General features: G+C 36.7%; 39 protein-coding genes and 4 pseudogenes. 11 read left to right on the top strand and 32 right to left on the bottom strand.

Going from position 1 to position 57,671, the window contains the following annotated elements; genetic code table 11:
* Window positions 1-126 precede the first annotated feature (126 nt).
* The 15 genes and pseudogenes from JCM15092_RS09695 to JCM15092_RS09630 all read right to left on the bottom strand — a co-directional run bounded on the left by JCM15092_RS09695 (window position 127) and on the right by JCM15092_RS09630 (window position 23,326).
* Window positions 127-1,578, bottom strand: coding sequence for a family 43 glycosylhydrolase (locus JCM15092_RS09695; RefSeq protein ID WP_051532533.1), 1,452 nt, complete (start codon window positions 1,576-1,578; stop codon window positions 127-129).
* A 22-nt stretch (window positions 1,579-1,600) separates the two neighbouring features.
* Window positions 1,601-3,109, bottom strand: a complete 1,509-nt coding sequence (locus JCM15092_RS17580; RefSeq protein WP_235782322.1) for an alpha/beta hydrolase — start codon at window positions 3,107-3,109, stop codon at window positions 1,601-1,603.
* A gap of 48 nt (window positions 3,110-3,157) precedes the next feature.
* Complete coding sequence (locus JCM15092_RS09680) at window positions 3,158-5,098, bottom strand: sialate O-acetylesterase (RefSeq protein WP_024994482.1); 1,941 nt, start codon at window positions 5,096-5,098, stop codon at window positions 3,158-3,160.
* Window positions 5,099-5,319: 221 nt separating this feature from the next.
* On the bottom strand, window positions 5,320-7,560 hold the full coding sequence (locus tag JCM15092_RS09675) for an endo-1,4-beta-xylanase (RefSeq protein ID WP_024994481.1): 2,241 nt from the start codon (window positions 7,558-7,560) through the stop codon (window positions 5,320-5,322).
* 32 nt (window positions 7,561-7,592) lie between these two features.
* Entirely contained in the window at window positions 7,593-8,618 is a 1,026-nt protein-coding gene (locus JCM15092_RS09670) for a DUF5627 domain-containing protein (protein WP_024994480.1), read from the bottom strand.
* A 26-nt stretch (window positions 8,619-8,644) separates the two neighbouring features.
* A pseudogene (locus JCM15092_RS15710) lies at window positions 8,645-10,422 on the bottom strand (RagB/SusD family nutrient uptake outer membrane protein).
* 19 nt (window positions 10,423-10,441) lie between these two features.
* Complete coding sequence (locus JCM15092_RS17575) at window positions 10,442-10,882, bottom strand: hypothetical protein (protein ID WP_235782321.1); 441 nt, start codon at window positions 10,880-10,882, stop codon at window positions 10,442-10,444.
* Window positions 10,879-13,260, bottom strand: a complete 2,382-nt coding sequence (locus JCM15092_RS15705; protein WP_235782320.1) for a TonB-dependent receptor plug domain-containing protein — start codon at window positions 13,258-13,260, stop codon at window positions 10,879-10,881. Before JCM15092_RS15705 ends, JCM15092_RS17575 begins: the two co-directional genes overlap by 4 nt.
* A gap of 28 nt (window positions 13,261-13,288) precedes the next feature.
* The gene (locus JCM15092_RS09655; protein WP_024994479.1) at window positions 13,289-15,160 is read right to left on the bottom strand and encodes a RagB/SusD family nutrient uptake outer membrane protein; all 1,872 of its coding nucleotides are present in this window, start codon (window positions 15,158-15,160) and stop codon (window positions 13,289-13,291) included.
* Between the two features lie 12 nt (window positions 15,161-15,172).
* The gene (locus JCM15092_RS09650; protein WP_024994478.1) at window positions 15,173-18,304 is read right to left on the bottom strand and encodes a SusC/RagA family TonB-linked outer membrane protein; all 3,132 of its coding nucleotides are present in this window, start codon (window positions 18,302-18,304) and stop codon (window positions 15,173-15,175) included.
* A gap of 472 nt (window positions 18,305-18,776) precedes the next feature.
* Window positions 18,777-18,935 (bottom strand): YqaE/Pmp3 family membrane protein, encoded by a 159-nt coding sequence (locus JCM15092_RS16890; RefSeq protein WP_084488528.1) that lies wholly within the window; start codon window positions 18,933-18,935, stop codon window positions 18,777-18,779.
* A 132-nt stretch (window positions 18,936-19,067) separates the two neighbouring features.
* Window positions 19,068-20,471 (bottom strand): carboxypeptidase-like regulatory domain-containing protein, encoded by a 1,404-nt coding sequence (locus JCM15092_RS09645; protein ID WP_148296638.1) that lies wholly within the window; start codon window positions 20,469-20,471, stop codon window positions 19,068-19,070.
* A gap of 149 nt (window positions 20,472-20,620) precedes the next feature.
* On the bottom strand, window positions 20,621-21,475 hold the full coding sequence (locus tag JCM15092_RS09640; RefSeq protein WP_204367515.1) for a FecR family protein: 855 nt from the start codon (window positions 21,473-21,475) through the stop codon (window positions 20,621-20,623).
* Between the two features lies 1 nt (window position 21,476).
* Window positions 21,477-22,019 carry an RNA polymerase sigma-70 factor gene (locus tag JCM15092_RS09635; protein ID WP_024994475.1) on the bottom strand — a complete coding sequence of 181 codons (543 nt, stop codon included), beginning with the start codon at window positions 22,017-22,019 and terminating at the stop codon, window positions 21,477-21,479.
* A 53-nt stretch (window positions 22,020-22,072) separates the two neighbouring features.
* On the bottom strand, window positions 22,073-23,326 hold the full coding sequence (locus tag JCM15092_RS09630) for a carboxypeptidase-like regulatory domain-containing protein (RefSeq protein WP_034541863.1): 1,254 nt from the start codon (window positions 23,324-23,326) through the stop codon (window positions 22,073-22,075).
* Window positions 23,327-23,608: 282 nt separating this feature from the next.
* On the opposite strand from JCM15092_RS09630, the gene JCM15092_RS09625 reads away from it, so the two are divergent.
* From JCM15092_RS09625 to JCM15092_RS09615, 3 genes are all read left to right on the top strand, one after another.
* A complete protein-coding gene (locus tag JCM15092_RS09625; RefSeq protein ID WP_024994473.1) occupies window positions 23,609-25,612 on the top strand; it encodes a tetratricopeptide repeat protein in 2,004 nt (667 codons plus the stop codon).
* Window position 25,613: 1 nt separating this feature from the next.
* Window positions 25,614-26,222 carry an L-threonylcarbamoyladenylate synthase gene (locus JCM15092_RS09620; protein WP_024994472.1) on the top strand — a complete coding sequence of 203 codons (609 nt, stop codon included), beginning with the start codon at window positions 25,614-25,616 and terminating at the stop codon, window positions 26,220-26,222.
* Window positions 26,223-26,315: 93 nt separating this feature from the next.
* Window positions 26,316-27,158, top strand: coding sequence for a mechanosensitive ion channel family protein (locus JCM15092_RS09615; RefSeq protein ID WP_034541861.1), 843 nt, complete (start codon window positions 26,316-26,318; stop codon window positions 27,156-27,158).
* Window positions 27,159-27,237: 79 nt separating this feature from the next.
* Here JCM15092_RS09615 and JCM15092_RS09610 read toward each other — a convergent pair whose 3' ends face one another.
* Both JCM15092_RS09610 and mnmL read right to left on the bottom strand, forming a co-directional pair.
* Entirely contained in the window at window positions 27,238-28,428 is a 1,191-nt protein-coding gene (locus tag JCM15092_RS09610; protein WP_024994470.1) for an FprA family A-type flavoprotein, read from the bottom strand.
* Between the two features lie 19 nt (window positions 28,429-28,447).
* Window positions 28,448-29,375 (bottom strand): annotated as a pseudogene (gene mnmL / locus JCM15092_RS15700) (tRNA modification radical SAM protein MnmL/YtqA).
* Between the two features lie 85 nt (window positions 29,376-29,460).
* Between mnmL and JCM15092_RS09600 the strand changes: the two are divergent.
* The 3 genes from JCM15092_RS09600 (at window position 29,461) to JCM15092_RS09590 (ending at window position 33,638) form a co-directional block, all read left to right on the top strand.
* A complete protein-coding gene (locus JCM15092_RS09600) occupies window positions 29,461-31,662 on the top strand; it encodes a S9 family peptidase (protein WP_024994469.1) in 2,202 nt (733 codons plus the stop codon).
* Between the two features lie 66 nt (window positions 31,663-31,728).
* Window positions 31,729-32,571, top strand: a complete 843-nt coding sequence (gene lipA / locus JCM15092_RS09595; protein WP_024994468.1) for a lipoyl synthase — start codon at window positions 31,729-31,731, stop codon at window positions 32,569-32,571.
* A 143-nt stretch (window positions 32,572-32,714) separates the two neighbouring features.
* Window positions 32,715-33,638: a hypothetical protein gene (locus tag JCM15092_RS09590; RefSeq protein WP_204367514.1), complete on the top strand. Its 924-nt coding sequence runs from the start codon at window positions 32,715-32,717 to the stop codon at window positions 33,636-33,638.
* An 11-nt stretch (window positions 33,639-33,649) separates the two neighbouring features.
* Here the strand turns inward: JCM15092_RS09590 and JCM15092_RS09585 are convergent, their stop codons facing one another.
* The 6 genes and pseudogenes from JCM15092_RS09585 to JCM15092_RS09560 all read right to left on the bottom strand — a co-directional run bounded on the left by JCM15092_RS09585 (window position 33,650) and on the right by JCM15092_RS09560 (window position 44,526).
* Window positions 33,650-34,354, bottom strand: a complete 705-nt coding sequence (locus JCM15092_RS09585; protein ID WP_024994466.1) for an SAM-dependent methyltransferase — start codon at window positions 34,352-34,354, stop codon at window positions 33,650-33,652.
* A gap of 20 nt (window positions 34,355-34,374) precedes the next feature.
* The gene (locus JCM15092_RS09580) at window positions 34,375-35,376 is read right to left on the bottom strand and encodes a gliding motility protein GldB-related protein (RefSeq protein WP_024994465.1); all 1,002 of its coding nucleotides are present in this window, start codon (window positions 35,374-35,376) and stop codon (window positions 34,375-34,377) included.
* Between the two features lie 9 nt (window positions 35,377-35,385).
* A pseudogene (locus JCM15092_RS15695) lies at window positions 35,386-36,242 on the bottom strand (enoyl-ACP reductase FabI).
* Between the two features lie 294 nt (window positions 36,243-36,536).
* The gene (locus JCM15092_RS09570; RefSeq protein ID WP_024994464.1) at window positions 36,537-37,448 is read right to left on the bottom strand and encodes a nucleotidyltransferase family protein; all 912 of its coding nucleotides are present in this window, start codon (window positions 37,446-37,448) and stop codon (window positions 36,537-36,539) included.
* A 105-nt stretch (window positions 37,449-37,553) separates the two neighbouring features.
* The gene (gene tamL, locus JCM15092_RS09565; protein ID WP_024994463.1) at window positions 37,554-39,872 is read right to left on the bottom strand and encodes a translocation and assembly module lipoprotein TamL; all 2,319 of its coding nucleotides are present in this window, start codon (window positions 39,870-39,872) and stop codon (window positions 37,554-37,556) included.
* Window positions 39,853-44,526: a translocation/assembly module TamB domain-containing protein gene (locus tag JCM15092_RS09560; RefSeq protein WP_024994462.1), complete on the bottom strand. Its 4,674-nt coding sequence runs from the start codon at window positions 44,524-44,526 to the stop codon at window positions 39,853-39,855. Before JCM15092_RS09560 ends, tamL begins: the two co-directional genes overlap by 20 nt.
* A 146-nt stretch (window positions 44,527-44,672) precedes the next feature.
* Here JCM15092_RS09560 and JCM15092_RS09555 point away from each other — a divergent pair, with 146 nt between their 5' ends.
* From JCM15092_RS09555 to JCM15092_RS15690, 3 genes and pseudogenes are all read left to right on the top strand, one after another.
* Complete coding sequence (locus JCM15092_RS09555) at window positions 44,673-45,518, top strand: peptidylprolyl isomerase (RefSeq protein ID WP_024994461.1); 846 nt, start codon at window positions 44,673-44,675, stop codon at window positions 45,516-45,518.
* Entirely contained in the window at window positions 45,515-46,753 is a 1,239-nt protein-coding gene (locus tag JCM15092_RS09550; protein ID WP_024994460.1) for a M16 family metallopeptidase, read from the top strand. Before JCM15092_RS09555 ends, JCM15092_RS09550 begins: the two co-directional genes overlap by 4 nt.
* A pseudogene (locus JCM15092_RS15690) lies at window positions 46,750-48,089 on the top strand (MATE family efflux transporter). Before JCM15092_RS09550 ends, JCM15092_RS15690 begins: the two are co-directional and overlap by 4 nt.
* Here the strand turns inward: JCM15092_RS15690 and JCM15092_RS09540 are convergent.
* Together JCM15092_RS09540 and JCM15092_RS09535 are read right to left on the bottom strand one after the other, a co-directional pair.
* The gene (locus JCM15092_RS09540; protein ID WP_024994459.1) at window positions 48,076-48,615 is read right to left on the bottom strand and encodes a GNAT family N-acetyltransferase; all 540 of its coding nucleotides are present in this window, start codon (window positions 48,613-48,615) and stop codon (window positions 48,076-48,078) included. The pseudogene JCM15092_RS15690 and the gene JCM15092_RS09540 overlap by 14 nt on opposite strands.
* Window positions 48,612-49,865, bottom strand: a complete 1,254-nt coding sequence (locus tag JCM15092_RS09535) for a M64 family metallopeptidase (protein WP_439645907.1) — start codon at window positions 49,863-49,865, stop codon at window positions 48,612-48,614. The genes JCM15092_RS09540 and JCM15092_RS09535 overlap by 4 nt, the downstream gene beginning before the upstream one ends.
* A 115-nt stretch (window positions 49,866-49,980) precedes the next feature.
* Between JCM15092_RS09535 and JCM15092_RS09530 the strand changes: the two genes are divergently transcribed.
* Window positions 49,981-50,457, top strand: coding sequence for an Lrp/AsnC family transcriptional regulator (locus JCM15092_RS09530; RefSeq protein ID WP_024994457.1), 477 nt, complete (start codon window positions 49,981-49,983; stop codon window positions 50,455-50,457).
* Here JCM15092_RS09530 and JCM15092_RS09525 read toward each other — a convergent pair.
* From JCM15092_RS09525 to JCM15092_RS15685, 5 genes are read right to left on the bottom strand one after another with little or no spacing between them, the layout of a single operon-like run.
* The gene (locus JCM15092_RS09525; protein ID WP_024994456.1) at window positions 50,454-50,951 is read right to left on the bottom strand and encodes a dihydrofolate reductase; all 498 of its coding nucleotides are present in this window, start codon (window positions 50,949-50,951) and stop codon (window positions 50,454-50,456) included. The genes JCM15092_RS09530 and JCM15092_RS09525 overlap by 4 nt on opposite strands.
* Before the next feature lie 20 nt (window positions 50,952-50,971).
* A complete protein-coding gene (locus JCM15092_RS09520; RefSeq protein ID WP_024994455.1) occupies window positions 50,972-51,766 on the bottom strand; it encodes a thymidylate synthase in 795 nt (264 codons plus the stop codon).
* 55 nt (window positions 51,767-51,821) lie between these two features.
* On the bottom strand, window positions 51,822-52,151 hold the full coding sequence (locus tag JCM15092_RS09515; protein WP_024994454.1) for a DUF5056 domain-containing protein: 330 nt from the start codon (window positions 52,149-52,151) through the stop codon (window positions 51,822-51,824).
* Complete coding sequence (locus JCM15092_RS09510) at window positions 52,141-52,683, bottom strand: RNA polymerase sigma factor (RefSeq protein WP_024994453.1); 543 nt, start codon at window positions 52,681-52,683, stop codon at window positions 52,141-52,143. Before JCM15092_RS09510 ends, JCM15092_RS09515 begins: the two co-directional genes overlap by 11 nt.
* On the bottom strand, window positions 52,684-53,430 hold the full coding sequence (locus JCM15092_RS15685; RefSeq protein ID WP_024994452.1) for a DUF6249 domain-containing protein: 747 nt from the start codon (window positions 53,428-53,430) through the stop codon (window positions 52,684-52,686).
* Window positions 53,431-53,575: 145 nt separating this feature from the next.
* Here JCM15092_RS15685 and JCM15092_RS09500 point away from each other — a divergent pair, with 145 nt between their 5' ends.
* Window positions 53,576-54,994, top strand: a complete 1,419-nt coding sequence (locus JCM15092_RS09500) for a methyltransferase RsmF C-terminal domain-like protein (RefSeq protein WP_024994451.1) — start codon at window positions 53,576-53,578, stop codon at window positions 54,992-54,994.
* A gap of 8 nt (window positions 54,995-55,002) precedes the next feature.
* Here the strand turns inward: JCM15092_RS09500 and JCM15092_RS09495 are convergent, their stop codons facing one another.
* Window positions 55,003-55,290, bottom strand: a complete 288-nt coding sequence (locus JCM15092_RS09495; protein WP_024994450.1) for a thioredoxin family protein — start codon at window positions 55,288-55,290, stop codon at window positions 55,003-55,005.
* A gap of 109 nt (window positions 55,291-55,399) precedes the next feature.
* The gene (locus JCM15092_RS09490) at window positions 55,400-57,496 is read right to left on the bottom strand and encodes a DNA topoisomerase 3 (RefSeq protein ID WP_024994449.1); all 2,097 of its coding nucleotides are present in this window, start codon (window positions 57,494-57,496) and stop codon (window positions 55,400-55,402) included.
* Between the last annotated feature and the right edge of the window lie 175 nt (window positions 57,497-57,671).

Here is a 57,671-nt window from a genome sequence, read left to right as displayed (position 1 = left end):
TCAGATATCCTTATCTGAAGAGAATAATGACATTGGAAAATTCTCACCACAGATATAAAAAAGTCCGGCAATGTTTAGCTAACAACACATTGCCGGACTTAAAAATATAAATTAATAAAAAATCACCTATTTCTTGTACTTAAAGCTCCACTTAGAGTTATCACTCTTCATATCAAATTTAGCAAGAGTAGGAGTACTATCACCAACAGATATTAAAGCTAATTTCTCGTCAGTCCCTGGAACCGCCTTTGGCATTATACGATAAGTACCATCTGTGAGTTGTTCAATTCTCCATAGTTGTTCATTAGCACCTGTAAATTTAGGAACTGCTACAACCTCTTTGTTTGCATTTGCAGCCAAAGTACGATCTGTTCCTGCAATCTGAATCTTATAGTATAGTCCTCCAAAATATCCACCAGCTTCAGGTACAGCAGTAATAGTCCATCTCTGACTTGGGCGATCCATATAATCATTAGCTCTCACTCCTACCTCACCTGCAGGCCAAGTAGCCTCAACATCTTTCAATGTTTGTGAAGCTACAGGTTTCACAGGTTCATTGTCCTCTGCTCTGAACCAGCGCATACCACCAGGCATTCTAACAAAATCGACAGCCAATTCTAGTGCATATCCACGTCTTTCAGACTCTATTTCATATGTACCTTCTTCAAACTTCTCTCCTGATACAGGCCATCCATTCTTCCAAACTAAAGGACGTATAGCAAGTACACTCCTACCACTCTGATCCATGTCGGCTTCATAATGGAAAGACATCTTCTCTACACCGTCTTCCACAATTTCACGAGCGAAATGACCTGGTCCCATCAATCTAGGAGATGCAGCGATAACAAGTTTTCCACCGCCCTGAAGCATATCACGGCCAACATTGTCAATATACGGACCTTCAATACTCTTTGAACGTCCAACTACAATATTATATGTGGAGTTTGAACCATCACAGCATGTGCCATGTGTACCTAGAAGATAATACCACCCATCATTGTACATTAGAGCAGAGGCTTCGCAATCAATAGCAATTGCTTTCTCTTGATTTCCCTGCATACGCTTACCTGTCTTTGGATCAAGTTCTATCAGACGGATATAGCCGAAATAAGTACCGAAAGACATCCACAGACGTCCTGTTGTGGGATCAAGAAGTAATCCTGGATCTATTGCATCCATATCTTCCATTCCATCAGAGAAACAAACCAACTGAGGAGTTGAATATTTAAAATCAGGAGATTTTGGATCGAGTGTCTTGTTCCACATTGTATATATACCACCACTGTGATTACCACCAAGGCCACCACCTGTTGCACCATACACTACAAGATAGCGGTCACCTATCTTCATTGCATCGGGTGCTGCTCCACCACCAGGTCTTACAGCTCCGCTGTTCCATGTCCATCCGTCTTCAGAGATCAGTCCACCCCCACCGGTTCCAAATGTATAATATTTACCATCGCACTCTATAATAGTTGATGGGTCATGAATAAATGGTTTACCCACTTGTGCTGCTGCACTCTCAATCAATAGAGCTCCAAAAAGGAGTGTAGCATATTTCTTTATATTTGGTTTCATAATATTTCTAATTCAGATTATTCTATTTATAACTTACAGTAATACCCTTAACAGGTTCTCCGTTCTCGTCGATAAAGCGAACACAGAAATCACTCATACCAGGACCATTGATAACAGCTCCACGTACAATGTTCTTTCCCTTCTTAAGAGTCATTCTTGGAGATACACAGTCATCCTTAACCATACGTCTGTCGTTAGAAAGCATTATAGCTGGTTCACCATTCAACCACCATTGAGATCCTGAATTAGAACCTACAGCCATTCTCACATTCTTTATTTCCTTATCTGAGTTTATAACGGTAACATTCCAATACAAAACGCCATAGATAGGTTTCTGTAATCCATATGATAAACGGAATAGTTTTACATTGAAGTTCTTGCTGTCAAGAGCATGCCATTTAAGTTTATCCTTTCCTACCTTAACAGTCTGACCATCCTTAGGAGTCATAGTGAATTGGTTAGCAAAATAGGTAGTATCGCACAATACACGTTTCAGATAGCTGTCTGTGAATATAGCATTTGTACGACTTGGTTTGCTTATTGGTTCAAGAATTAACCAACGACGTATAAATCCATCATTATCAACAGCGACTTCTTCTGCTGCATCTTTGTAAAAATAGTTGTCGAAACTCTTCTTAATATCATTCTTTGCATGTTTTTCGAAAAATGATGTCATCTTCTTGAATGTAACTTCATTGAAAGTGATAGGGCCGTGTTGTCCATCAGGAATTAACATAAACTCATCAAGTATTTTATTCTCTTTCAATAGGTCAGCAAAGTTCTTACTCTGGCAGTAAGGAACCACGTTGTCTGCATCACCATGTATTACCAAGAACTTTGGATCATTCTTATCTACATATGTCATTGGGTTAAGAAGAGCAATCATGTCTAGGTTATCTGCAGGTGCACCACCTATCAAAGCTGCTTCAGGGGAATCAGCACCTTTTGTAGTGCTACAGTTCTCCATCTTACTCATATCTATAGGACCAAACCAGTCGACTACAGCATCGACATTGCTTGAGAATTTCTTGTAGTTTCCTACATTTCCCTCAATATCAACAGTCTTTGAGCCTACTGTATAACTTTTAACACCATTTGTAGTACCAGCCAATGATGAAAGATGACCGCCTGATGAGAATCCAGTTATACCAATAAATGATGTATCGAAGTTATATTTAGCAGCATTTCCACGTATATAGCGTATAGCTGCTTTTACATCGTTAATCTGAGCCGGGAATTTTGCATCTCCACTTGAGCGATGATTGATTGATACAACAGCAAAACCTGCATTCAAAAGAGGTTTTCCCATACTTTGGAAAGCCATCTGCTTAGCGTTGTTTGCAAACCAAGCACTGCCATAGATAAGGACAACGACTTTATACTTAGCTTGTCCGTTGCCAGGAAGATAGATGTCAAGTTTATGACCCTCCAGGTTATCATCAGCATAATTGATATCCTTCCATTGTCTCTCCTGTGAGAAAGAGAACAATGCACAAGATAACATGCAAATAATACACAGTAATTTTTTCATATAACTACAATAAATTAGTTATTATTAGATTTTAAAGTATTCGTATCGTTATTTTTTAAAAAGATGAGGTATAAATTCATTTAGGCATCTCTTCCAAGTAAGCCATTCATGAGCAGTACCTTGAGACTTATATTCAGCAACATTAATACCCATATCTTTCAAGGATTTTACCAATTGGTCTGTTCCCATATTCTCCTCTGTACCACTACCAAGGAATAGGTAATGAACTCGCTTATTGAAGCTTTCAGCATCCTGGAATACACCATTGAATGCATTCTTTACGTCAAGTCCAAATATAGCACCGCTGAAACCACCAATATATGAGAATTTATCAAGATTAGTCATTGTGATATCGAATGTCTGTTTTCCTCCCCATGAGAGACCTGCCATAGCACGGTGCTCACGATCTGTATATGTACGGAACTCTTTATCTACCATAGGAATAAGATCATTTAACATAAGTGCTGCAAATGAGCCACCATAAAGTTCACGCTCACTATTTGCATTTCTTCCTGCACGTGGACGGAAACCAACCTCCACATCGCCACTCTCCATGACAACAATCATTGGTTCACATTTTCCCTCAGCAATCTGATTATCAAGAATATTATACATCAGACCTTGTGTAGACCATCCTGTTTCATCCTCTCCCATTCCATGCTGTAAATAAAGTACAGGGAAACGTTTTTTCTTGTTCTTGTCATATTCAGCCGGAGTATATACATAACAACGACGGAACTTTTTCTGAGTGTTAGAGTAGTATGTACATATTCTTACCTGACCATGAGGAACATCTTTTGTTTTGTAGTAATCAACCTCATCTCCTTCTGGTACCTCTATTCCACTGGCCATACGACTACATCCGAAATAAGTATTGCTCATAGGGTCGATGACAGAGAACCCGTCAACTAAGAGAAAATAGTAGTGGAAACCAACAACCAATGGATCTGTCTTAGCTGTCCACCATCCGTTTTCGTCTCTGTTCATATCATATTTCTTTCCACATACATCTACTTGGAGACGTTTTACATCAGGAGCAAATACACGGAAATATGCTCTGTTCTCTTTATCTAAACGTGGAAAATCACAGCCGTGCATATTTGAAGAAGCAGGTTCTGTGCTATTAATAATGTCTTCAGGAGTCATCAGATGTTTACCCATGAGTTTAAGCATCTGTTCTGCATAACGGCGACCAAGTATTCTATATCCTGCAGCATCGAAATGAAGATGGTCGAAAGCGCAATTCAAACCTTTTGACGAAGCAACAGCACTGTTCTTAATAACCTGAGGAAGAGTATTAATTATTTCGTTCATGCTTGCACATGCACCTTTATGGTCGGCATTTACAACTTCACCAGCTATCAATGGTACATCCTCACTCTTAAGATTCAGTTGTGAAAGGATATCATCATATATACCTTTTACCTTTTGAGGCCAATCTTTTTCATTTGTATTTGATTCTCCCTGATGCAAAAGAATACCTTTAATAACGCCATCCTTCTGAGCAAGCTTTGCCATTTCGATAAGTCTTGCATATGGATCACCATCATATTCCTTTATCATGCCTTTCATCCATGATGGAGATTCCTTTGCTATATATTCCTTATATTTGTCTTTTTGGAACAATTCTATTTTGCATCCACCGATAGCAACATGAACAATTCCTATTTTAACATTATCTGGAAGATTTTCGAGCATAGTACGTCCGAAATAATCTACAGGAGTAAGGCCTGTGCTTTCACGGCAAAGTGGTGAACGTGCAGGGCACCATTTCCCTTTTTCACGGCCAAGCGATTTGGCATCTACAGCTGAAAGAAGTTTGAAACGAGAACTAACGATAGTATCTTGAGCCTCATATCGAGCATTACCCTCCATGTTTGACTGACCAAGACATAAGTAAATATAGAATTTGGGATTTTGTGCAGAAGCTCCCACACTAAAGAGCAGCAATGCAACAAAACAGAATAATGATAAAGCGTGTTTTTTCATTGTAAATAATATTTTTGTTATACCACAAAGTAAACTATCTTTATTCATTTGGCACGATGCGAAATGTTACAAATAGTATACTCTATATTACATACACTATTTTTTTTATTGATTTCCCCATTTCATAGCACTGTTTATGAATATTGGGGGTATATATAAAAAAGATAGTGGAGCATTTATACTCCACTATCAAGTAAGGACATAATAATAATTATAACCTATTATTTGTTTGATAAACCATTTGCAAATCCTGCATATGTATGCTTTCTGTAATAGTTAGCATCCCATAAACCGGTAGGCTCACCACCACGCCAAGAACTACTTTCAGGGCTATCTGTCATACACCACTGAGTGATACCATAACGTTGAGCAGCTGGAATGATTTCGAAATACTTCTTAATAATGAATGTATAGAAACCAGCCATTGCCCTATGTTGCTCATCAGTAAGGTTAGCAGTTTTTACTGACTTACCAGATCCATCAACATAGCCCATATCAAGTTCTGTTATCTTAACAAGCTTACCACTAGCAGCCATAAGTTTGAACATCTCAACGATATGTTCTTCTTTGCTCTTCTGAGTTGCAGGGTCTGCAAAGTAAGAGATATGCATCTGAGTACCGATACCATCAATCTTAGTTACCTTATCAGATTCCCAAGTACCTATCCAATGAATCAAGCTCTTTAGTTTCTTGTTATCATCCCAATCAGATTCCAAGTTATAGTCATTGATAAAGAGTTTCAATTTTGCAGGATCACCTTCAAACTCTTTGAAGTACTTACGAGCTGCAGCTACAGCAGTTCTAACATAGAGTGTATCACCCATGTTGTCCTGCCAGTAGAAGTTATTCTTAGCGTCATCTGCACTTACATTCTTAACAGACTGTAAGTCATAAAAGCCATCGCTATTTTTGTCTACTCCAGAAAGAGCCTCGTTAACTACATCCCATGAAGTAACGTAGCCACCACAAGCTTGCATCATACCCTTAACCCAGTTGTTCATAGCCCATACAAGAGTATCACGTTTCTCTTCTTTGGTCAATGGTATTGAGTTAAGTTCCTGAACTTCTACTAATCGATCTACAAATCTTGCAGGTCCTGTCGTACCTCTGCTCTCTTTTGCAATATAATTAACTTTCATGTTATCATCGTCACAAGAGCTATTCTTAATCAATTCAACTCCATTAACTTTGAAACTTATATCATCAAAATAATAAGCATTCGCCTCTTTAAAGTCATTCATGTTAAATGCAATAGAGCTACCTCCTGCCATACTAGCATCAAATTTACCTGTTGCTTCGAACAGAGTCCATTTTCTTGCAAAAGGAACACTTCCAATAGCAGCCCAATGTTTGTAATCACCAGCTACATTTGTATGTATCTGAGTTCCGATAGTAGCAGCCTTGTCGGCTCTTACATTCATAGAAACAGTCCAAGTATCACCCTCTTTGAAAACCTGATCAGTCATAATCCAGAACTGAGTATCCCAAGCAGCATCAACCATATCGCTAGATTTAACCTGGATACATCTACGTTCTACCTCAACTTCAACCTCAGTTTTTGGAGCTTCATAGTGAACAACCTTAACATACTTAATCTGAATAGTACCAGCAAAAAGACCTGATTGAGTCATTAAGTGACCTCCATCAACAACTGCTGTAAAAGGTAATTCAAACTCTTTCCAATCAGTAGTAAAGTTTACTGAAGGAAGCGAAGCACGCTCACTCCATGAACCAAGTCCTAAAGTAAGAGTTCCGGCAGCAGATCCTTTAACCATTATTTTTAATGAGTAGCTCTGACCTTTTTTAGTAGTGATGTTATCTGCTGTATGATACTGAACATTATAATTCTGATCTCTAACAACAGGGTTCACAACTTCCAGACATCCTAAAGAAGAGTTTATTCCAATAGAAGCATCAGCAGGTATACCTTTCCAGAAAGTATATGGACTCTTAGAGTAGTCAACTTCGTAATCCACTATTTCCACTTTCTTAGTCGGGTCAATATCAATCTTTTTATTAGCAAGCAATGAATTCAAATACTTAGTGTTCTGCTGAGAATGCCAAGCTAAAGTATGACCATAGACAGTAGTACCCGCTTCTTTGGCAGCTTTAACAAAAGCAGAAACAGTAGAGAAATTCATTGAACCGTCATTTCCAACTACTGATGCATACTTCATAGCATTTCCTGCTGTGATTTCATCAAAGTTAGCATTTGCTAAACGGTAAACCAATCCTTTCTTAATATAATCTTCGGCTTCAATAGCGCCACCTAATTTAAAGTTCGGATCTGTTTCACGGTTGACATATGACTTCAAGAAATCATAATCATTCAGATACTCTAGTTGTTCTAGCACAGCTGGCTTATCAACAGGAAAGTCAAACAGCGAATCGTCAACACATGATGTTGTCAATACAGCAGCGCTAAATAGAGTACAACCTAATATATAATTTATCTTTTTCATGTTTTGTAAATTAATCGATTAAGAGGTTCTTACTATTTCTTTACAATCGAAAATTGCTCTTTAATCATTTGACGGTCAAGAACAACCAAAGTATCAACTGTTGAACATTTGATTCCGGCATATTCGAGATTATAGTTCAAATATAAAGCATCACGATCTTTTTCACCCCAACTTTTCTTCTCACCCAAAGTAACAAATTTACCTGAGCCAGAAGCTTTAACACCTGTAGATGTAGAAGAGATAGTACATTCACCATTTTCATTAAATGTCAACAAAAGCTTGCAATCAACAAGTTTACCTGAAGTATCCTTAGCAGGATAGTTCCATAATAATTGATTCAAACCTTTTGTAGAAAATGAGTTTACAACTTCATCTTTCTCAACATATTTTGCATGACGAACCACTGTACCTGTTTTATCACCAGAGAATGTATCAATACCACGACGCAAATAAGCTGCATCGTACTTATTAATGTACTTCACTGCATATAAAATATAGTCTTTAGGCTGAACATCCCAGTCACTCTTAATACCACGACGAGGATTTGTTACCAAAGCTTTACCATGAAGTATAGAATCTGCACCCTGAACATCTGTCATTACAATAGGAATAACGTAATTATTCTCTAGTGCTAATGGATCAGCAAAGAATGCATCAGTCAATTGTACGGTTACACCACCAATAACCTTTCCGTTTTTAATAGTCATCTTGTCGTTTGAAGACAAAGTGTAGTGAGTTGATGGTAAAGGCAAAATATCTCTACCTGTATCCTCAAAAGCCAAGCCATCACACAATGAATTATCTACTTGGAAAGAGATATTGATATCTTTATTATTACTGTATACACCACCCATAGTAGCCATTACCTGACATTGATGCAAGTTATCGATTGATGTATCAAACGAAGGGTCATCACCTAGGCAAATTGTACGTACAGGGCTTTGATAAGCAAAATAAACAGTAGAGTATTCGTAGTCGGGGAATTCCCAATCTCCGTTTTGACAAGAGGTAAAAATTCCTCCCACGAATGCTAAAAGTAGATATAATGATTTTTTCATTTTCATATTCTTTAAAAATTAATGAATTACCAACCTTGATTCTGTAACAAGTTACTGAACTTAATAACTTCACCATAAGGTATTGGACCATAGTACATGTGATCTTTATAATCACGCTTTTCTACTTCAATATAAGAAGGTGCATCAGTACCCTTAATCTTTATACCCTTAGCAGCTTCATTAAGAGGTGCTTTCCAACGACGCAAATCCCAGAAACGGAAACCTTCAAAACAGAGTTCCAAACGACGTTCGTTACGGATCAACTCACGCATCTTATTTTTATCAGATTTGATTGATTCCAAGTAAGCATCACCATTTTTTAAACCTATACCTGCACGTTTACGGATAGCCTTGATTACATCATAAGCTGAATATCCGTGTGAACCTGTACCTGTAGGTCCCCAAGCTTCATTAGCAGCCTCAGCATATCCTAAGAAAATCTCAGTATAGCGTATGAATGGTTTGATATGATATTGTTCTGTTTTAGAGTTTGGATCAGCATTTACTGACTGACACAACAACTTCTTCATATAGTAACCAGTACGAGTTGAAGTCTCTGTCTTATTCAATGCGTCATTGCTTGTTCCATCTTCAGCTGTTGTAATAACCTTATTTTGAGAACCAGCTTTTGCTCCATTATACAAAATATAATTTGCCAAACGTGGGTCACGGTTTGCATAAGGATTAGCTTTATAAGCTGTGTTCTGTGAAATAGGATAACCATCTAACATAGGGAATGCATCTACCAAGTTCTGAGTTGGATTTACACGTCCCTTACCGAATAGTGTTGGAGGATAGTTGTCAGCTTCAAGTGTACTACTCTTTTCCTTATTAGAACGCCAAAGCATTTCAGGAGCGTTGTATCCTGCAGCCATCTTTTCAATTTGACTACCATCAACATACCAGAGGTTACCGGTAGGGTCAAGTTTAGATACAGGATTAGATCCTAATTTATCCAAAACATCGGCCATTTTATTAGCGGCCTCTTCCCAAGTAACACCACTAGCAGCATAAGCTGGACTGGCAGCTAAGAGAGCAGCCTGAGCTTTGATAGCGCGAGCAATCTTAGCACTCATACGGTTCTTGGCATTATCACCAAAAACACGAGTATATTGTCCTGAAGTAACACCTAAAGCACGGTATTTTTGTGGGACCTGATTATCATCAGTGATATCTCCATATTCTTCAGGTAACATGCTAATGGCTAAATCAGCGTCTTCATTAAGCTGTTTGATACAATCTGCAAATGAGCTTCTCGGAATATTGAAATCAGAACCAAGGTTCTCAGATTGCAATAGAATAGGTATACCGGATAATTGTCCGTTTACATCTACTCCGGCATGAGCCATCAAAAGATGATACATAAATAGTGCACGCATTCCATACGCATCACCTTTAAAACGCTCTTTGAACATTTCTGCAACCAATGGGTCAGCAGCCCAATTTACCTTATCAGTTACCTCGATAAACTGGTTGATATATTGCCAAGAAGCACGTAGATTCTGCCAGCGGTCCAAAGGATTATTATTAGCACGCCATGAACTGTAGCCATTATACGTAAATTGCTCTTCGGATCATTTGATACTGCATCATCTGTAGCCACATCATTAAATGACCATGCTCCCAAAGGATTACTGATGTAAGCATGTCCAAGCATACCGACAGCCCAAGCTGGTAGCTCCTCAAGAGCAGAAGCACCTTTATGGTTTTCAATAGCCGGATCAAAGAGGTCATCACATCCCGTATTCAGGGTCATTGCTGCTGTCATTATTGCAGCTATAGCAGTGAGTCTTATCTTTTTCATATTATATTCACTTTTTAGGTTAGAAAGTAGCTTTAACACCGATATTGTAGAAGCGAGTTTGAGGTGCGCTACCTACATTCATCTCAAAATGCTTACGTTCCTTAGAAATAGTAAGCAAGTTATTACCATTAACAAAGAAGTTCAAGCCCTTAACAAAAGAACCATTCAACAAATATTTAGGTAAATCATAGGATACTTGTACCTGAGCCAATTCAAAACGATCGGTCTTAAACATCCAGAAATCAGAAGCGCGGAAGTTATTCTCACCATTAGTAGTAGTTAGACGAGGATAAGTAGCAGTTGCTGCTGTTTCAGGTGTCCAACGATTTAGGACAGCATCAGAGTACTTGTTATCACCTCTTACCCAATAATAAGAATTATCCTTGAATCCTTTACCACCAAAGAATCCATTACCACGAGCATAGAATGTAAAGTTATTCCACTTAGCTGTTAAGTTCAACCTAATACCATAGGTATATCACTACGGCCTAAGAAAACTTCGTCATTACTATCGATTGTGTTATCTCCATTCTGATCAATATACTTGATATCACCAGGCTTAACTTCACCAAATTGTTGTGGAGCAGCAGCAATTTCTTCAGCTGTTGTAAAGAAACCATCACTTTGTAATCCCCAAAGACCATTTAATGCTTTACCCATACGGCTTTGATATGCATAAGCATAATTCTCATCACGTTTTTCGATTGTACTCTTTGTATACATACCTGTAACACCTAAACGTAAGTCAACTTCACCAACCTTTTTATTTACTGCTACAGCAAAGTCAATACCTTTACGAGAATCTTTGTTGTAGTTAACATAAGGTATTATAGAAGATGTTGGATAACCTACCTGAGTAAAGTATATAGGATAGAGTGAGTTTGCACGAGCTAATCCACCATCCACATCGTTCATAAAGAAGTTAAGATCGAACTCAATCAACTTGTTCCACATAGAACCACGAAGACCTACGCTAACCTCTTTACGTTTGATATATGTCATATCCATATTGTCACCACGTTGGAATTCAGTAGCTGCTTCACCACCAAGGTCTGCCCATGAATACCATCCACCACGCTGAAGGATTGATTTATATAAATAATATCCCTCTTCGTTATCTGATGTGGTAATATCAAGGTCTTGCTCGATAACACCTGCAGAAGCTGTCAACATCAAATCATCAAATGGAGTATTCTTAAAGAAATCTTCTCCTGTCAAACGCCATCCTAATGTTACTGTTGGTGAGAATCCTGCACGGCCTCCATCAGGTAATTTAGTAGAATATGGCATTGCTGCACTAAAGTCAATATAGTATTTGTGCTTATAGTTATATGATGCCTGGAGACCCAAGTTCATATTACTAACACGATGATATTTACCGCTAGCTTGTGTCTGCCATACATTTGCCAATATCATACCGAATACATTATGATCTTCTGCAAAAGTTCTTGCATAGTCAAACTGACCTGATAAATTGTAAGTATAACGGTAAGATGAGTTACTGATATTCTGACTTCCACTCTTCTCATCTTTATTATACTGAGTAATTGTAGCAATCAAATCTTTTCCAGCATAGTTTGTCCATGTTGGAGAAAAAGTTGCGTATTTATTGCTATAGCCCTGATTATAAGTTGAGGCATAGTCAATACCATATTTTGCACGAAAATGTAAACCTTGCAGCAAAGATCTCAAGTCTATATCGAAGTTTGTATTGAACTGGAACTGACGGCTAACATACTTGCTGTCTCCTGCAGCATATGCGTCAGCAACAGGGTTAGTAGGATCCAACTGAGTACCTCCAAAGAAATACTTACCATCGATGAGGTAGTTACTACCATTGATAATGTTCCAAGAGTTCATATCATTCTCTTCCAAATAGCTCAAAGGAATCAATGGAGAGATACGATTTGGACGCAAAGTTGAAGCTTGCTTCCACCAGTCTGTACTAGCAGTAAAGTTATCGTAGAATGTTACGTTAGCATCTGTCTGTACCTTTATATAATCGTTCATCTTGATATCCACGTTACCACGTACAAAGAAGCGGCTTGTGTAATTATCAGCGGCATTACCTACTTTAAGTAATGTACTTTCACGATAATAGCCGGCAGTTGTATAGAACTGTACACGATTGCTACCACCTGAAATTTCAGCTATAGCTTCGCTACGGTTATACATGCTGCGCAAGAACTCATCGCTATACATATTTAAATTAGGATAACGATAAGGATTTAGTCCTGAACCATGATTGTAAATTTCTGTTTCACTATAAGCAGGAACAAGACCATCATTTGCACGTGCTTCGTTATATAGAGTCATGTACTGAGCAGATCCTAAATATTTTGGATAAGCTTTTGGTACATACATTCCAGAATTTAAGCTAACATTAATACGTGTTTCTCCTATTCTACCACGTTTTGTGGTTATTTGAACCACTCCCTTAGCAGCGCGGCTACCATATAATACCACTGCTGCAGCACCTTTCAAAACGGTTATTTGCTCTATTTCTTGAGGCAACACATTGTTTCCATCACGAACCATACCATCGACAACTACCAAGTAATCGCCCATACCCCAAATATTACCATTAAAGCCTGCTATCTCATTGTTCAAGAAGCTTAAACTGTAATTAGAGTATGCCTTTTGGTTCATTCCCTTCATGTTGACGACAGAAACACCGCCTAAAAGGTCATTTTTCTCGACTGTACGGAAAGCTACCTCAACGGAATTATTCAAGGAATCAACATCCAAACCGCTGGGAATCTCTGTCTGAGCTGATACTGCCACACATGTTAGTGAGAGTGCCAGTCCGCATACGAGTCCTTTATGTATATGTTTCATTGTTATTTCGTTTTAAAGTTATCAATAATTACCAACCTGGATTTTGGTTAAACTCAGGATACATAGTTACGTCTGCGTTGTCAAATGGCAACCAATAGTGCTTACTATCTAAGTTACGAGTAACGATGACCTCTTCGCGCCAGTTCTTGACTGCATTTTCTTTTGGATCAATTTTTGTATCTAATGCTGCTGCGCGGTCAAACTCTTGCTTAGTCTTAATATTATAAGGAGATCTAGTCAACAACAACCAACGACGTAAGTCATTGAAACGATGTCCTTCAAATGCTAATTCTACAGCACGCTCACGACGAACCTCTTCCATGAATTTATCAAGAGTAGTTGTATATTTATCAGCAACTTTACCAACTCCAGCACGTAAACGAATTGTGTTTAATGCTTCAGCAGCGCTCTTACCATAATTACTATCTTTACCAGTAGCACCACCGTAAGCTTGAGCTGCAGCTTCAGCATACATCAAGTATACATCTGCAAGACGCATCCAAGATAGATGAAGATGAGTAGAATAACTATAACCATAAGTTAAATCCCACTTGTTTGCTCCCAAAGGTATAAACTTGTAGTTCAGATAACCAGTACGGCTAGTCTTACGTGGGTCGTTAACCCAAGCACCTGTTGAGCTAAGATCTGCATAACGGAACTTCTCGTCTTCAGCATTAGTTATAGTACCTTTAACAACCTTTACACCATCATAAACGAAGTCATTATAGAAACGTGGGTCACGGTCTTTCCAAGGATGAGTTGGATCAAAGCCAGAATCAGGATCATTCAAAGGCATACCATTAGCCATGCCAAAATAGTTAACATAATTTGCTGATGGACAAAGAATGATACCATCTCCTTCAGCCATATCAGAAATTTGATATGAGTTCATCTGACGCCAGTATGAGTCAGCACCATAAGTAGGGCTACGCATGATAGCTTCAGTACCACCAGGCATCAACCAGTTCTGCTGTATAGTATAAAATAATGTATGGTAATCTTTGAAATCCACCAATGCATATTGAGTCTGACCAGCCTCTACCATCTTCAATACATTACCAAATGCAGATGCTGCTTTCTTGCAGTATTCTTTATCATAATCAGTTGGAGAACCATTAGGGCCTGCGTTCATCAATGGACTTGCAGCATAAAGATATGCTTTTCCTAGATATGATTCAGCCCATATTTTATTAGGACGTAATTGGTTGTTACCTGATGTACGACGACCAACATCTGTATTGTCCCAATCAACTGGTAACAAGCTTGCTGCATGTTGGAAGTCAGCAATCATCTTGTCAGCACATTCACGATAGCTCAAACGAGGCATAGTCAATGGTTGGTCACTTGGTAATACAGTATCAATATATGGAAGACCTCCCCAATATGTTGTCAATTGGAAATGAAACCATGCACGGAAGAAATACAACTGTCCTTCGATCAAATCTCTCTCTTCTTGAGTAGCATCAGTCAGCTTACCATCATTGATAGCCTGAATACCCATGTTGGCTACACGGATACCATACCATGAACCACCCCAAAGAGCTTTTTTGAAACGGTCTTTTCCTGTATTCCAATCACGGTCCAAAAAACAGTCACCTTTATTTATATAGTCACGATAGTTACCACGGTCTACACTGAAACCAAATAGGTATTCACCATTACCGATAGTAATAACTTCATCTTCACCCCAGTTAAACGAGCTTACCCAATTGGCTTTAGCAATATCCGGAGCCAAATTATACATCTGCTCCACAAAGCCTTGGAAGTTTGTAAAGTTTTTGAATGCGTCGTCTGAAGAGATAACGGAATCCGGCTCTCTGTCCAGATAATCAGTACAAGAAGTAGTACCGACTAAAAAGAGTGAGAGTAATCCGCAGAAATATAGATACATCTTTTTCATTGTCATTCCTTATTAAAGAGTTAATTTTAAACCTATGTTAAAACGTCTTGCTGTAGGATATGCAGAACCACCACCGGTATTAGATTCACGGTCATCTGGCATATCTGTCCACAAGAATAGGTTATTACCATTCACAAATACTCTCATGCTGCTCAAACCAACTTTCTTCATCCATTCCTGTCCAGAGAAAGTATAAGCAAGTTCAGCATATTTCAAACGCAAGTATGAGCCATCGAACAAATATCTTGTAGCTGTTGAATATCCACTTGGGATAAGACCCCATGTTGGAAGAGGCACATCACCTGTCAAATCAGTCTTGTTCCAGTAAGAGCCTTCGTTAAATGCAAGGTTTCTTGATTCTGTAAATGTATTTAAGTTAACGCTACGAGTTACGTTATTTACTCCGTAGAACTGAACGAAGAAACTCCATCCCTTCCAGTCTACACCAAACTGTGCATTTACAGTATTTTGAGGAACTCCAGTAAATCCATAAGGAACGCGGTCATATGATGAGATAACACCGTCACCATCATAGTCCATTATTATATAGTTACCTGGGATACGAGCATCGTCAGAAGCATCGTGAGAAGTAGTAGCATACAACTCATCCCAGTTATTATAATAACCATTGTCTACAAATGCTGTTGTCTGGTTAATAGCCTTATCAGCCTTCTTTTGATACTCAGGCATCAATTGAGGGTCGTCAGCCTCTTTAATCTTATTCACTGCACGAGTGTAAGCAGCGTTACCCCAAATACGCCAGTCCTTATCTAAAATCTTGTTCCAACGAAGTTCAGCCTCTATACCATGGCTCTCTACTTTACCTAAGTTAGCTGTAGGAGCTGTTGTACCAAAATAAGATGGAACAGCACGACCAGAACCTGCCAACAAGATATTATCACGTTTCTCAGAGAAGTAGTCAATAGATCCAGTAAATAAACCACCTAAGACAGCATATTCTACAGCTGCATCAAACTTAGTTGAAATCTCCCATTTAACATTAGGGTTACCAACTTGTGATTGAGTATACCATTTATAAGGGCTATCAGAAGAGCTAACTCCTGTCAATGACTGACCAAATGTACCTCCATAAGACCAAGAGTCCATATATAACCAGCGACCATTGACATTATCATCACCAATCTGTCCATAAGAAGCACGAAGTTTCAACATATCCAACCACTTCAAGTTAAGTTTCTTAACTAGTGGTTCTTCAGATACCATCCAACCTACTGCTCCTGATTGGAAGAATGCGAAACGATTCTCCTTAGCAAACTTCTCAGAACCATTGTATGCACCATTATACTCCAACATATAACGTTTAGCATAGTCGTATGTAGTACGGAAAACCCAGTTCTCACGGTAGTTAGGCAACATGTTACCTACAGCATACTCTTCACGGCTGAAGTTACCCATAGCACCAATTGTATGCTGGCCGAAAGTACGGTTCCAGTTCAACTGTACTGAATAATTCAAACGACGATAAGTAGCTCCGTTATCTACACTACCAGCACTTGTTGTCCAAGCAATATTATTTTTATAGTCAAACTTATTATTTCCATCAACAGTCACATCTGAATATAAATTTCCTGTTTCTGGATTGATATATTGATGAGCCTCATCCTCCCAGTCATTAGTATCATCAACACCACGACGATTTTCCACAAAACTGTTGTCAAATGCCAATCTTCCTTGAACAGAAAGACCTTTTGTAATGAAACTTAAGTCTTGTTCCAAAGTAAAGTCGGTATTCAAACGGTCTGTAGTAGTAAAACCTATACCTTGTGTAGCCAAATACTCCAGAGGGTTGGTTGCAGAATGTGAAGGATTTGGTTGATAGTAACCATATACACCATTACTATACTGTGGAATAAATGAGTCAGGTCCTAAGCCATAAAATGCTCCCCATACTAAGTATTCATACTGAGCCTGAGTAGCTTTCTTAACTGCATGTGAACCACTAAGGTTAACACGAAGTTTTGTAGTATTTGTCAAGTTGAAGTCCAAGTTACTACGTACGTTTATACGATCGTAGCCAAAACTTGGATTATAACCACGATTACTTTTTACATCTTTGTACATATCACCTTCGTGTGCATAATCGACAGCAGCAAAATACTTAACAAATCTAGTACCACCAGATACGTTAACACTTGCATTATAACTGAATGCTGCATCTTTCAACATTGTATCAACCCAGTCAACGTTAGGATAACGTTCTGCTTCTTCAGCATTAGCTGGATTACGGTACTTTCTAAGTTCTGCATAAGGACGATAGTTAGACCATTGATCAGGCTTGTAACCTAATTCAGACTCAATAACTCTGTTACGCAATGACAATGCATCGTAAGAGTCCATTACATCAGGCAACTTAGAGTAAGTTTTAATAGTAGTATTCAAGTTGATATTAACTGTTGCTTTACCCTCTTCACCACGTTTTGTCTGAATCAAGATAACACCATTTGCACCACGTACACCGAATACAGCAGTTGCAGAAGCGTCTTTCAAGACAGAAATTGAAGCTACAGAGTTTATATCAACAGCAGACATTTCACGTTCTACTCCATCAACCAATACCAAAGGCTTACTTCCATTCCATGAGGTTACACCACGAATTGTGATTTCAGGATCTTCTTCACCAGGTTTACCTGTAGCTGTCATTGTAACAACACCTGGTAAATTACCAGTCAATGCCTGGCCCAAACTAGTTACACCACCAGTACGTTCAAGTACCTTACTGGTTGTCTGAGAAATTGCACCGACAACACTTTCTTTTTTCTGCTGTCCAAAACCTACGACAACAACTTCATCAAGAGTTTGAGAATCGTCTTCTAGTTCTATTCTCATTAGTTTTGTGCTCGCTTGCACCTCTTTAGGCTTCATACCTACAAAGGAAACGACAAGAGTAGATTTAGCACTTGGCACGTTCAAGACAAAGTTACCATCTATATCTGATATTGTACCTACTGAAGCATTGCCTTTTAAAACTATTGAAGCCCCAATGACGCTTTCTCCTTTGCCGTCAACGATAACTCCTTTAACTGTTATTCCATTTTGCGCCGATGCTGTCAAGCATATCAAAAGCATAAGTAAAAACAGGTAAGGAATCTTTTGGATTTTTTTTATTACATTTTTCATTACCATTAGTTTAAAAGATTACATTTTTAAATTGGCAGGATATCTGCCTGGATAAATTTAAGGTTGTTCATTTCATGAAGAATTGTGTTTCATACTGATGAATAATTTTTAAGGTTAGTGAAATAAAAGTATATATTTAAGTTTCCATTTGTTCTGTTGTATAAACATCAGCAACTCAACAACACTCTTTAGCATAAGTTATAGAGTGCTAATATTTATCCAACTGCCCAAAGTTATTATACATTAATATAGCTTAACCAAGCTTTAGCTACACAATTCTCTTACTATGTAACAATTCAAGAAACTATGTTACATAATTATCAACCCTGCGTTACACGCAAGACTTTAACTATCTGTATATTAAAACTTTAAGATGCCACTAAATAAGGAAGGAATGTACATACATAGCAGAACGCTGTGTTACATATATATCATTTAAAAAGAGGCTATGTTATAATAAAAAGAAGAGATAAAATTATCATCTATTAGGATTATTAAGAATTATTAAGGCTGCAATTACTCCCGGAATCCATCCTAGAAGAGTGAGAATAAGGACTATTAAAAATGAGCCACAACCTTTATCAATTACCGATAAAGGTGGAAATATTATTGCTAAAATAACTCTGAATAATGACATAAATTATAGACTTTGCTAATGATAAGGAATCAAAATTAGTCAATTTGCATATATAAAACAATTTCATCAGGCATAAAGACAGTGCACCAATTATAATAACCCTTATAGACGATGAAATGAACTAAATCATTATTATTTCATCACCTCTATCTTAGGAGATATATTTCTAATTGCATCTTCTATTTTCTGCTCCAATGTTATAATATTGTATTCACCCCAAAAGTTGTGATCATATTCAAATACAGTCTCAGAGAAGACTGTGTGTGGCGATATCCTCTCATTTCTGCTAAACTTAGCAACGTTTACCGTGTCAATCTTACATGGTAGCATCTCAAACCATGTATGAATAGAAGAACTGTTGAAAAGTTTCTTTCTTCTTTTTGCCTTAAAATATATATCTCCACGGACATGGTTAATAAAATAGTAATCGCCAAACTTCTTATAGTTAATAATGTAGTCTACTTTGCTTAGCGTAAGTTTCATATACTGAGCCTGTTTACTTACAAACATATCAGTAGCATTCTTAACCATCTCCGGAAGAATACACATCTCCACCCTTACCAAAGCTGATTCATCAGATGTAATATATAACTTTCCAGCATATCGGGGATCAACAACGTTCTTCTTCTGAGTAAAAGATATTACATCTACCATTTTCCCATCTATAATAGTAGACTCAATATATTTATAGTTGTATGAAGGAGAGTTATTATATGTGCTATATGTGAATAGAAAATCGGGTAAATCTTTTATTACATCAAGTTTAAGCGATGCATCTATACCTGAACTCATTTTCGCTATTATAGTATCGCTAGATGAATAATTACTTACTTTTCTCATCTTTAAAAGTTGTACCTGATCAACTGACACGCTTTTATATGGAGACTTATATAGTTTAATGACTGCTTCCGTCAAACTTCTGAAATTATCGTTATAATCTATTCCCTCCCTATAAAAGGTTGTAAGATAACTTGGAGACATGAAATAATTATTCTCTATATTTCTCCTCATCTTTTCAATCAACTTTATTGGGTCTATTGCTTTAACCACAACTTCAGGAAGAGACATAACACGAGGTTGCAGCGAAATATTAGAGAAATGTCCATTAAGTGTAGAAAAGCTTATCTTCTGCTGTTCATAACCTAGATGTGAAAATAAAACTTCAGAACTTTTTGAGTAAACCTCAGGAACAATTAATTTGAATATTCCTTCCTGATTTGAGATAGTTCCAAGAGAAGAACCTGATAAACCAACACTGCCATAAGCAATAGGCTCATTATTAATAGCATCAACCAACTTACCTTCAATTACACTGTATTTTGTTTTTAAAGAGTCTGCTATTGCATCACTATTATCTGACTCGCATGATGTGAGAAGGATATGTTTACCAATATTATTCAAATGAATTTTGGGGTTACCTACAACCTCTAGTATAGCTTCCTTAAGACTCCTCTTACCAGCTTTAATCTTTACTACATTCTCATTGTTGATAACCTTACTATTGTATATAAAAAGCATACCTGTCTGCTTACTCAACTCATTTAATAGAGCATAAACAGTCGTTCTTTGTTTTGGTAAATAGACTTCTTGCTCAAAAAAAACGCTATTATTCTGAGCTATCAGTCGAATACTTAAAAGTATTATTACCAATAATGTTACAGATATCTTTTTATATATATTAATCACTACTTGTCACTCAAATAAATAGTATTATTATTCTTATCAATATTCAGGTCTAAAGCAAGACCAATCAATTTAGCCATCTGATCTATTTGTTCACCAGAGAATGCTACTGTTAGTTTTCTAGAGTCTATATCTCCTTCCAGTTCAATCTTATCATCAGCAGAGAGAGAATTTAGAACCCCTACAATCACTTTCAAACTCTGATCCTTAAATCTGAACTCTTTAACGAAGGCTTTCATTGGATTCTCTTTCGAAACGAAAGAGGTAAGATGACCTGAAGATAGAGATACACTCTCACCCTTTTCAACATATACGACTTCGTTAGTTTTGCGATCAACCACTTTCACTTTTCCACTTCTCACGTTAAGCATAAATGGAAACTTATCACTCTTAGTTATACTGAATGATGTTCCTAAAACTTCAATTGTAACATCAGGAGTAGTAATAATAAATGGCTTCTTTCTGTTTTTAGCAACCTCAAAGAAAGCGTCACCTTTGAGGTTTACATTTCTTGTGTCACTTAAAAACTCTTCCGGGTATTCTAACTTACCATCCTTGCCCAAATATACTATTGACCCATCAGCAAGTGTAGTAACCAATGATGACTCTTGACTATTCACCTGTTCTAGCATTGCTATATTGCTATCTTTCCCATCTGCAAAGAATAAATTATTCATTACAAACATAATAGCAATCATTGCAGCAATTGAAAGACCGACTGCTAAGCTCCTCTTAGTAATACTATAATTGGGGGTATGATTTTCTTGACTTGTACATTCCAAGAGTTCCTCAGCTTGAAGTCTTGCTTTTACTTTACGCCAAGCAATATCAGTCTTCTCTTTTTCAAAATCATTCATTCTATTTACCATAACACTCCACCTCCTCTTTAATTATCTTAAGTGCCTTACTTATATCAGACTCTACAGTCTTTATTGACAAAGACAACTCTATAGCTATATCTTTATATTTTTTACCTTGAAAACGATTCATTAGGAAAATCTTCTTGCATCTTTCAGGAAGTTTTCTCAATACATTATCCAAGATTTTTTTTAGTTCAGAACACTCCAATTCAGAATCTACAGAAAAGGAATAATCCTGGTTACTTTCGGAATAATTCTGTATGTATCTCTGCCTCACATCAGCATGTTCACAATAGCCTAGTGCCATATTATGAGCGGAACGGTATAAATAACTCTTAATTGAGTATTTTATTGAGATCTCATCTCTATCTCTCCATAACTTATAAAAGAGCTCTTGTACTATCTCTTCTGCATCATCATAGGAACCTATCAGCAGTGTTACATACTTGCACAGTGGAGTATAATATTTATAAAAGAGGGATTCGTAAGCTTTCACATCTCCCTCTTTTATTTTTATAAATATTATAAGTTCTTCAATCATTCAGAATCATTTTTTTTGAACAGATCAAATATATTCATTTTATTAATCAAATACTATTTTTGCTGTTTTTTTAGCTTATTTACAGCATGTTCCAAAGATTCTGTAGGTTCTATAATATTATAATCTTCCCAGAAATTATCGTTATTGAAATTGGCTACTTTATCGTAGAATGCATCATCTCTGTCAAATGAATCGCGTCTAGGAATTGAAACTACATTTTTATCGTCCTGATCTGTTACAACCATTTCTGAAACCACTGTGAAACCTTTTGAGAATAGGCGTTTCTTCCAATCACATTTAAAGCTTATACTGTTTCGTATATAGTTTAGGTATGAAATTCCGTCCTCGATTTTATAATTTACTACATATGACATCTCTTGTGGGTTGAACCTTAATCCTAAAGGTTTTCTATAAAGGATGGCTCTTGTAGCTTTATATTTATCACTCATATCTAATGAGAACTCTATACGGCTAAAAGCCAAGTTATCTTTGTCAATATAAGCTTTACCTATAAAGAGAGGGTCATTAGGCAATTCAGTTTTTGGATAGAAAGAGATTACATATTGTTGATGACCATCAAGGATAGTCCCCTCCTCCATTCTGAAGTTATAGTACTGCAGTTGTCCTTTTGACAAAAAAGAATCTCTGTTTTTTGCAACATCAGCAAATATACATAAGGTAGGTCCTCCCATTAATTTAACGCCCAAAGTATCACTTGCTTTCTGGCTAAGAAGTCGTCTTCCTTTAAGAATCTGTACTCTATCACTCTCAACCGACTCTTTATAAGGGGTTTTAAAAATATTAATCACAGCTTCCGAAACATTAATAAACTTCTTACCCTTTTGAGCTGTTTCGCGATAGAAACCCGTCAGTATGGTGCTCTTCTTACTGTAGTTATCCGAGACTTTATCAAGAGCCTCTTCAATAAGTTCCGCTGGATTTAAGCCTAACACCACAATCTCATTAATTAAGTTTGTATGAGGAACAAGCATAATCTTAAGATCATTTAAATTTTCTCTTTCCAATTTAATTCTTTGACTCTTATAACCTAGATGGGAGATAACAATTTCTGGTACCATCTTTTTTAATTTCAGATTGAAATATCCATCATCATTTGTTACTGTTCCTACATGCGAACCAGGTAAAAAGATATTAACGCTACTCAGCTCTTTCTTTGTTTTGCTGTTCTTTATTACTCCGGAAACAGTGATATACCCTAATGAATCTACCTGTGCTGAAGCCGGTATAACCAGGTATGATAAAAATGCTATCATAACCATTTTAATAATTAAACCACCACTTTTCATAATACTTTATTTTTAAAGTTGTTTTTATATCCCTTTATATTAAGATGGTTTATAAAAGAAATACCCTACGAAAAAGAGAGATTTTTTTCCTTATCATTAATTAAGCACAACAGATATAGTGTAATATTCAAAGAGATGTATAGTTATATCTAGTTTATAAGGTAGTTGTATATCCATCATTCTCCACTTTATATATATAAATAAGCATATAAACGGATAGCTAATTTTGTGAGTGGCAAAATATCTATTATTTTTGAATCTTATAATCCATTTCATTGAGTAATGCAATTAAGTACTGACAATAAAGAATTTCAAGAGGCTCTAAAATTGGTAAAATATACCCGCCAATCTATTTTCCTTACCGGTAAAGCTGGCACCGGTAAATCCACATTCTTGAAATATGTTTGTCAGAATGTAAAGAAGAAACATATTGTACTTGCTCCTACAGGAGTGGCAGCAATAAATGCTGGAGGATGTACACTACATAGTTTTTTCAAACTTCCCTTCTATCCATTATTACCAGATGATCCTAATTTCAGCATTAGAAACGGAAATCTACAGAAATTTCTAAAGTACAGCTCTGCACATAGAAAACTTATTAAAGAGGTAGAACTTGTTATCATTGATGAAATATCAATGGTAAGACCAGATATTATTGATTTCATTGATAAAGTGTTAAGGGTATACTCACAGAACATGCGTGAACCTTTCGGCGGTAAACAAGTTATGTTCGTAGGTGATGTTTTTCAGTTGGAACCGGTAATAAAGAGTGATGAAAAGGAGATTATAAGCAAATTTTATCGCACTCCATACTTCTTCTCTGCAAATGTATTTAGTCAAATAGACCTTGTGTCAATAGAGCTAAAGCAAGTATATCGTCAGAAAGATAAGGTTTTTATTAATGTATTAGATCATATACGTACCAACAGTGCAGGTTCATATGATCTTCAATTGCTAAATACTAGATATAGCAGAGACATAGAAGATGATGGAAATGATATGTATATAACCCTTGCTACTAGAAGAGATACTGTTGACTATATTAACGATAAGAAACTCTCAGAACTGCCTGGTGATGCTGTTACATTCAAAGGTGAAATTAAGGGAGATTTTCCAGAAAGCAGTCTTCCCACGCAGGTAGATCTTGTCCTAAAAGAGGGTGCACAGATTATTTTCATAAAAAATGACTATGAAAGAAGATGGGTTAACGGTACTATAGGAACAATTTCAGGAATCGATGAAGATGGTGGAATATACGTTATTACAGACGAAGGTAGTGAATGTAAGGTCATGAAGGATAGCTGGAGAAATATCCGCTATACATATAACGAAGAGGAGAAGAAGATTGAGGAGGAGGAACTCGGTGTCTTTATACAATATCCTATCAGATTAGCATGGGCTATAACAATACATAAGAGCCAGGGATTAACTTTCAGCAATGTTATAATCGACTTCACAGGTGGAGTATTTGCAGGTGGTCAGGCCTATGTTGCATTAAGCCGCTGCACATCACTCGATGGAATACAACTTAAAAAGCAGATAACAAAAGGTGACATCTTTGTACGTCCTGAGATTGTTGAGTTTTCAAAACGATTTAACAATCAGCAAGCCATAGATAATGCAATGAAGAAGGCACAAGCTGATATAGAATATAATGAAGCAATAAAAAGCTTTGATAATTGTGAATTTGATGCCTTTCTTGAACATTTTTTCATTGCCATACATTCTAGATACGATATAGAAAAACCTCTAATTAAAAGATTTATACGAAAGAAATTAGGCACTATCACTAATCTTAAGCAGGAAAATATTGCCCTTAAGGAGAAAATGTACAACATAAAGGATAACCTTAAAAAATATGCGCATGAATACTTCATTATGGGTAATGAATGTATAGTAAATGCCCATGATTCACGCGCAGCAATTGCAAACTATGATAAGGCTATTGATCTTGACCCATTATATACCGATGCCTGGATACGTAAAGGTGTAACACTTCATGATGATGGAAATTATCATGATGCTGAAAAATGTCTCAATGAAGCTGTAAGATTGAATCAAACATCTTTCAAAGCGCTCTATAACAGAGGGAAAAACAGACTCAAATCAAACAACGAGGATGGTGCAGCAACAGACTTTAGCAGAGCAATTACAATAAAACCTGAACACCCCAAAGCTCACGAACTCTTAGGAGATGCCCTAATGAAACTAGGGAAAGAAGATGAAGCAGCATTGCAATGGGCTATAGCAGAAAGATTGAGAGAAAAAAAATCTAAAAATAAATAGTATGATAGTAAAACTCTATGAATCGAACAACAATCCTAAGGATATTGAACGTATAGTTGATATAATCAATGATGGTGGTATAATAATATATCCTACTGATACAATGTATGCTATAGGATGTCATGGATTAAAAGAGAGATCTATAGAGAAAATCTGTAAACTTAAGAATATAGATCCCAGGAAAAACAATCTATCTATTATCTGTTACGACTTAAGTAAGATAAGTGAATATGCTAAGGTTGATAATGCAACTTTCAAGGTTATGCGTCGTAACCTTCCTGGCCCATTTACTTTTATTCTCAATACAAGCAATAATCTTCCTAAAATTTTCCGTAATAGAAAAGAGGTTGGTATACGTGTACCAAATAATAACATAATTCGAGAGATAGTCAATGCACTTAATGCCCCTATTATGACAACCACACTGCCTATAGGTGATGATGAAATAGAGTATATAACTAACCCTGAGCTCATTGAAGAGAAATTCGGCGATGATGCCGATATTATTATTGACGGTGGCATAGGAGGCATAGAACCATCAACCGTTATTAATTGTACAAATGGGGAGTTAGAAATAATCAGGCAAGGAAAAGGAGTTCTTATTTCTTAAAAAGTGGACTTCTATATTTACAATTAATTCCTATTTTTGCTAAAATATCAGTTTAATGACGATAAAAAATAATAACTTTATTAAGTAATAAGTATGATAAATCTTACTAGCAGCACAAATATTCAGATTTCCAATGCGTTGGATAAGCTAATTAGTTTGGGTATAGACTTTGGAGAAAGATTAATTGCAGCAATAATTATTCTCATTGTTGGAAGGTATGTTATAAAATGGTTGAACAAACTATTTGCGAGAATTCTTGAGAAGCGTAATATTGACGCAAGCATTCAGTCCTTCTTAAAAAGCATGGTTAACATATTATTGTTGATAATGCTTATACTTGCTGTAATTGGGAAACTTGGAATAGAACTTACTGGATTTGCAGCTCTACTTGCATCTGCCGGTGTTGCTATAGGTATGGCACTCTCCGGAAACCTTCAAAACTTTGCAGGTGGTATCATTATACTTATATTTCGTCCATACAAAGTTGGTGATTATCTTGAAGCATCAAATGGTGCTGCAGGTACTGTACAAGAGATACAGATATTCCACACTATACTCGTAACTGTTGATAATAAATTGGTCTATGTGCCAAACGGGGCAATGAGCAGTGGTGTCATAACAAACTACAGCCATAGAGAGACTCGTCGTATAGAATGGGACTTTGGTATAGATTACGGAGAAGATTTTGAAAAAGTAAAATCTATTTTACTTAACATTATACAGAATGATAAGAGAATTCACACTACTCCGGAACCTTTTATAGAGTTGGCCCAACTTGCCGCAAGCAGCGTTAACATAAAAGTAAGGGTGTGGGTAAATGCTGATGACTATTGGAAAGTATTCTTTGATATGAATAAGAATGTATATGCTACATTCAACAAAGAGGGTATAGACTTCCCATTTCCACAAATTACTGTACATCAGCAAAATGCTTAATATAAATATTAGATAATAGCATATAAAGATCTCAGGAAATCACATTATAGATCTTTCCTGAGATATTTTTTATAGTTTTTTATTTCTTAAGGTCAGCATCAAGTCTTTCTACCATCGCTCTTGCTAGTTCCTTACAATGTTGAGCAACGTCTGGCTTCATGCTATGTTTCATATCTACCGGAGCAGATATCACTTCAAACTTAAGTTTTGTGTTGAACTCTTCTATTCGCTTAACAGCAGCACTTGCCCAAGAGTGAGAGCCAAAGAATCCCAATACCCTATTTTTAATATCTCTTGCAGCCAACTTACTCAAAAGAGCCTCCATATCCGGAAACATCTGATTATTATATGTAGGAGCACCAACTATAATACCCTTGTATCTGAACACATCGGCAATGATATATGAATGTGGAGTTCTAGACACGTCGTGAACAACAACCTTCTTTATTCCAAGTTCATTAAGCTCCTGAGCAATCAGTTCAGCCATCTCTGCTGTATTTCCATACATACTACCATATGCAACAACTACACCCTTTTCTGAATCATAGCGGCTCATACGGTCGTAAATATCAATAACTTTACATCTCTCTGTTGTCCATACAGGACCATGTGTAGAGCAGATAGCATTAATCTTTAATTCTTTAAGTTTATCAAGAGCTTTCTGAACAGGAGAACCATATTTTCCAACAATATTGGAATAGTAACGTACCATCTCATCCCAATATATTGAAGTATCAATTTTTGAGTCTATTACACCGCCATTCAGTGCGCCGAAACAACCAAAAGCATCACCTGAGAAAATTACTGCATCATCAATATCATATGTAGCCATTGTTTCTGGCCAGTGTACCATAGGTATCATAAAGAATTTCAACGTGCGTTTACCTAATTCCAGTGTGTTATTTTCAGCAACTACCACTTTCTCACCTACAGGACCATAAAAGCCCTCTATCATTTCAAAAGTTTTCTTGTTGCCTACAATAGTTATGTTAGGATAGAATTTCTTTATAAGATTTATTGAACCGGAGTGGTCTGGTTCCATATGGTTTATTATAAGATAATCAATAGGACGGTCACCAATAATTGATTGTATCTTTTTCAAGAATAATTCAAAAAAGTTCGAATCAACAGTATCGATAAGTGTAACTCTTTCATCGTCTATCAAATATGAGTTATATGAAACTCCGTTTGGTAATGGCCACAAACTTTCAAAAAGCGTTTTAGTACGGTCATTTACACCTACATAGTGTATATTGCTTACAATTTCCATTTTCTCTATATAATAAAACTTAATATTTTTGATATTTCTTTCCTTGCCAAGCTTGAACTTCGGCTATTCTGTTTGTCACTTTTTGTGTAAACTCATAATTCTTTAAATTCCAATCAGGAGCTAACAATAAATCCTTAGGAGACTGTGATATAAACCTCTCCAATACAATGTCAGGTCTCAGTCTCTGTATGAATTCTATAACAAGTTCAATATATTCATCTACATCAAACAGATGAAAATCCGAGTTGTTTTCGAAATACTCTTTTGCCATTCTAGTCCCTTTTATCAATTGTAACTGATGAAGTTTCAATGTTGTAATAGGTAATTGCGATATAGTATCCGCTTGCGATAGTATCATCTCTTTAGTCTCACCTGGGAGCCCTAGAATCATATGTATTCCCGTCTTTATACCTCTTCCGACTGTACGTAGTACAGCATTCTTAGAATCCTCAAAACTATGCCCTCTGTTTATTCTAATAAGAGTCTCATCAAAGATGCTCTCTACCCCATACTCAACAATCAAGAATGTCCTATTATTAAGTTCCTCCAGATAGTCCAATAAAGAGTCCGGCATGCAATCAGGACGAGTACCTATCACCAAACCCACAACTCCATCAATACTCAATGCCTCCTCATATTTTTGTTTCAGTTCTTCTAATTCACCATATGTATTGGTATAGGCCTGAAAATATGCAAGGTACTTCATGTTAGGATATTTGTATGCAAAAAAGGCTTTTCCTTCCTCTAACTGTTGTGATACCGTCTTGTCATTATGACAATACGCAGGGTTGAACGTTTGATTATTACAATATGAGCAACCGCCGAAACCTTTTTTCCCATCCCTGTTAGCACGTAAATCCTGCATTAATAGAGATTTTTTGAACTTTGCAGGAAAAATGTTCCATCATGAATGAAGAAAAATCATTGTATCTTTTCAACTTATCCATTTCCTTAATTTAGATACAAATATAAACAAATTCCCACGGAATATCTTAACTTTGCGAACATGTATTAAATTAAGAAATATTTATTATGAAAAAATTAAGCATATTAATTATTTTATCACTTATAATGCTTGTTTCTAAAGCTCAGACTATCACTCTAGATGATGTGTCAAATGGTACCTTCAGAAATGAAAATATTCGTGGAATAAATCCTCTAGATGATGGAGAAAGTTATTCACAGCTTAGCATAGACGGGAAAAAGATAGTACAATACTCATTCAAGACAGGGAAAGAGATCTCTACCATCTTTGATGTTAATACAGCTCGCAACTGTACTGATAAATCGATTGATGGCTACATATTCTCTCCAGATGGTAAACGCATTCTTATTCAGACTAATACAAAACCAATATATCGCCACTCTTTCACTGCCGAATACTATCTTTTCGACATAAAGAACAATAAGATGGAGCCTCTTTCTGAAGGTGGTCCTCAACAAGTACCTTTTTTCTCTCCTGATGGCACACAAATAGCTTTTGTACGCAACAATAACATCTATCTTGTAAAACTTCTTTTCGGGAACAGCGAATCACAAGTTACTACAGACGGAAAGATGAATGAGATTCTCAACGGAATTCCAGATTGGGTTTATGAAGAGGAATTTGGTTTCAACAGAGCATTCGACTTCAGCGCCGACAGTAAGATGATTGCATATGTGAAATTTGATGAGAGGAATGTTCCTACATACTCTTTTCCATTGTATAAAGGATTAAACCCATCTTTAAATGAGAATGCAACATATCCTGGGGAGTATAAATATAAATACCCTATGGCTGGAGTTGATAACTCAAAAGTCTCTGTACATACATTCGATATCAAGAGCAAGGTAACAAGAAAAATGGATCTACCTATTGATGCAGAGAGTTATATACCAAGAATTAAGTTTACAGACTCTCCTGACGCTCTTGCTGTTATGGTGCTTAACCGCCATCAAGACCAGTTCGATTTATACTTCTCAAACCCCAAAAGTAAGGTATCTAAAATAATGGTTAGAGATAAAAATCCTCAATATATTAAAGAGGATGCATACTCTAATGTAAACTTCTTCCCTGAGAACATCATCATGATGAGTGAAAGAGATGGATACAATCATCTTTACCTCTATACAATCGGAGGAAACCTTGTGAAACAGATTACAAAAGGGAATTTTGAGGTAAAGAGTTTCCTTGGATGGGATAAGGCTACTGGTACATTCTATTATGAAAGCAATGAAGGTAACCCTACTCAAACTGCAATATATAAAGTTGATTCTAAGGGAAGAAAGACTCTACTCTCTTCCAAGAAAGGAACTAACAGTGCTATATTCAGCAAGAGTCTGAAGAACTATATAAATACTTTCTCCAATGCAACTACGCCCCCTGTTGTAACAATAAATGACAACAATGGCAAAGTATTGTCTACTATGCTTGATAACAGGAAACTTAATGAGAAACTATCTAAAGTTGCTATGCCAACAAAGGAGTTTTTCAAATTCAAGACAAGTAAAGGTATTGAGCTTAACGGATGGATTATTAAACCGACTAATTTTGATGCAAGTAAAAAATATCCGGTAATAATGCATCAGTATAGCGGACCAGGATCGCAAGAGGTTCTTGACAAATGGAATATCGGCTCTCGCCGCGACGGAGGAATGTTTGAAGCATACCTTGCACAACATGGATATATATCTGTTTGTGTAGATGGTAGAGGTACAGGTGGACGTGGTTCCGATTTCGAGAAGAGTACATATCTAAAAATAGGTATTCAGGAATCAGAAGATCAAGTAGAAGCTGCAAAATATCTTTCTTCTTTATCATATATTGACGGTAACAGAATAGGTATATGGGGTTGGAGCTATGGCGGTTACAATACATTAATGTCTATGAGTGAAGGCACACCTATATTCAAAGCCGGTGTAGCTGTTGCTGCTCCAACTGATTGGCGCTTCTACGACTCAATATATACTGAGAGATTCATGCGTACACCAAAAGAGAATATGGAAGGATACGAAGCTTCATCAGCTATAAACAGAGCTCCTAAGCTAAGTGGAAAGTTACTTCTTATACATGGTACAGCAGATGATAATGTCCATCTAAGAAACAATGCTGAATATAGTGAAGCGTTGGTTCAGGCAGATAAACAATTTGATATGCAGATATATACAAACAGAAATCATGGAATAAGAGGTGGTAATACGACTAAGCACCTTCTAACAAGAATAGTAAACTTTTTTGACCAAAATTTGAAATAAAATCAGATATATTAAAGCGGATTAAATGTTTTTCTTACATTAAATCCGCTTTAATTTCATAAAACTATGGAACACATTAAAAAACCTGACTGGCTTAAGATTAAGATTGGAGCGAACTCTCGTTATTCAGATACAAAAAGAATTGTAGAGACAAACAATCTACATACAATATGCAGCAGCGGAAGATGTCCTAACATGTGTGAATGTTGGGGAAAAGGAACCGCAACATTCATGATTGGTGGTAATATATGCACACGTTCATGTAAATTCTGTAACACTCAGACAGGGAAACCACTGGCTCTGGACATTAATGAGCCCGTAAATGTGGCTAAATCAATTCAGATGATGAAATTATCGCATGCGGTAATAACTTCTGTCGACCGCGACGATCTTCCTGATCTTGGCGCCTCACATTGGGCAAGCACAATAAAAGAGATTAAAAGAATAAATCCAGATATTACCATAGAAGTTCTCATTCCGGATTTTCAGGGAAGAGAGGAACTTATTGACATGATTATAGAGAAAAAGCCTGACATAATATCCCATAATATGGAGACTGTAAAAAGAATAAGTCCCCTCGTCAGAAGTGCTGCCGATTATGATAGAAGTCTGAAGGTTATAAAAAGAGTTGCATCGGCAAAGATAAAGGCTAAGTCTGGAATTATGGTTGGATTAGGAGAAACAGAAGAAGAGATTGAGGTGGTAATGGATAATCTGTTGCAAATTGGCTGTTCTATTCTTACTATAGGTCAATATCTTCAACCATCAAGACTACATTATCCTGTAAAGAAATATATTACTCCTGAGGATTTTGAAAAGTATAAAAAGATAGCATTAGAAAAAGGTTTCGATAAAGTTGAAAGCGAACCATTGGCACGATCATCATATCATGCTGAAAGACATGTTTAATAAACAATAATTTTTAAACAACCTTACCTATGAATTTGTTTATATTATGCTAGGGTACTTAGATTAGTTAATAATATAAGATGAATTCTGTAATTAAATTAAGCTCAATCATGCTTGTTGGATTGCTTCCAGCAATAATTTGCATGGTTTTATGCATTTTTTTCATTGACGAATATGTAATTTATAGTTGCACAATATTTTGTGCGGCCTGTATTGCTATTCTTAAAATTAAAAAATCGCTTAAGCAGCCTAATATTGTATTACTTCATACTTTCATAGCTCTTGTTATATGTTCTGTAGTAAAAATTACTACTGGCAATTTACTTATCCCGACAAATGCTGTGCCGCTGACTCTAGAGATTATTATTTTCTGTATTTCACTTCTATATGTCTCATTCCCTAATATTGAAAACAGACTATACAAGTTTATTTTTTATAAGGTAGCAATACTTAATCAGGTAGCTAGCCAACTTATTGTTATCTCCTCAATGGTTTATATTCTGTTGGCTTTTTCACTCTTTATACTACTTCATCCTTTGGAAGAAGTATATTTAAATCTACTAACTCTTATCATTCCGCCGATTATTTACATTTTAGCTATTGTTGCAAACTTCATCACAATTAGATTTATTTCCAAAAATCATACCAAACAACCTATACTAAGAGTTATAGCTATAAGTGATGGAGAAATAATGATATCAAAAAGAAGTTTGTCTTACTTTCAGGGGAACAAGCTCGATACTCCTATAGAGGATAATATATTCGATTCTCTTAACCTTGCTGATAAAGCGAAACGCATATCCTCATTAACTTTGGGCATATGTCGTCTAGATATTGAGCCACGTTTTAGCATAAAATATAAGTCTTCTATTTCAACAGGAAGAGATATAGTACTTTTTATTCTTCCTATAAAGAAGAGAGAGGATATAAAGTACCGTAGGTATAAGTTTGTTACACCTGAAGAGATTAAGAAAGAGATCGGTAAATATAGTACATATATGAAAGACGAGATTGACCATCTAACTATAGCAGCTAATATTTGGAAAGAACAGAACGTCACATCATAGATGTGAGTAATTTACTTGTATATTAAAAATATACAAGGTTTCTTTGATAAATCAGGCAACTTACCAATCCACTCTTTTACGCTCTTTGTCTTTATATATTCATCAGGACATGTTATGTTTGCAGCTATGCAAAGACGAGTTGTTGGTCGACAGCTCTTTACTATATCCTCTGCCATCTTGTTATTTCTATATGGAGTCTCAATAAATAGCTGAGTCTGGTTCTCTGAGTATACTCTTTGCTCAAGTTCTTTTATCCTTCTCGTTCTATCACCCGGTTCTACAGGTAGATATCCATGAAATGCAAAGCTCTGTCCGCTAAATCCGGATCCCATAACCGAGAGTATTATAGAAGAAGGTCCAACAAGTGGTACCACTTTTAGATTGTTTCTTTGTGCTATAGCTACCACATCAGCTCCAGGGTCAGCCACAGCAGGACATCCTGCCTCAGATATTACACCCATAGAGTTACCCTCTTGTAGAGGTTTCAGATAGCCTGAAATATCATTTGGAGAGGTATGTTTATTTAATGGGAAAAAGTTAAGCTGATCTATATCTATATCTTTATCTACTTTTTTAAGAAAGCGTCTTGCCGAGCGTATGTCTTCAACAATAAAATACTTAATCTCAAGTATTATACTCTTATTATATGATGGCAGAACACTCTCAATAGATGTATCACCAAGTGTTACTGGTATAAGATATAGTGTTGTTTCCATTTTTTTCTATTACGATAAAACTAAAATTTAATATTTATATCCGAAAGCATCCTTTTGTAATCAGATGCATGAATCAACTGATCTATTGTAATTTCACTGTCTAGTTGTGTATACCTGTCAATAAGTTCTGTGCCTGCCCATATATACAATGATGGAGGTGCATCTTCACCCAAAATAATTTTCAAGGAATCCTGCTTTATAAAATTTGTTGCAAGTGAGATATCACCCGCATACGATTTCTCTCTCAGTATTATCTCTCCTAACATTCTATCCTTATTCTCACGGCACCATTTGCTCTCCTTTTTAGAAAATCTGAATCCTTCATCAAATGAGTCGTATTCAAGGATATTAGAGACTATCCAATAGATCTTTCCCTTATAAAGCATCTCATCCAGAAGAGTGCTTTTATGATTTACACTTATAGGATATTGGCTCTGAAGATAGAATACCAGACAATCAAACGCAATCCTTTCTTTGCACATAGAACGGCACTGATCCTCATTATAGAATCTTTTATATAAAGGATAGTCGGTTCCCATATATTTGTCAATGCTAAAACCCAAGAGACTGTCACCAACAACAATTGATTGATTTAATGCAGAGAACTGCGCATAAACTTTAGGGATAACTATTCCAGGAAGTTCTTTTTTAAGTTTTTTGAATCCTCTGTTCAACTCTCTCTCAATAGGAGTCATATCCTTGAAGGTCATTTCAGCATCTGCCATCAAGGTTAGTAAAGTAGAATCACTTAAATAATCTTTCATACGATTATTTATCTGGTCATCATCTACTTTACCTATTGAAAGCACCTCTTCAATAAGAAGTTTTGTAGCTTGAGGATATTCAGTATTCATTTGCTGCAATGCAGATACACTGTTTGCAGCCACATATTCATACTGAAGCCTATCATATCTAGCTATCTTTATAGCTCTTTTTGGAGTAGTATCAATCTTGCTCCCTATATAGTTACAGGAAGCAAGAATGAATATTGAAATAATTATATATATCGCTCTTTTAATCATTATCATTTATCATCCATAAATGATATTACCATCCGGGTCTTTATATTCATCAAGTCCCTTCTCATAGGTTGCCATGGCACGAAGCTCATACCCACACTAGAGAAACCACCATCATGATATAAGTTCTGCATTGTTACTTTCTTCGTAAGATCTGAGAACATTACTATACAGTAATCAGCACATTCATCAGCCGAAGCATTACCAAGAGGAGACATTCTGTCGGCGAAGTCAAATAGCTTATCCATACCTTTTACTCCGGAACCTGCTGTAGTTATTGTAGGCGACTGAGAGATAGTATTAATACGTACATTATGTTCACGACCATATATGTAACCGAAACTTCTTGCTATTGATTCCAATAAAGCTTTAGCATCAGCCATATCATTGTAGCCATAAAACGTACGCTGAGCAGCTACATAAGTTAAAGCAATAATTGAACCATATTCAGATATTGCATTCTGTTTCTTTGCAGACTGAATCATCTTATGAAATGATGTAGCTGAGATATCTAAAGTCTTCTCAAGCATATCATAGTCTAAGTCATCATAAGTACGTTTTTTACGTACATTAGGAGACATTCCAATAGAGTGCAATACAAAGTCTATTTTCCCTCCTAGAATTTCCATTGACTCTCTGAAAACATTAGTCAGATCGTCAACATTAGTTGCATCAGCAGGAATTACTTTACAGTTAAGCTTTTCAGCCAAAGCTGATACTTCACCCATTCTAACTGCAACAGGAGTATTTGACAAGGTTATTGTAGCACCTTCGGCTACTGCCTTTTCTGCTACTTTCCATGCTATAGACTGTTCATTAAGAGCACCAAATATGATGCCTCTTTTTCCCTTCAATAAATTATAACTCATACCTAATTATTATTGAAATTAAACGACAAAGATAAAAACAATATATTTATTTACTACTTTATGTATAGAAAAGCTAAGATATTTAATATATGAGGGCATTTATCCCTATTATATAATTATTAATTAATCTCTCAGATAAATATAGTTTCTTAACTAATTCACCCTAAAATATAAAAGAGATAAATCAGTCCTTTCTATTATAACAAATTACCTTACTAAATATATTATTGATAGATACAAAAAATGCTCCTGTTATTAAATTGTAACAGGAGCGGAAATATATAATTATTGATATTAGAAAAGTTTCTCTGGATATTCTCCAGCTTCAACCAAAGCCTGGATTTTATCTACTACACTCTGACGATCTTCAGGATATGTAACTCCAAACCATTTACTTGTAGTATCAAGAACTTCAACTGTAGCTGTTCCTTCATTAATCAATTTATCAACCATAAGTGGAATGAAAAATTCACTTTTAAGGTTGCTGATATTCTTAGGATCACTAAGGAATGCCTTGAAGAAATCACTGCTATATGCAAAATAGTCAGGAGTGAATCCCCAGAAGTTCATACTTACCGGAGTAGTGTCTGGAACTGCCACCCAATTTTCGTTTTCATCAAGATATTTCACCTCACCATCAATACGTTGAATCTTTGTACGCTCAACAACAGAAGTTAGTAAGTTGTTATCGTTTGTACCACATACACCACGAGATACAGTACCGCTTTCACTCAAAGTATTGCCTACGCGGAAGCCGACCATAGAGTATACATTCTTAGAGCCTTCAGGAAGAGCTGAAAGATATTTTCCCATAACCTGGAATGAATCACGACCATAGAAGTCATCACAGTTGATAACAGCGAATGGTTCATTGATAACACCTTCACCCATCATCAATGCATGATTTGTACCCCATGGTTTTGTACGTCCTTCAGGACAAGTAAAACCTTCTGGAAGAGAATCTAGTCCCTGGAATACAAGTTCACAAGGTATATGACCCTCATATTTAGATATAATTTTATCACGGAAATCTTGTTCGAAATCTTTGCGAATTACAAATACTAATTTACCAAAACCAGCATGGATAGCATCATATATTGAATAATCCATAATAGTTTCTCCATTTGGACCAAGACCATCAAGTTGTTTTAAGCCTCCATAACGGCTACCCATACCGGCAGCAAGTAAGAAAAGGGTTGGTTTCATAATTTTTTATTTAAAAATAATGTTTGATTCTACAAAAGTAAGGTTTTTGACTGATTCATTAAATAATAAATCAGTCAAAAAAGGATACAAATTGCTCTTTTACTACTAAAATGGATATCCAATTGCAAAATGCAAACCTAATCCATCTTTAAATTTAGGTATATTGTAATAACCTTTCTTTCCTGTATCATATGGAGCATGTAGCGCAATACCCAGGTCAAGTCTTAAAACCAAGAAAGTAAGGTCATATCTCAATCCCACTCCGGTTCCCAAAGCTATAGTCTTTCCCAGGTTACTCATTGTAAATTCTCCACCAGGACGCTCATCATCTTTTTTCAAAAGCCATACATTTCCTGCATCAAGGAAGGTAGCTCCATAAAGGCTGCCAAGCAGAGGGAAACGATACTCTACATTAGCTTCAAATTTAATATCTCCTGTCTCATCAATATATCCATATCTGTTTTCTGCTGATGGATGAAATGAGCCGGGACCTAGTGAACGTACTGTAAATCCACGTATACTATTTGCACCTCCTATATAAAACTGTTCACTATATGGAGCCACACTCATATTTCCATACGAGTATATCACACCCCCCATAAGTCTTGTAGCAATTTGCTGTTTTGCACCAACATTGAAGAGGCATCTTATCTCGGAAGTAAACTTAAGGAACTGTGCAAATGGACTGTTCAGCAATTTCTTTTCCTTCTCATTGAATCCTTTGCCCATAGCAGCAAAGAGAAGAGAAGTAACATTTCCTGACGATGTTATAGAGCTGTTCCACCATAAGTTATGACGTTTCTTTAAAGGAGTATTATCGTAGGTAATATCATAACTCATAGCAGGTATAAACTGATTTCCAAGACTCATGGCCAGAGACTTGTTCTGGGTTGTTATTGAGTCGAACTTAGCTGTAGTACTCTCTAAGGTATTGAAGGTCAAACGAAATGGAGTTATAACATGTTTCCAAACTCTTTTCTTTTTTAAATCATAGGATACTGTACCACCAAATGAAAGCATCTTGAAGAAACGTGCACGGTTCAATTGGTCAGCATAGAGTTTAAAAGTTGTATGCGACTGGAGGTTTCGTCTGCTCTCCTTCACCTTCCATGGTAGTAGCAAGCTTGGATATTCCAATGATACAGATGTACCAAGTTCATATGAATTCATCTTTGAGTTATCACCCATTCCCGAAGAGTTTGTCTGCCATTCATAGGAACCTTTCAACTGGAAGTTCAGCCTTGCACCTGTACGCATGAAGTTCCTTCGGCTTAGATTGAGCTCTGCTCCAGGACCTGTCTGGTCAGTACTCTTAGTGGTAACATTGAACTGTAGCTCTCCATCGTATGGCTGGTCAAACATAGTATTAATTACTACATTTAGAGTATCGCAACCAGGGAGCGTATCTTTAGGAGTATATCTGAACTCACTATATTTAAATACTCCAAGATGTGCTAAAGCATCCTGAGTACTAGTGTGCCTTCTTTGTGAATATAATCTTCCTTTACGCAAAAGCAACCTTTTGCGTAAAACCGATGGGCTAATTCCAGGTCTTTTTCCTGAATAGAACAACTTCATGCCATTATACTCAACAGAGTCATTAGGAGTCTCTCCATTATATCCGTTCATATATACAGATGTGTTTCCTATGACATACCTTTTATTTACTATATTAGGTAATCCAGGGATTGGCAAAACCCTAAGACTCACAAAGCCCGGGCGTTGTATAGTATCTGCCTGATAAGTAATAAAATCAGGACGGTAATAGAAATATCCGTTATTTCTGAAAAGTTCACTTAGCCTCTGACGCTCATTCTCGAGTAGTATAACACTGAAGTTCTCACCCTTTTTTAACAAACTAGGGTTTTTCTTTGAGTAAATCAGGCTATCTGCATCCTTAGTAAAGCCAACATACTCCACTGAGTCAAGAAAATATGGTTTCCCCATATCTATAGAGTAATCTATCTTAACTTTTTTAGGGTTCTTCATATCTACTACAGAATAGCCTACATTACCATTAAAGAAACCATAGTCATGCAATAAGTTAGATGCCACTTTTACACGAGTATCCGGATTAACCTCAGATAACAGAACGGGATCAGCAGCCATTTTTTTGAAAATCCAATTACCAATACCTTTTTTATCCTGATATTTCACAAAATCATTGTATACCCATAAGCCAAAAGGAATTGGGAATCTATAAGAACTGCTACCAAGTATTGCACCGTTAGGTGGGTAGTTCAATGCAGCCAAGACCTCATCCATAGCTGTTATACCGGCATTACTCTTATCTTCATTATTGATAGTAGTCTTCTTTATTCCTATATAGAGCTTCTCCCCTTCAGGTAGATTTTTCGTTGTAGAGCAAGAAGTAACTACTAGTACTAGAAGAATCAATAATATGTTACTTACTTTCTGTGACATCTTCTTCCCTCCTTTTAAATATAAACAGTTCTCCCAGACGAGTCATCTTTTTCCTGAGGACAATACCTACTCCGGTCTCTGTAATCTCACCTTCAAGTATGCTATCGAAGTTCTTATCATAGAAGAATCTGACATATCTGGTTCCACTATTATCCAAACGATATTCTATAGATACATTATCTATGAATGTCTCATCTTGTTGAGCACTATTTCCGGTAGATACCTTTCCGCCAATGACTATTCTAAATCGGTTATTCCAGAATCTCTTAGCAAACTGGAAGTTATAATCTGTTCGTTTGTTGCCACTCTCACCATCATCAACAGTCTCCATACCGAGATTTATATCCATAGTCTTGCCAACTACATTCGATATCTCACTTTGTAGAAACGAGTTCAATGTATTGTTAACATTAAATCCTCCTGTAGAGTTTCCTTCTGCCATATACATACCTGTGACAAGCATTGTAACAGCAAGCTTTCCTCTCTCCTCAAGACTCATAGAGTTTAGTTGCTCCTGAACAGTTGCATCATCGGCTGCCGATAAGATAAATGCCAGTCCTGGATTTTCAAGCTGGTTTGTGATGTTTACTCCCACATTGAATGTCACCATACGACCACTCTGCCCATTCTCAGAGACATTTGATCTCATTGGCTCCGTAGCAGTGATACTCATAGTAGGATTCATTGGGTTTCCTGTCCACTCTATATAGCTTCCATTCTGAATATAAAATGTCTTCAGGGGAATCACAGGTATCTCATATTTCATCTCTCCACTTATCAGTGAATAGCGTCCGTTTAATATCATATTTCCCTGAGGAGTATATTGGAATGCCAGGTCGCCACCTCCTTCCAGCATCATATAGTTTGATCCATCAGCAGTAAGATCCACCCTAGCCTGAACAGCCTGCTCGATATGCATTGTCATAGATACATCCATTCCGTTTATAGATACCGGTGTCAGAGTAGTTTTACGAACTTCCGTTGTATCTTTGAAATTAATGAATTTCACCATATCATTCAGCCTATCGTTCACTGTAAGTGGTGAATCCTTCATGATATATGTGAAGTTAGTCTTCCCAAGTATGTTCATATTACCCCTCATCACCAACTCCTGCAGTGGTCCTCGAAGTCGTGCATCGCAATCAACATACATCTTTCCATAGACTATTGACCTACGTGTGCGTGGTGCATTGATTAGTTCGTAATTCCTTGCACGCATTCCTAAGTTCATGTTTATCTTACTTAAATCAGCAAAATTCACATATCCGTCTATAATGAATGGATTCTTACCCTTAGAGAATATCTTGAACTGGTCGAATGTCATCTTACTGTCAACCATCTGTACCGGACGGTTATCAAATTGGAATCGTGCAGAAAGTTCAGGCATAAACATTGAGACAGAGTCCATAGCTAAGTTACCATTAAACAATGGTTTCGAAGGATCTCCTTTCATAGAGAGTGTGCCATCGAAGTCACCGGTAAACTCTAGCGAATTATCAGGAACAAAAGGATTGATTACATCAAGAGGGAAATGCTCCAGATCAACCGTGGCATTTACACTACCCTTATTTTCCTCACCTCTGAGGTACATACCGTTAATCTTCATCACCTCAACGCCATCTTTTGTTATAAAGCCATCAATATGATGATCATTATTATCACCAGGCATGTATACACCATTCATCTCCCAATTGCCCAAAGGGCTCTTTTCAAAAACAAACTGGTTCAATTGCATAGTACTACTTACTGTAGTGTGCTCTTTAGTCTTTATGTAGTGTAAATCACCGGCAAGCTTACCTTGCATATTAGGCATATAAGGGAGAACTCTTCTAAACTCATCTAGATTAATATTCGAAAGTTCAAGAGTCATATCCTGCAATGCTGTTGAGTCATTGTTACTTGTAAAGAAGTTCAATCCACTTCCTTTTTCATCAACAAGTTGCACATTAGCATTTACTTCACCTTTATTGCCAAGGAAAACATAGTTGTCTGGATTAAGGTTGAATGACCTATATACTATTGTAGGATGTTCAGGATAGAAATGGAGGTTTATTCCATGTTTATATAGATCGGCCATCACTCCCAAATATACACCTTGTTCCTTCTTCCCATTAAGATATTCTACCAGAAGCTGTGCCTTATTAGCTCCAAAAGAGCCCTCAAGTGAGACATCAAAAGCATCCTGGCTCTTTCGGGCAACACTGGTCACACCGCTATAGAATTTAAGTCCTTCGGCATCTTGTTCTATATCCAGATATATTGTATCAAGTGTTAGACTGTCATTATGCAATCCATATAGATATGAAGATCCGTTTATACCTTCTTCCGGTGAAGAGTCAATATCCATATAAAGCTTGTTGAAAGCAATATTATTCATTGCAAGATAGTTGTACAGAGGATTGTCCTTACCAGCGGATATAGTCATACATACATAAGGCAGATATTTCTTTAAAGCCTCTTGGTCTATGTGCTTATCTTCCCACTGCTTCAATAGTTTGTCGAAAAACATTGTAACGCTACCAGACAACTTGTTAATATTATCCCTACAAGATATAGAGAAGTCCAAGTCACCGGCTCTAGCATAAGCATGAGTAGAATCAGCGGTAGTCTTCATACCCAAGTATAGGTCTTTTGGCTTGAATGTCCTTTTAGGTGCAATTACATAAGTATTTGTCATCGATGCGTCAAAAGTAAGGTTCTTGTCCAGATTTGTATCAAAAGAGAGCCTTACATTCTGTGATGTCTGCAAACGCACATCAACCATGTTCAACTTCTGCCAATCAAGACGTCTTACATTTGCATCGAGATCCATATATATCCTCTTCTTTTGAAGTATTCCCGATAGATCTGTAGCTACATCCATTACTGCATTATCAATAGAAGCCTTTGCTTCAACCTTATTTTCGGCTAGAGAAGCATCAAAGATCAATCCTCCTAAATTATAAGAGCCATAATTGAACTTCTTAACAGATGCATTGGCAAACAAAGATGTCTTCTTAGAGAACATATCGAATCCTTGACCTTTTGCATAAGCATTTGCAGTGAAAGTATACATTGAGTCAACAGGAAAAAACTTATGAATGTCAAACTCATTAGCAGAAAGGTCAAACTCATAGCTCTCCTTTTTCCAATCCATAGAAGCCAGCATACGCAGAGTATTCTGCACTTCAAAACCTTTTATCTTAGGTAATTCTTCATTTATTTCAGCGGTTCCGAATATTGAATCGGTTACTATTTTAGAATTAAACTGTTTCAAAAGCATATCTGTATCTACAGATGTCCCCTTCAGTATGAACGTTCCGTCAAGACTTGTTCCCGAAGGTATTACCATACCTCCTGCAAAAGGTGCCAGAAAATCTATATTATCACTCTTTGCATTTAGAGTAATTTTCCCATTTCTTTTTCTATCGTTAATAGCATTGTTGATATTACCCTTCATCAATAAATCGAAGGAATTTGGTATGAGAGCATGGAATGAAGTTATGTTCAGGCTCTTCATGTTTCCATCCACTCCAGCCATAATCTTTAAAGGCATAGATGGATATTTCTTTATGAATTCCTTATCAGCTCCACCCATCATCCTTATCATATCGGGCTTACCTATCTCAGCCATCAAACGGCAAGATGCTTTACCCGGATTGTAATTTTCAAAAGCATCCCAATCAATGGAGGCACGCATATTTAGATAAGAATCGCTGGTATTAATCTCTAGTTCAGGAATATCAATAACCTTATCATCAGACTTTATCCTTCCCCTCATTGATATTAGACTAAACCTTGAGTTGGTCTCTTTAAAGGAGACCTTCCTTAAGTTAGCCTTTATGTTGCTGCCACGATAGAAGAGAGAATCTAATTGAATATTTATATCTGCCAACCTTATATCGGTCGGATCAATTCCCCCAAATTTAACAGCAGCCGTGTCTGCCACATTTTTTTTGATATCATTAAAACGGAGATTTCCATTATCAACATATAGTGTCTGTATCGAGTATAGCTGTTTATGAAGGTCTATATACCCGTTTCTCATAGCACTTTTCTTAAGATAAGCCTTCAAGTGAGTATTCTGAAGCGGTGAGCTGAATTCAAAATCTACATTTTGTACATCGATTTTCTTGAGCTTAAATTTCCAATACGAAGGTTTACTCTTTGCAGTATCTTGAGAGGTTGTATCTGTTATGCAGAGAGATATCTTGGAATTTTTAAGAAGTACATCATTGAGTACTGCAGTCTCAGGATCAAGTTTAATTCCATGGCTAGCTAGATAGAATTCTCCAAGAGTACCTTTTACAGTCATGCCATGAATAATCTCCATGCTATTTATATACGCATCTTTTATAGAGACAGCGTCTATCTCTATATTCTTTTTGAACAAAGGAAACAGTTGCACTTTTACCTGTAGCCTATCTACCTCTAGCAAGGTATCTCTAGCAGCCGAAGTCGCCTTAACGTCGGTCATCACCAGATCCAAAGGGAAAGACAGGGAGACATGACCTACAGAAATATTCATCTTAGTCTTTTCGGATGCTATTTCCGCTGTCTTATCTACTAAATAATTCTGTATAGGTGGCAAATAGATAAGTACACATAGAATAATGAATAAGATGAATGGCGATGCAGCTATCCATAAAATCCAACGTATATACTTTTTCTTCATTCTGTCAGATAATCATTTATGCAAATGTAAACAAAATAGAGCATACATAGCTGCTTGTATCTCAGTTTTCTTTTAAGAACTGGGCCTTTCCATAATTGTTTTTACACTATTAATTAGTATTTTTGTCTACTTAAAATCAACAAGCTATGAAAGCAAGCAGATTTTTAATTATTTGTATAATAATCGCTGCTATCACCTCATGTGGTGCTAGTACGAAAAACAATTCAAAAAATATGAGCTCAGAAAACCAAACCATTGTAAAGTTCGAAACAAATGTTGGTGACTTTACCGTAGCACTTTATAACGAGACTCCTAAACATAAGGAGAATTTTATCAAACTGGTAAAAGAGGGTATGTATGACAGTACTCTATTCCATAGAGTAATCAAACAGTTTATGGTACAGGCTGGTGATCCTAAGAGCAAAAATGCTTCAGATACTGCGACTTTAGGGGCCGGAGATGTAGGTTACACTATACCTGCTGAATTCAACAATGAACTTTTTCACAAAAAAGGAGCTTTAGCTGCTGCACGTCAAGGAGATGAGGTGAATCCTGAAAAGGCTTCATCTGGATGCCAGTTCTATATCGTAACCGGAAGGAAGTTCACCGAGCCAAAACTGCTTGATATGGAGAACCAGATAAATGAGCAGCGTGAAGAGAATATATTCAACTCACTTGCACAAAAGCATATGAAGGAGATATACAAGATGAGAAAAGCCGGAGATAATGAAGGGCTTCTCGAACTTCAGGATACTTTAGAGTCTCAGGCTAGTGCAATGGCTATGGAGGAGGGACCATTCAAGTTCACAAAGAAACAGATTGATGCATATACTACTATAGGAGGTACACCACATCTTGACGGAGCATACACTGTATTCGGAGAGGTTATTGAGGGAATGGACACTATAGAAAAAATTGAGAATAGCAAGACAGGCAGAGCTGATCGCCCTACTAATGATATCAGAATACTGAAAGCAACAGTTGTAGAATGATACAAGTTAACAAACATACTCTTGACAATGGTCTTCGCATAGTACACTCACAAGACAAGACAACACAGATGGTTGCCTTGAACATTCTATATGATGTAGGTGCTAAAGATGAAGATGAGAATCATACCGGCTTTGCACATCTCTTTGAGCATCTCATGTTCGGAGGTTCTGTTAATATACCCGATTATGACACTCATGTCCAAAATGCTGGAGGTGAGAATAATGCTTGGACAAACAATGATATCACAAACTATTACATAACTCTGCCACTTCAGAATGTGGAGACTGCATTTTGGCTTGAGAGTGACCGTATGCTTTCATTAGACTTCAACGAAAAGAGTCTGGAAGTACAAAGACAGGTTGTTATAGAAGAATTTAAGCAGAGAAACCTCAACCAGCCTTATGGTGATACATCGCATATCGTAAGAAATATGGCCTACAAAGTACATCCATACAAATGGCCAACTATTGGTAAGGAAATCAGTCATATAGAAAATGCTACCATGGAGGATGTACGTTCCTTCTTCTTTAGCCACTATGCACCCAATAATGCCATTCTCGCAGTGACAGGCAATATCTCCTTCGAAGAGACAATAGCAATGGCAGAGAAATGGTTCGGTCCTATTCAGAGAAGAGATGTGATAAAACGTAATCTTATTAAAGAACCGGAGCAGTTGCAGGAGAGAAGAGAGACAGTTGAACGCAATGTTCCTGTTGATGCTATATATATGGCTTTCCACATGAGCAACAGAAAGGATAGGAATTATTATGCTTACGACATGTTGAGCGACCTGCTAAGCAATGGACGTTCAAGCCGCTTCATTCAAAATCTTGTTCAGGAGAAAAAGTTCTTCAGTAATATTGATGCATACATTTCAGGGAGTGTTGAAGAGGGGTTATTCCATATATCAGGCAAACCTGTTCCAAGTATCTCTCTAAAGGATGCAGAGAAAGCTATTTGGGAAGAACTTGAAGCTATAAAAAACAGCGAGCTACCTCTGAATGAGCTTGATAAGGTTAAAAACAAATATGAAAGCGAGCAGATATTCAGTAACATGAACTATCTTAATGTAGCAACAAATCTTGCTTTCTTTGAACTTCTTGGTAATGCAGAAGATATTAATAATGAGGTTGAAAAATATCGTAGTGTTGATGCTGATCATATCCAGATGGTAGCGAAAAAGACTTTTACTCCAAATAATAGCTCTACACTATACTATAAGGCAAAAAAATGAATTTCTCACTGAAAAACTATTCAAAATATTATAGGTCTCTTTTTACTGTAGGTATTCCAATTATTATAGGCCAAATAGGCATGATAGTTCTTGGCTTTGCCGATACACTGATGATAGGGCACCATAGTACTACAGAACTAGCAGCAGCCAGTTTTGTGAATAATGTTTTCACCCTGGCAATAATCTTTGCAATGGGATTCTCATACGGCCTCACTCCTATTGTTGGTGACCTATATGGAAAAGGAGAGGTGACAGAGGTAGGCAGCAGCTTGAAAAACAGTCTTTTTGCAAACACATTAATAGCACTGCTTCTTACATTTATAATGTTGATAGTATACATATCACTCGATAAAATGGGACAGCCTAAAGAACTAATTCCCATAATTCGACCATACTACATAATACTACTGATTTCCCTAGTATTCGTAATGCTCTTCAATGGATTCAAGCAGTTTGCAGATGGCATAACAGATACAAATGTATCTATGTGGATACTTATTGGAGGCAATGCTCTCAATATTTTTGGTAACTACATACTGATATATGGAAAATTTGGGGCTCCTGAAATGGGGCTTGTAGGTGCAGGACTATCTACCTGATATCAAGAATAGTTATGGTTATTGTCTTTGCTATTGTATTCTTTAAAGCTAAGAAATACCACTGCTATCGTGAAGGTTTCAAAGAGAGTATTATTAACAAGAGAGAATTTATAAAACTCAACCGTTTTGGATGGCCTATAGCTCTACAGATGGGTATGGAGACAGCATCATTTAGCCTAAGCACTATAATGGTGGGATGGATAGGTACTATGGCACTTGCAGCTCATCAGATAATGCTTACTGTATCACAGCTATGTTTCATGATATACTATGGGATGGGAGCAGCTGTAGCTATTCGCGTAAGCAACTTCAAGGGCCAGAATGACATAGATTCAGTAAAGCACACATCAAGTGCCGGTTTCCATATAATAATGGTTTTATCAATAACTTCATGCTTGCCAATATTCATACTCAGAAATGAATTGGGTGCTCTTTTCACTGATAATTTGGAAGTAGGAATATTAGTTGCACAACTTGTAATACCTATGCTGATTTATCAGTTTGGAGATGGCCTGCAATGCAATTACGCCAATGCACTTAGAGGTATTGCAGATGTAAAACCTATAATGTTGTATGCTTTCATAGCATACTTCCTAATATCACTACCTGTAGGATATTTCTTTGCATTTATACTCAACTGGGGACTTGTCGGAATATGGATGGCTTTCCCATTCGGACTTACAAGCGCAGGAATTATGTATTACTTACGATTTAAATTGAGTGTCAGGAAACTTTAGTAAAGTTGTATACCTGACTATATAGTTCATTTATAACTTCGGAAACATTAAGTTCTGAATTCCAGTTATACGACATTATATTCATATTAATACAGCAGCCACCTTCTCTATATGGTGGCTGTTTATATTCTATATTATTCAGCTTAAAACCATTCCTTTTATAGAAGTTTACCCGTCTCTTCTCAATGTCACCGATCGGAATCTCAACCTCAAGAATTATCGGTTTGTCTGAAAGTTCTCTCTTAATCTGTTCAATGGTGCCCTCACCAAACCCACGATTCCTGAATAAAGATTGTATAGCAAAATGTTCAATGTAGTATACAAAGCCTAAATCCCAATAATTTATCAATCCTATAGGAACTCCATCGCTAGTAATGATATTTGCCTTAAAGTTGCTTTTTACATCTGTATAGCTTCTCTGACAATCTCGGTCTCTTCTCTCATCAATGGGGAAAGCAGACTCAAGGAGTGATTCAACAAAGCAATATTCTTCATCACAACTATATATTCTCCTTATTTCTATCATTCAGTATAAAATTTTATCAACTTCTCTATAGCGCGCTGACATACCGGGCAAAAGGCTTTTGTCTCGTTTATCTTCATACGGCACTCTTCGGCTGGTCGATAAATACCTTTTTTTGTATAACCGGCACCTTCGTAAAGTCCCACTCCTTCTACCTTAGCATCAATCATATCCTTCCACTTCTTATCAAAATCAACCTTTGTTGTTATATTCTTCTCCCATGGCTCGACTGAATATGGGTATATAGGAGAAGGAGACTCATCGTATGCATACTCATCAGCAAGACCGGCAAAACTATGCCCGAACTCATGAACCACAACCGGAGCAAACATTTTATGATGGGCAGTTGTCAATGTGAAAGAGTTGTATATTCCTCCACCACCGTAAGTATCAGTATTAGCAAGAATGACTATATGTTCATAAGGTATTCCTGAAAGAGCATCATGAATCTTCTTCACATTACTTGTTGTTAGGTATCTGTCCGAATAGAATGTATTGAAATGAGATTCAAAAGCTGAGTTTTTCCAAACTCCCTTTCCAGGGACACTCACTCCACTATCTACTGAAGGAGAGGCTACTGCAACTACATTAAATCTATCTTTATATTTCTTGAAAGGTTCGTGGCTGAATATGGCGTCGGCTGCAGCCTGCGCATCCTTATAAAATATCTCCATCTCATCTACCCTATATCCTTCTGCTAATATGGCAACATCTATACAATTCTCAGGAGTGCCACTCTTTAAAAGATATTTATGTGGTAATGCAATTTTTTTATCGCTATTCTCGATAAGGATATCGTTTGGATTTATTTCATGAGTAAATTCGGAAATTGTTCTTTGATGATTATCAAAGAGTCTTGCAGTAACAATGCACTCTTTCTTTGGAGAAGGAATAAGAAAACTATTTTCATACGAACGACTTACCTTTGCGGCTTCCGGCTCACAAAGCCATTCCTGAAAAAGACTTGAAAAAGATGTACGGTATATGGTATCACCACTCAATTTATCTACTACAGTTATGTCACCATTACCTTTTAATGGTAACTCAGATAGGTTGTCTCTTCTACCTGCCCATTCCTCACTAGATGATAATTTATCAAGATATATATTCTGCCTGGCTTTATCGCCTGCAAATATATAATCAACTCTAAGACTCTTACCATTGAAGAAGTCATCAAACTTCTGACCAAACAGGTTTGAAGATATAATAAATACCAAAAAAAATATAGAATATCTCATTGTCACATTTTTCATACAAAAATAGTATATACTATCAATTTCTCAATAATAAACAAATAAAAGTTATATTCTATGCATTAATATGATAGATAAATACTTTATCTTTGCAAAAAATATAATTAATATATAAATGGGACATCATCAATTAGATAGCTTGGATGAGCAGATTTTAAAACTTATTGCAGATAACGCTCGAATCCCTTTTCTTGAAGTTGCAAGAGCATGTAATGTGTCTGGTGCTGCTATCCACCAAAGAATCCAGAAGCTGACCAATTTAGGTATACTTAAAGGATCACAGTTTATTTTGGATCCAGAAAAGATTGGTTATGAAACATGTGCATATATTGGCCTATACCTTAAAGATCCTGAACAATTTGACTCTGTTGCAGAGGCTTTAAAGAAGATACCTGAAGTTGTTGAATGTCATTTTACAACCGGCCAATATGATCTGTTCATAAAGATATATGCTAAGAACAATCACCATCTTCTGAGCATTATTCATGACAAATTACAACCATTAGGTCTTGCTCGTTCTGAAACTATTATTTCATTCAACGAAGCAATAAACCGTCAAATGGCCATATTAGATATGGAGGAGAAAGATTAATTAGAAAGTCTTTCGTAATTGATAAAACTAAAATTATAGGGATGTCTATCATCGATTGGATGATCTTCCCTATTTTTTATTTCCCATTCATCCATCTTTATAGCAGGAAAGAAGGCATCAGCATTTTTAGGAATATCATAGACATGGGTTATATATAGCTTATTTGCTTTAGAAATTGCCTCTCTGTACAAAGTCTCACCTCCGATAACAAACACCTCTTCATCGTTTTTACACGAATCCAAAGCCTCTTCCAAAGAACTAAAACTGTCACATCCGGGAAAGGAGTTATTGCTTCTCGAGAGAACTATATTACGTCTGTTTGGCAAAGCACCCTTCGGTAATGACTCAAAGGTATGACGACCCATTATTATTGTATGACCTGATGTAAGTGCCTTGAAACGCTTCAGATCATCAGGAAGCCAATAAATGAGTTTGTTAGAATAGCCGATAGCATAGTTATCGGCTACTGCTACTATAATAGAAATACATGACATAACTTGAAATGGATTGTGATTTAAACGGCAACTGATCCTGATATGTGTGGCCACGGATCATAATCGACAAGTTCAAAATCCTCGTACTTAAAATCAAAGATGCTTTTCACATCCGCATTGATTCTCATTTTAGGGAGAGGACGTGGTTCACGAGTTAGCTGCAACTTAACTTGCTCGAAATGGTTGGTATAGATATGTGTATCACCTAAAGTATGAACGAAATCGCCTGCTTTAAGTCCTGTAACTTGTGCAACCATCATAAGTAGAAGAGCATAAGATGCAATATTGAATGGAACTCCCAGGAAAGTATCTGCACTCCTCTGATAGAGTTGAAGGCTCAAACGACCATCTGCAACATAAAACTGGAAAAATGCATGACATGGAGGAAGATTCATGTTATCAATATCTGCTACGTTCCACGCACTGACTATTATACGTCGTGAATCAGGATTATTCTTTATATCATCTATAGCACGACTTATCTGATCAATGAAACCACCTTTATAATCTGGCCAAGAGCGCCATTGGTAACCATATATATGTCCTAAATCTCCATTTTCATCAGCCCATTCATTCCAAATTCTAACTCCATGGTCCTGAAGATACTTTACATTTGTATCACCATTGAGGAACCATAGTAGTTCGTATATAATAGATTTTAGGTGAAGTTTCTTTGTTGTGAGCAGAGGGAAACCCTCTTCAAGATTAAAACGCATCTGATGACCGAATACACTAATTGTTCCTGTACCGGTACGGTCTTCTTTATGTACCCCCTCAGTCATTATACGATTTAGCAAATCAAGATATTGTTTCATTTTATCTGTCTTTATGTAATATGACAAAGGTACAATATTATCTTCTCAAAACAAATTACCATTTAAGAGAACATATGCGTTCTATTCCAATACAAAGTAATACACCAAATGCTATGAACAGTGAATTATAATTAATATCCTGAGAAAGGATGTGTGACTTTGCTGCAAAAAGTTCAGAAACGAATTCAAATATGATAATAAATCCATCGAATTTAATGAACAAGAATGCACATATTGCAAAACATATAAAATTAAGTATTCTTGAAATATCTAATCTTCTCTCTGGCAAATTTCTGATAACTCTTTCAGAAAAGTCATTATCCTCTATCTCCTTGCATCTTGATTGCAAGAACCGAGCAACAAGTTCATCATTGTTATCTTTCATAACCATTATTTTTTAAAAAATTAGCTAGTTTTTCTTTTCCTCTTGATAAATGGGACTTTATGGTACCTGTAGGTATCCCCATTATATCCGAAATTCTATCAAGAGCCAAATCCTCCATATAAAATAGAGTTATACAGCTTCTTTCAACCTCCTTTAGTTGAGATAAGCCAAGATAAAGATCCATATGCTCACCTACAGCTTTCTGCTCTGTGTGATATTGAGCATCTACCTCATAGGTATCTAAGCCACATTCCTCTTTTCTACTGCGAATATAATCATAAAATACATTATAAGCAATTCTATAGAGCCAAGTAGAGAAACTTGAAAGGTTCTTGAATGATGAGAGACTTGTATAGGCTTTAATAAATGTTTCTTGGGCAAGATCATCACTTAGTTCGCTATCGCCAAGTGTTTGGTGTAGGAAAAACCTACGTATAGGCGATTGATACTTCTTGACCAAAGTATCAAACGCCTTTATGTTTTTAAACACAACAACTTGTGCTACTAAAGCAATGTCGTTGATCTGACCCATTTAATTTTCTTCTTTATCTTCTACTGTATCAACAATATTCGAAGGCTTTTCACTAGGTTGGCTCTCTTGCTTATCAGTAGATGGCTCTTGTTTACTCTCCTCACTCACCTTTTCAGATACTTTTCTCTTCATATAATCACTCTTGAACTTATCAAGTTCGCTTACCTTATTTTGTTCTCTACTTCTGCCTGAATAACCAATAATTATCTGAGAAATACCCAGACAGAAAATAAGGAATCCTATTGCAGCCAATCCCGCTGTGCCGGTCAACAACCATAGAAAGACACCTAGTCCTATACCCAGGAATGCATTTTTTATACCTTTATTCAATATCTGATCATCTTTTGATGGTTCTTTAAAGAGTTCATTTGGTATCTCTTGACCCACACTAAGTGCCTGAGCTGCCAGTCTGTACTTAGCTTGATTATTCTTATATCTGAACCAAAGGAAGATAGCAATGATAAAAACCGGAAGACCAAATACAGAGATGATAGCCACTATCGGTATTGCATTTTGACTAGAATCCCAATCATTACTAGAATCATACCATGTAGAGGAGGTAAGAGGCTTAGAATACATAACGGTGTCGCTCTCACCATCAATCGTATCGGAATCAGAGACTACACCTATAACAGTAGCAGAATCTTTTCCATCATTTACGTTGACATTTAGCTTTACATTGTCGCCTGAGGCTGATGTAGAGAATAAAGTCAGCATTAAAGCAAAGATTAAAAATAGATGTTTCATATAATTGTTTTTTTGTTGCTTATAATTATTTGTTTCTGTTTTCATAAAGTTAGACGTAACCATTTTCTATTTGGTTGCAAAGAGACAAATATTTTTTTAAAATTACGATATTTACTTTTACTTTTGCCATGAATAAAAATAAAATATGGATTTACCTAAAGAGTTTATAAGCAGAACCAGGGAATTTCTGGGAGAGGAAGATTTAAATAAATTAGTTGAGGTACTTGACACCACTTCACCTACAAGCATACGTACCAACCCTTTCAAATGGAATAATACTGTTGACGAAGAGCCAGTCGGCTGGTGCCAGAATGCATATTATCTTGCGGAGAGGAAGCCGTTTACTTTCGATCCACTTTTTCATGCCGGAGCATACTATGTACAGGAAGCATCGTCTATGTTTCTTGACAGAGTAATAAAAGAGTATGTAAAGGGTGCCGTAATAGCTCTAGACCTTTGCGCTGCGCCTGGAGGTAAATCCACTCTTATACGTTCTGCACTACCCGAAGGAAGTCTTCTATTTGCAAATGAGTATGTAAAAAACCGCTCACAGATTCTTGCGGAAAATATTATTAAATGGGGAAATTCTGATATTATCGTAACCAACAACAGTCCAGCGGATTATAGCCAATTCAATAATCTGTTTGACTTCATATTAACAGATGTACCTTGCTCAGGTGAAGGTATGTTCCGAAAAGATGAGATGGCTATAAGCGAATGGAGCATTGACAATGTGCTCAATTGTCAGCAGAGGCAGAGAGAGATACTAAAAGATATCTGGAGCACCTTGAAGGAGGGTGGTATATTAGTATACAGCACCTGCACATACAACAGAGAAGAGAATGAGGATAATGTAAAGTGGATATCCGAAGAACTTGGAGCAAAAGTTATTTCCGTACCGATATCTGAAGATTGGAAGATCACTGGCTCACTCACTGATGAGGAGTTACCGGTATATAGATTCCTACCTCACAAGACTAAAGGTGAAGGACTATTCATGGCAGTTCTTAAAAAGAGCTGTAGGAATGAATCTGAAGAGAACGGACACTCATACCTAGATGAGAAAAGAGATAAGAAGAACAAAAAGAGCAATAAGGGTAATAGTAAGACTTTTGCCGTTCCGCAAAGTGTAAAAGAGTGGCTAAACGAAAGTGATTATTTCACCTTTGACAGTAATGAAACCACTATTGAGGCATTTCCAAAGAGACACTATGAGACATATGATAAGGTAAAAGATAAGCTAAGGATTATCCATAAAGGTATTGAGATAGCCAGCATTAAAGGGAAAGACTTTATACCTTCTCATTCGCTCGCCATGAGCACATCTATAAACATGGAAATGTTCTGTACTATAGAGTTGGATTACAGGAGTGCTATAGCATATCTAAGAAAGGAGGCCATAGCAGTGGACTCATCTTATCCCAAAGGATATGTATTATTTACATACAGAGGATTACCATTGGGATTTGCTAAGAATATAGGCAACAGAACAAATAATCTATATCCACAAGAGTGGAGAATAAGAAGTAGTTATCCTCCTGAGGAAGACCCTTCTATTATTTAGTGGACCGTTTATTTAGTGGGCTGATTATACTCTTTTCCTGTCAATACGCTTGTGAGTAGGTCCTTCATCTCATCTTTGAATATTCCACCTTCGTGCAGCTTTTTACCTTCAAAGTAGATAGTTGGGACATAATAATAGTCAAATTTATCAGCATAATCAGGTTGAATAAGTTCGTCTATTTTCTCAATTTCAATATCTCCTAATTCAGGATTTTCCTGGATACACTCATTGATGTATTTGAATGCTCTTTTACAAAAAGGGCAAAGAGGTTGATAAAAAATTGTAATCTTCTTCATAATAAATTTATTAGTTGACTGTCTATATATAAAACAAAAATGTATCCATTATTCCCAAAGAGGTTTATAAATAAAACAAACAATTTCTCATGCGATAGTTATATCTGAATTATTCAAAAGGTTTTCTAAATGAGCATCCGTTCTTCCACTCCGAACAACCGAATGCACTCTTACCTCTAATCACATGCCCTTTACCACATAATGGACAGATATCATTTTCCTTTATAATAGGTTCACTATTCTTCTCTTTCTTTGCTGCTCGCGGTTTCTTCTCTTTAGCAGGACTCTTTACCGACTGAGATTGTCCTTTTGAAGACTTAGCACTCTCCTCTTTAGCATCAGCGACAACAGTAATTCGCCTGTTGGTATTGTCGCACAGTACACTGTTAACTATCTCGGATACCATCTGTTTCAGTTCGTTGAGGAAAGTAGCTACATCATACGACCTCTTCTCTATTTCACGAAGTTTCTTCTCCCACAATCCGGTAAGTTCTGCCGATTTCAGCAACTCCTCATGAATAACTCCTATAAGTTCAACACCTGTCGCTGTAGCGATAAGATTCTTCTTTTCCTTGCGTATATATCGACGTTTGAATAGTGTTTCAATAATAGCAGCTCGTGTTGAAGGACGACCTATACCGTTCTCCTTCAGTGCATCACGCAACTCATCATCATCGACAAGTTTTCCTGCTGTCTCCATTGCACGCAGCAGAGTCGCCTCAGTATAAGGTCTTGGTGGCTGTGTCCATTTTTCAGTAAGAAAAGGTTCATGTTCTCCACTTTCTCCCTTTACAAAAGATGGCAGAGTCTTCTCTTCTTCTTTATCTTCTTTTGGTTCATCAGCACTCTCCTTAGCAAAAATCACTCTCCATCCCGGCTCGAGAATCTGTTTGCCGGATGCCTTGAACTCAATCTTATCAGCTTCACCGATTATTGTAGTTGTAGAAAATTTACAGTCCGGATAGAATACGGCAATAAAACGTCGGGCTACAAGGTCGAATACCTTTTTCTCCATATCTGTTAGATTCACTGCAGGCTGTCCTGTAGGTATTATGGCATGGTGATCGGTTACCTTCGTGTTATCGAAAACCTTTTTTGACTTGACAAGTTTCTTTCCTGCCAAGGAAGCTATATAAATATCGTACTGCTTCAGTCCGGCCAGTATAGCAGGACATTTTGGATATATGTCTTCACTCAGGAATGTAGTGTCAACACGTGGATATGTAGTTATCTTCTTCTCATAAAGTGATTGAATCAACTTAAGCGTTTCATCTGCAGAAAATCCATACTTCTTATTGCACTCTACCTGAAGTGAAGTCAGGTCAAACAGCCTTGGAGGTGCCTCATTACCCTTCTTCAATGATACATCAGTAATATCGAACATAGAGCCTTTTACTCTCTCAAGAAGTGCCTCACCTTCTTCAAGTGAACTGATAGGTGGAATACCTCTGTTCGAGTTTTCCTGCTTTCCTTTCTCGTCCTCTTCAGCAACCAACTCCTCTTCACTTTTTGCTATTATAGCTGTAAAGGCGGTATCTCTATAAATTGTAGCTAGTACCCAATACTGTTTAGGGACAAAATTTTCTATTTCATGTTGGCGGTTTACAATCAGTGCCAATGTAGGTGTCTGGACTCTTCCTATAGAAAGCACCTGACGATTCTGACCATACTTTAATGTATAGAGACGTGTGGCATTCATTCCCAAAAGCCAATCACCTATAGCTCTGCTCAGTCCTGCTTCGTATAGCGACTTGAACTCAGACTGATCTTTCAGATTCTGGAAACCTTCTCTGATAGCCTCTTCTGTAAGAGATGATATCCATAGACGCTTAACAGGACATTTAGCACCTGCCTTCTGCATTACCCATCTCTGAATAAGTTCTCCCTCTTGGCCGGCATCACCACAGTTTATTATCTCATCTGCATTCTGCATCAACGACTCGATTGTTTTAAACTGTTTTTCTATACCATTGTCACTTATTAGTTTAATGCCGAAACGGGGAGGAATTATAGGAAGACTTGAGAGACTCCATGATTTCCATGACGGAGAATATTCATGAGGTTCCTTAAGTGTACAAAGATGACCGAAGGTCCAAGTTACCTGATAGCCATTTCCTTCTATATAGCCATCTCTCCTGGTCTTGGCGCCTAAAACTTCGGCAATATCCTTAGCAACACTTGGCTTTTCAGCAATGCATACAATCATACTTTCATTTTGTTATTGGAACAAAGGTAATAAGATTAATCAACTTTTTAACAAGATTGAGATATTCACAAAATGGTTTTTTCTTTTCTGAATAACTATTTATACAATAATTCTTCGTAAATAGCAGAGCATGAACTTTTTTATTAAATAAAGATTATCATTAATGACATTATAT

The organism is Phocaeicola paurosaccharolyticus JCM 15092 (assembly GCF_000613805.1).
GTDB classification, from domain to species: domain Bacteria; phylum Bacteroidota; class Bacteroidia; order Bacteroidales; family Bacteroidaceae; genus Phocaeicola; species Phocaeicola paurosaccharolyticus.
This window is presented reverse-complemented; position numbering and strand designations above follow the sequence as displayed.

Coding starts and splice junctions, on each gene's coding strand:
- JCM15092_RS09610 (WP_024994470.1), bottom strand. CDS start 28,428: ATGGAAATTGTAAGCAATATACACTATGTAGGTGTAAATGACCGTACT.
- JCM15092_RS09535 (WP_439645907.1), bottom strand. CDS start 49,865: ATGAAAAATGTGACAATGAGATATTCTATATTTTTTTTGGTATTTATT.
- JCM15092_RS09500 (WP_024994451.1), top strand. CDS start 53,576: ATGGATTTACCTAAAGAGTTTATAAGCAGAACCAGGGAATTTCTGGGA.
- lipA (WP_024994468.1), top strand. CDS start 31,729: ATGGAACACATTAAAAAACCTGACTGGCTTAAGATTAAGATTGGAGCG.
- JCM15092_RS09635 (WP_024994475.1), bottom strand. CDS start 22,019: ATGATTGAAGAACTTATAATATTTATAAAAATAAAAGAGGGAGATGTG.
- JCM15092_RS16890 (WP_084488528.1), bottom strand. CDS start 18,935: ATGTCATTATTCAGAGTTATTTTAGCAATAATATTTCCACCTTTATCG.
- JCM15092_RS09590 (WP_204367514.1), top strand. CDS start 32,715: ATGGTTTTATGCATTTTTTTCATTGACGAATATGTAATTTATAGTTGC.
- JCM15092_RS09520 (WP_024994455.1), bottom strand. CDS start 51,766: ATGAAACAATATCTTGATTTGCTAAATCGTATAATGACTGAGGGGGTA.
- JCM15092_RS09525 (WP_024994456.1), bottom strand. CDS start 50,951: ATGTCATGTATTTCTATTATAGTAGCAGTAGCCGATAACTATGCTATC.
- tamL (WP_024994463.1), bottom strand. CDS start 39,872: ATGTCACAGAAAGTAAGTAACATATTATTGATTCTTCTAGTACTAGTA.
- JCM15092_RS09555 (WP_024994461.1), top strand. CDS start 44,673: ATGAAAGCAAGCAGATTTTTAATTATTTGTATAATAATCGCTGCTATC.
- JCM15092_RS09625 (WP_024994473.1), top strand. CDS start 23,609: ATGCAATTAAGTACTGACAATAAAGAATTTCAAGAGGCTCTAAAATTG.
- JCM15092_RS15705 (WP_235782320.1), bottom strand. CDS start 13,260: ATGAAACATATACATAAAGGACTCGTATGCGGACTGGCACTCTCACTA.
- JCM15092_RS09580 (WP_024994465.1), bottom strand. CDS start 35,376: ATGATTAAAAGAGCGATATATATAATTATTTCAATATTCATTCTTGCT.
- JCM15092_RS09600 (WP_024994469.1), top strand. CDS start 29,461: ATGAAAAAATTAAGCATATTAATTATTTTATCACTTATAATGCTTGTT.
- JCM15092_RS09675 (WP_024994481.1), bottom strand. CDS start 7,560: ATGAAAAAGATAAATTATATATTAGGTTGTACTCTATTTAGCGCTGCT.
- JCM15092_RS15685 (WP_024994452.1), bottom strand. CDS start 53,430: ATGAAACATCTATTTTTAATCTTTGCTTTAATGCTGACTTTATTCTCT.
- JCM15092_RS09515 (WP_024994454.1), bottom strand. CDS start 52,151: ATGAAAGATAACAATGATGAACTTGTTGCTCGGTTCTTGCAATCAAGA.
- JCM15092_RS09550 (WP_024994460.1), top strand. CDS start 45,515: ATGATACAAGTTAACAAACATACTCTTGACAATGGTCTTCGCATAGTA.
- JCM15092_RS09585 (WP_024994466.1), bottom strand. CDS start 34,354: ATGGAAACAACACTATATCTTATACCAGTAACACTTGGTGATACATCT.
- JCM15092_RS09620 (WP_024994472.1), top strand. CDS start 25,614: ATGATAGTAAAACTCTATGAATCGAACAACAATCCTAAGGATATTGAA.
- JCM15092_RS09630 (WP_034541863.1), bottom strand. CDS start 23,326: ATGAAAAGTGGTGGTTTAATTATTAAAATGGTTATGATAGCATTTTTA.
- JCM15092_RS09655 (WP_024994479.1), bottom strand. CDS start 15,160: ATGAAAAAGATGTATCTATATTTCTGCGGATTACTCTCACTCTTTTTA.
- JCM15092_RS09680 (WP_024994482.1), bottom strand. CDS start 5,098: ATGAAAAAACACGCTTTATCATTATTCTGTTTTGTTGCATTGCTGCTC.
- JCM15092_RS09640 (WP_204367515.1), bottom strand. CDS start 21,475: ATGAATGATTTTGAAAAAGAGAAGACTGATATTGCTTGGCGTAAAGTA.
- JCM15092_RS09650 (WP_024994478.1), bottom strand. CDS start 18,304: ATGGTAATGAAAAATGTAATAAAAAAAATCCAAAAGATTCCTTACCTG.
- JCM15092_RS09510 (WP_024994453.1), bottom strand. CDS start 52,683: ATGGGTCAGATCAACGACATTGCTTTAGTAGCACAAGTTGTTGTGTTT.
- JCM15092_RS09495 (WP_024994450.1), bottom strand. CDS start 55,290: ATGAAGAAGATTACAATTTTTTATCAACCTCTTTGCCCTTTTTGTAAA.
- JCM15092_RS09570 (WP_024994464.1), bottom strand. CDS start 37,448: ATGAAACCAACCCTTTTCTTACTTGCTGCCGGTATGGGTAGCCGTTAT.
- JCM15092_RS09695 (WP_051532533.1), bottom strand. CDS start 1,578: ATGAAACCAAATATAAAGAAATATGCTACACTCCTTTTTGGAGCTCTA.
- JCM15092_RS09615 (WP_034541861.1), top strand. CDS start 26,316: ATGATAAATCTTACTAGCAGCACAAATATTCAGATTTCCAATGCGTTG.
- JCM15092_RS09540 (WP_024994459.1), bottom strand. CDS start 48,615: ATGATAGAAATAAGGAGAATATATAGTTGTGATGAAGAATATTGCTTT.
- JCM15092_RS17580 (WP_235782322.1), bottom strand. CDS start 3,109: ATGAAAAAATTACTGTGTATTATTTGCATGTTATCTTGTGCATTGTTC.
- JCM15092_RS09530 (WP_024994457.1), top strand. CDS start 49,981: ATGGGACATCATCAATTAGATAGCTTGGATGAGCAGATTTTAAAACTT.
- JCM15092_RS09670 (WP_024994480.1), bottom strand. CDS start 8,618: ATGAAAAAATCATTATATCTACTTTTAGCATTCGTGGGAGGAATTTTT.
- JCM15092_RS09490 (WP_024994449.1), bottom strand. CDS start 57,496: ATGATTGTATGCATTGCTGAAAAGCCAAGTGTTGCTAAGGATATTGCC.
- JCM15092_RS09560 (WP_024994462.1), bottom strand. CDS start 44,526: ATGAAGAAAAAGTATATACGTTGGATTTTATGGATAGCTGCATCGCCA.